Annotated in this window: 50 protein-coding genes and 1 pseudogene (1 of these 51 running past the window's edge); 24 read left to right on the forward strand and 27 right to left on the reverse strand. The window is 41.6% G+C overall.

Translation table 11 applies throughout. The annotated features are described in order from the left end of the window. The first annotated feature begins 362 nt into the window (after positions 1-362). From V7K73_RS08710 to V7K73_RS08730, 5 genes are all read left to right on the forward strand, one after another. Positions 363-1136 carry a fimbrial biogenesis chaperone gene (locus tag V7K73_RS08710; RefSeq protein ID WP_334879014.1) on the forward strand — a complete coding sequence of 258 codons (774 nt, stop codon included), beginning with the start codon at positions 363-365 and terminating at the stop codon, positions 1134-1136. Between the two features lie 188 nt (positions 1137-1324). Continuing rightward, on the forward strand, positions 1325-3655 hold the full coding sequence (locus V7K73_RS08715; RefSeq protein ID WP_334879016.1) for a fimbria/pilus outer membrane usher protein: 2331 nt from the start codon (positions 1325-1327) through the stop codon (positions 3653-3655). A 10-nt stretch (positions 3656-3665) separates the two neighbouring features. Beyond that, positions 3666-4109 (forward strand): Csu type fimbrial protein, encoded by a 444-nt coding sequence (locus V7K73_RS08720; protein WP_334879018.1) that lies wholly within the window; start codon positions 3666-3668, stop codon positions 4107-4109. Positions 4110-4512: 403 nt separating this feature from the next. After that, positions 4513-6693, forward strand: a complete 2181-nt coding sequence (gene ppk1 / locus V7K73_RS08725; RefSeq protein ID WP_334879019.1) for a polyphosphate kinase 1 — start codon at positions 4513-4515, stop codon at positions 6691-6693. A 190-nt stretch (positions 6694-6883) separates the two neighbouring features. Continuing rightward, positions 6884-7300, forward strand: coding sequence for a response regulator (locus tag V7K73_RS08730; RefSeq protein WP_334879021.1), 417 nt, complete (start codon positions 6884-6886; stop codon positions 7298-7300). Between the two features lie 130 nt (positions 7301-7430). On the opposite strand, the gene V7K73_RS08735 is transcribed toward V7K73_RS08730, so the two are convergent. After that, positions 7431-7604, reverse strand: coding sequence for a hypothetical protein (locus V7K73_RS08735; protein WP_334879022.1), 174 nt, complete (start codon positions 7602-7604; stop codon positions 7431-7433). Positions 7605-8098: 494 nt separating this feature from the next. Here V7K73_RS08735 and V7K73_RS08740 point away from each other — a divergent pair, with 494 nt between their 5' ends. Beyond that, the gene (locus V7K73_RS08740; protein WP_334879024.1) at positions 8099-8668 is read left to right on the forward strand and encodes a DUF2854 domain-containing protein; all 570 of its coding nucleotides are present in this window, start codon (positions 8099-8101) and stop codon (positions 8666-8668) included. Between the two features lie 209 nt (positions 8669-8877). Here the strand turns inward: V7K73_RS08740 and lysS are convergent, their stop codons facing one another. From lysS to V7K73_RS08760, 4 genes are all read right to left on the reverse strand, one after another. Beyond that, entirely contained in the window at positions 8878-10563 is a 1686-nt protein-coding gene (gene lysS / locus V7K73_RS08745; protein WP_334879025.1) for a lysine--tRNA ligase, read from the reverse strand. A 197-nt stretch (positions 10564-10760) separates the two neighbouring features. Then, the gene (locus V7K73_RS08750) at positions 10761-11525 is read right to left on the reverse strand and encodes a DUF1877 family protein (RefSeq protein ID WP_334879027.1); all 765 of its coding nucleotides are present in this window, start codon (positions 11523-11525) and stop codon (positions 10761-10763) included. 381 nt (positions 11526-11906) lie between these two features. Continuing rightward, positions 11907-12332, reverse strand: coding sequence for a hypothetical protein (locus V7K73_RS08755; RefSeq protein ID WP_334879029.1), 426 nt, complete (start codon positions 12330-12332; stop codon positions 11907-11909). 258 nt (positions 12333-12590) lie between these two features. Beyond that, entirely contained in the window at positions 12591-13553 is a 963-nt protein-coding gene (locus tag V7K73_RS08760) for a M48 family metallopeptidase (RefSeq protein ID WP_334879031.1), read from the reverse strand. 159 nt (positions 13554-13712) lie between these two features. Here V7K73_RS08760 and V7K73_RS08765 point away from each other — a divergent pair, with 159 nt between their 5' ends. From V7K73_RS08765 to V7K73_RS08775, 3 genes are all read left to right on the forward strand, one after another. Continuing rightward, positions 13713-15257, forward strand: a complete 1545-nt coding sequence (locus V7K73_RS08765) for an ATP-dependent DNA helicase (protein ID WP_334879033.1) — start codon at positions 13713-13715, stop codon at positions 15255-15257. Positions 15258-15430: 173 nt separating this feature from the next. Then, complete coding sequence (locus V7K73_RS08770; RefSeq protein ID WP_334879035.1) at positions 15431-15646, forward strand: DUF2839 domain-containing protein; 216 nt, start codon at positions 15431-15433, stop codon at positions 15644-15646. A 236-nt stretch (positions 15647-15882) separates the two neighbouring features. Next, a complete protein-coding gene (locus V7K73_RS08775; protein ID WP_334879037.1) occupies positions 15883-17952 on the forward strand; it encodes a prolyl oligopeptidase family serine peptidase in 2070 nt (689 codons plus the stop codon). A gap of 110 nt (positions 17953-18062) precedes the next feature. Here V7K73_RS08775 and V7K73_RS08780 read toward each other — a convergent pair whose 3' ends face one another. From V7K73_RS08780 to V7K73_RS08795, 4 genes are all read right to left on the reverse strand, one after another. After that, positions 18063-18494 (reverse strand): type II toxin-antitoxin system VapC family toxin, encoded by a 432-nt coding sequence (locus V7K73_RS08780; protein ID WP_334879039.1) that lies wholly within the window; start codon positions 18492-18494, stop codon positions 18063-18065. Then, entirely contained in the window at positions 18487-18759 is a 273-nt protein-coding gene (locus V7K73_RS08785; RefSeq protein ID WP_334879041.1) for a YlcI/YnfO family protein, read from the reverse strand. The genes V7K73_RS08780 and V7K73_RS08785 overlap by 8 nt, the downstream gene beginning before the upstream one ends. Before the next feature lie 234 nt (positions 18760-18993). Beyond that, on the reverse strand, positions 18994-19137 hold the full coding sequence (locus tag V7K73_RS08790) for a hypothetical protein (protein WP_334879042.1): 144 nt from the start codon (positions 19135-19137) through the stop codon (positions 18994-18996). An 89-nt stretch (positions 19138-19226) separates the two neighbouring features. Further along, a complete protein-coding gene (locus tag V7K73_RS08795) occupies positions 19227-19709 on the reverse strand; it encodes a hypothetical protein (protein ID WP_334879043.1) in 483 nt (160 codons plus the stop codon). Between the two features lie 599 nt (positions 19710-20308). Here V7K73_RS08795 and V7K73_RS08800 point away from each other — a divergent pair. Continuing rightward, complete coding sequence (locus tag V7K73_RS08800) at positions 20309-23065, forward strand: M16 family metallopeptidase (protein ID WP_334879045.1); 2757 nt, start codon at positions 20309-20311, stop codon at positions 23063-23065. Positions 23066-23790: 725 nt separating this feature from the next. On the opposite strand, the gene V7K73_RS08805 is transcribed toward V7K73_RS08800, so the two are convergent. Continuing rightward, positions 23791-24882: an exostosin domain-containing protein gene (locus V7K73_RS08805; RefSeq protein ID WP_334879046.1), complete on the reverse strand. Its 1092-nt coding sequence runs from the start codon at positions 24880-24882 to the stop codon at positions 23791-23793. A gap of 669 nt (positions 24883-25551) precedes the next feature. Between V7K73_RS08805 and glyA the strand changes: the two genes are divergently transcribed. The 3 genes from glyA (at position 25552) to V7K73_RS08820 (ending at position 29048) form a co-directional block, all read left to right on the forward strand. Beyond that, positions 25552-26835: a serine hydroxymethyltransferase gene (glyA, locus tag V7K73_RS08810; protein ID WP_334879048.1), complete on the forward strand. Its 1284-nt coding sequence runs from the start codon at positions 25552-25554 to the stop codon at positions 26833-26835. Between the two features lie 182 nt (positions 26836-27017). Then, positions 27018-28268: a competence/damage-inducible protein A gene (locus V7K73_RS08815; protein WP_334879050.1), complete on the forward strand. Its 1251-nt coding sequence runs from the start codon at positions 27018-27020 to the stop codon at positions 28266-28268. A 168-nt stretch (positions 28269-28436) separates the two neighbouring features. After that, the gene (locus V7K73_RS08820; RefSeq protein WP_334879052.1) at positions 28437-29048 is read left to right on the forward strand and encodes a hypothetical protein; all 612 of its coding nucleotides are present in this window, start codon (positions 28437-28439) and stop codon (positions 29046-29048) included. 89 nt (positions 29049-29137) lie between these two features. Here the strand turns inward: V7K73_RS08820 and V7K73_RS08825 are convergent, their stop codons facing one another. Both V7K73_RS08825 and V7K73_RS08830 read right to left on the reverse strand, forming a co-directional pair. After that, positions 29138-29281 carry a hypothetical protein gene (locus tag V7K73_RS08825; protein ID WP_334879054.1) on the reverse strand — a complete coding sequence of 48 codons (144 nt, stop codon included), beginning with the start codon at positions 29279-29281 and terminating at the stop codon, positions 29138-29140. A gap of 166 nt (positions 29282-29447) precedes the next feature. Further along, the gene (locus V7K73_RS08830) at positions 29448-29693 is read right to left on the reverse strand and encodes a hypothetical protein (protein ID WP_334879056.1); all 246 of its coding nucleotides are present in this window, start codon (positions 29691-29693) and stop codon (positions 29448-29450) included. Between the two features lie 85 nt (positions 29694-29778). Here V7K73_RS08830 and V7K73_RS08835 point away from each other — a divergent pair, with 85 nt between their 5' ends. Continuing rightward, on the forward strand, positions 29779-30573 hold the full coding sequence (locus tag V7K73_RS08835) for an LmeA family phospholipid-binding protein (RefSeq protein WP_334879153.1): 795 nt from the start codon (positions 29779-29781) through the stop codon (positions 30571-30573). A 234-nt stretch (positions 30574-30807) separates the two neighbouring features. Here the strand turns inward: V7K73_RS08835 and V7K73_RS08840 are convergent, their stop codons facing one another. Next, complete coding sequence (locus V7K73_RS08840) at positions 30808-32199, reverse strand: UDP-glucose dehydrogenase family protein (protein ID WP_334879058.1); 1392 nt, start codon at positions 32197-32199, stop codon at positions 30808-30810. Between the two features lie 250 nt (positions 32200-32449). Further along, the gene (locus V7K73_RS08845; RefSeq protein ID WP_334879060.1) at positions 32450-33400 is read right to left on the reverse strand and encodes a UDP-glucuronic acid decarboxylase family protein; all 951 of its coding nucleotides are present in this window, start codon (positions 33398-33400) and stop codon (positions 32450-32452) included. Between the two features lie 387 nt (positions 33401-33787). Between V7K73_RS08845 and V7K73_RS08850 the strand changes: the two genes are divergently transcribed. Next, on the forward strand, positions 33788-33991 hold the full coding sequence (locus V7K73_RS08850; RefSeq protein WP_334879062.1) for a hypothetical protein: 204 nt from the start codon (positions 33788-33790) through the stop codon (positions 33989-33991). 2 nt (positions 33992-33993) lie between these two features. Here V7K73_RS08850 and V7K73_RS08855 read toward each other — a convergent pair whose 3' ends face one another. The 6 genes from V7K73_RS08855 to V7K73_RS08880 all read right to left on the reverse strand — a co-directional run bounded on the left by V7K73_RS08855 (position 33994) and on the right by V7K73_RS08880 (position 40682). Further along, entirely contained in the window at positions 33994-36132 is a 2139-nt protein-coding gene (locus V7K73_RS08855) for a cation:proton antiporter domain-containing protein (protein ID WP_334879155.1), read from the reverse strand. Positions 36133-36285: 153 nt separating this feature from the next. Next, complete coding sequence (locus V7K73_RS08860; protein ID WP_334879064.1) at positions 36286-36942, reverse strand: HAS-barrel domain-containing protein; 657 nt, start codon at positions 36940-36942, stop codon at positions 36286-36288. 132 nt (positions 36943-37074) lie between these two features. Then, entirely contained in the window at positions 37075-37272 is a 198-nt protein-coding gene (locus V7K73_RS08865; protein ID WP_334879066.1) for an NAD(P)H dehydrogenase subunit NdhS, read from the reverse strand. A 102-nt stretch (positions 37273-37374) separates the two neighbouring features. Further along, complete coding sequence (gene rodA, locus V7K73_RS08870) at positions 37375-38688, reverse strand: rod shape-determining protein RodA (RefSeq protein WP_334879068.1); 1314 nt, start codon at positions 38686-38688, stop codon at positions 37375-37377. A gap of 165 nt (positions 38689-38853) precedes the next feature. Next, complete coding sequence (locus tag V7K73_RS08875; RefSeq protein WP_334879070.1) at positions 38854-39924, reverse strand: Mrp/NBP35 family ATP-binding protein; 1071 nt, start codon at positions 39922-39924, stop codon at positions 38854-38856. A gap of 233 nt (positions 39925-40157) precedes the next feature. Next, the gene (locus V7K73_RS08880; RefSeq protein WP_334879072.1) at positions 40158-40682 is read right to left on the reverse strand and encodes an SRPBCC family protein; all 525 of its coding nucleotides are present in this window, start codon (positions 40680-40682) and stop codon (positions 40158-40160) included. 427 nt (positions 40683-41109) lie between these two features. Here V7K73_RS08880 and hemF point away from each other — a divergent pair, with 427 nt between their 5' ends. Then, on the forward strand, positions 41110-42150 hold the full coding sequence (hemF, locus tag V7K73_RS08885; protein ID WP_334879073.1) for an oxygen-dependent coproporphyrinogen oxidase: 1041 nt from the start codon (positions 41110-41112) through the stop codon (positions 42148-42150). Between the two features lie 464 nt (positions 42151-42614). After that, complete coding sequence (locus tag V7K73_RS08890) at positions 42615-42983, forward strand: STAS domain-containing protein (RefSeq protein WP_114083376.1); 369 nt, start codon at positions 42615-42617, stop codon at positions 42981-42983. A 202-nt stretch (positions 42984-43185) separates the two neighbouring features. On the opposite strand, the gene V7K73_RS08895 is transcribed toward V7K73_RS08890, so the two are convergent. Then, positions 43186-43788: a chromophore lyase CpcT/CpeT gene (locus V7K73_RS08895; RefSeq protein WP_334879076.1), complete on the reverse strand. Its 603-nt coding sequence runs from the start codon at positions 43786-43788 to the stop codon at positions 43186-43188. 204 nt (positions 43789-43992) lie between these two features. On the opposite strand from V7K73_RS08895, the gene psb29 reads away from it, so the two are divergent. Next, entirely contained in the window at positions 43993-44700 is a 708-nt protein-coding gene (psb29, locus tag V7K73_RS08900) for a photosystem II biogenesis protein Psp29 (protein WP_334879078.1), read from the forward strand. A gap of 89 nt (positions 44701-44789) precedes the next feature. Here psb29 and V7K73_RS08905 read toward each other — a convergent pair whose 3' ends face one another. The 3 genes from V7K73_RS08905 to V7K73_RS08915 all read right to left on the reverse strand — a co-directional run bounded on the left by V7K73_RS08905 (position 44790) and on the right by V7K73_RS08915 (position 46877). Then, on the reverse strand, positions 44790-45152 hold the full coding sequence (locus tag V7K73_RS08905) for a phage holin family protein (protein WP_334879080.1): 363 nt from the start codon (positions 45150-45152) through the stop codon (positions 44790-44792). Positions 45153-45420: 268 nt separating this feature from the next. Beyond that, the gene (locus tag V7K73_RS08910; protein ID WP_334879082.1) at positions 45421-46107 is read right to left on the reverse strand and encodes an ExbD/TolR family protein; all 687 of its coding nucleotides are present in this window, start codon (positions 46105-46107) and stop codon (positions 45421-45423) included. Between the two features lie 41 nt (positions 46108-46148). Then, the gene (locus V7K73_RS08915) at positions 46149-46877 is read right to left on the reverse strand and encodes a MotA/TolQ/ExbB proton channel family protein (RefSeq protein ID WP_334879156.1); all 729 of its coding nucleotides are present in this window, start codon (positions 46875-46877) and stop codon (positions 46149-46151) included. 339 nt (positions 46878-47216) lie between these two features. Here V7K73_RS08915 and V7K73_RS08920 point away from each other — a divergent pair, with 339 nt between their 5' ends. Continuing rightward, a complete protein-coding gene (locus V7K73_RS08920; RefSeq protein WP_334879084.1) occupies positions 47217-47531 on the forward strand; it encodes a YkvA family protein in 315 nt (104 codons plus the stop codon). Between the two features lie 98 nt (positions 47532-47629). Here V7K73_RS08920 and V7K73_RS08925 read toward each other — a convergent pair whose 3' ends face one another. Both V7K73_RS08925 and V7K73_RS08930 read right to left on the reverse strand, forming a co-directional pair. Further along, on the reverse strand, positions 47630-48007 hold the full coding sequence (locus V7K73_RS08925; RefSeq protein ID WP_334879086.1) for a GxxExxY protein: 378 nt from the start codon (positions 48005-48007) through the stop codon (positions 47630-47632). A gap of 41 nt (positions 48008-48048) precedes the next feature. After that, the gene (locus V7K73_RS08930) at positions 48049-51255 is read right to left on the reverse strand and encodes a glycoside hydrolase family 15 protein (RefSeq protein WP_334879088.1); all 3207 of its coding nucleotides are present in this window, start codon (positions 51253-51255) and stop codon (positions 48049-48051) included. A gap of 587 nt (positions 51256-51842) precedes the next feature. On the opposite strand from V7K73_RS08930, the gene mgtE reads away from it, so the two are divergent. The 5 genes and pseudogenes from mgtE to V7K73_RS08955 all read left to right on the forward strand — a co-directional run bounded on the left by mgtE (position 51843) and on the right by V7K73_RS08955 (position 57049). Continuing rightward, entirely contained in the window at positions 51843-53195 is a 1353-nt protein-coding gene (gene mgtE, locus V7K73_RS08935; RefSeq protein ID WP_334879091.1) for a magnesium transporter, read from the forward strand. A gap of 75 nt (positions 53196-53270) precedes the next feature. Further along, positions 53271-54311 carry an aspartate carbamoyltransferase catalytic subunit gene (locus V7K73_RS08940; protein ID WP_334879093.1) on the forward strand — a complete coding sequence of 347 codons (1041 nt, stop codon included), beginning with the start codon at positions 53271-53273 and terminating at the stop codon, positions 54309-54311. Between the two features lie 85 nt (positions 54312-54396). Next, a pseudogene (locus V7K73_RS08945) lies at positions 54397-55189 on the forward strand (IS5 family transposase). Positions 55190-55413: 224 nt separating this feature from the next. Then, positions 55414-56406: a pentapeptide repeat-containing protein gene (locus V7K73_RS08950; RefSeq protein ID WP_334879095.1), complete on the forward strand. Its 993-nt coding sequence runs from the start codon at positions 55414-55416 to the stop codon at positions 56404-56406. Between the two features lie 202 nt (positions 56407-56608). Continuing rightward, positions 56609-57049 carry a pentapeptide repeat-containing protein gene (locus tag V7K73_RS08955; RefSeq protein WP_334879096.1) on the forward strand — a complete coding sequence of 147 codons (441 nt, stop codon included), beginning with the start codon at positions 56609-56611 and terminating at the stop codon, positions 57047-57049. A gap of 70 nt (positions 57050-57119) precedes the next feature. Here the strand turns inward: V7K73_RS08955 and V7K73_RS08960 are convergent, their stop codons facing one another. Further along, positions 57120-57671, reverse strand: the 3' portion of a protein-coding gene (locus V7K73_RS08960) for a TldD/PmbA family protein (RefSeq protein WP_334879098.1). The gene runs 789 nt beyond the window's last position; the window shows 552 of its 1341 coding nt (coding positions 790-1341); the start codon falls outside the window, past its right edge; it ends in the stop codon at positions 57120-57122.

Below are 57671 nucleotides of genomic sequence, written 5' to 3' on the forward strand. Positions count from 1 at the left end.
CAATAATTAATATAGCAAGCCTAAATCATTTGTGAACAATTATATCCCCGACTTCTTGGAGAAGTCGGGGATATTAGCCTTACAATTTTCACCAATCAAATAAGATTGCTATAGCTTTGCCTGAGTTTCGCTAAGGCTGAATATTTCAACGATTCATTAATTCTTTACAAAAAAATTAATTTATAGAGTGTTTTTATTGATTCTTCAGTATTATTACTAATGTCAATTCACCATATCATTAATTAAATTACAGACTTACATGAGGTAAAAATGCAGGGTTTTCTCCCTGCCGATAAAGCAAATGGGAATATCCCAAATTGCTATATTTTTGCAGTCCTAACTAAAATTGTTAATCAATTATTATGCTTTTATTTAACAAAAAAAGTTCCATAATTTTAACTTTACTGCTGAGTTTGGGGCTGGTTGTAATAGATAAAGCTGGCGCGAGTAACTTCAGAGTCTCTCCAATTAAAGTCTCGTTTTCTTCCAAGGTATCAAGTCAAGTTCTCACTGTACGCAATGACAGTAATGAGACTTTACGCTTTCAACTTCACACCTATACTTGGAAGCAAAATGCTAAAAGTGAGATGCAGCTTGATGCTACAGAAGACATCGTAGCTTTTCCTGGCTTATTTACTTTAAAACCTGGACAACAGCGCCTTATACGTGTTGGGACATTAACCCCTGTCAGTTCCATCGAAAAAACCTACCGCATTTTTATTGAAGAACTTCCTCCAGAAACAAAAGCTAATCAACAACCTAATGGAATCCGCATCTTAACAAAAGTAGGAATTCCTATATTTCTTCAACCTAGCAAGGAAGTTGTAGAAGCAGGTGTGGAAAATATTGTTGTTAGCAAAAATCAGATAAACTTTCAGTTCAAAAATAGAGGCAATGTTCACTTGATTGCTCAAAAAATCCGGGTAAAAGGTCTTGGTGAGGCAGATAAAAATGTTTTTGACCGCCAAAGAAATGGTTGGTATGTTCTTGCTGGTACATCTCAACCCTATGACCTGAAAATGTCTCGACAGGAGTGTAGCAAAACTCGAACTTTAGTAATTGAGGTCAAAACAGATAATAAAGTTTTTACAGAAAAGCGTGAAATACCTAAAGGTGCTTGTAGTGCCTCAAATTAATTAACCGAGCGACTAGAAGCCTCGGCTACAGGACACTTTACCCACCTTTGCGGGTTTTAAACTCTTGATTTTCTCTTAGTCTACAGAGGTTAACTTCTCTGCGAGACGCTACGCGAACGCTTGTGTAGTAGCGAATTATATTCGCCTAATACTTTTAAAACATCCTCTTAAGGAAAGTTATTTAGTCGATGAGAAATTGGCATTCACTACAATTTCTTGGTAGCCTCACTTTTTGTTTAGGTTCTAGCCTTGTAATATGCCATCAAGTTGTAGCACAAGATCAAAAGGCTATCTTAGAACTGAACGTTAACCAGGTTTCCCAAGGAGAAGTTTTTGTTATATTACGGCAAAGCGATATTCTCGTTCGCCCCTCAGACTTACAAAAAGCACGATTGCAAGGTTTCTCTGGTATTCAGGAAACTATAAACAATGAAACTTATGTCTCTCTTGCTTCACTAGCTCCTAATCTTAGATATCAATTTGATGAAAATACCTTAACTTTAAGCATAACAGCCCAACCTCAATTACTAGGCTCTACCTCAGTAAACTTAGGAAATGAGCTACCAAATAATATTGTCTATAGCAAAGACACGAGTGCTTTTTTTAACTATGCCTTCAATGTGCCGCTCAATGGGCAAGCATTTGATAGCTATACTTTCTCTGGAGAGACTGGGCTAAGTTTGAACGGCAACTTGCTCTTTAGCAGTTTTTCGCGCAAATTTGACGGCTCATTTGTGCGAGGATTAACAAATTTTACTATAGATGATCCCAAAAATTTGAATCGATGGGTAGTTGGAGATAGCTTTGCTAATACTGGGAATTTAGGAGGCGGAGTCTTTCTGGGAGGTGTTAGCTTCTCACGAGAATTTGGACTTAATCCTTATTTCGTTCGCCAACCAACCTTTGCACTATCTGGTGCTGTTCTCAACCCTTCTACAATAGAGGTTTTTGTCAATGGCCAACGAGTTAGTCAGCAAGACTTGCCCCCTGGTCAGTTTCAACTAAATAATCTAGTATTACCGGTGGGTAACGGTTCTGCAAAACTGGTTATCCGCGATTCTTTTGGTCGAGAACAGGTAATTACCTCACCATTCTATTTTTCTACAGGGCTTCTCAAGCCAGGGCTATCTACCTACAGTTTTAACCTGGGCTTCCGTCGGGAGAATTTGAACTCTGATAGCTTGAATTATGGTTCTCCTGTGTTTTTGGGTCAATATACTCAAGGTATAAGTAAATCTTTAACTTTAGGAGGGCGTTTAGAAGCCTCGAGTAATTTAATCAGTGGTGGTTCTACTCTCACAACTGCACTGCCTTTTGGTGCGCTAGAAGTGTCTTTAGCCGGTAGTAGTGAATCAGGAGTATCGGGTGCGGCTGCATCAATAGCCTATAATTACTCCGGTAGAACTTTAGGTTTCGGTAGTTCCCTACGCCTATTCAGTGATAAATATGCCAACTTGAGCTTAAGTGCCTTAGATGATAGACCAAACTTAGAAACTAATGCCTTTATATCTGCAACGCTAAATCGTAATTATAGCTTAGGTTTGCAATATGCCTTATCTGATTATCGCGATCGCGGACAGAGCAATCGAATTTCTTTATTTAATACTATTAGACTGAACGATCGGTCAAACTTATCTATAAATCTTAGCCATTCTTCTGAAACTACAGAGTCTTCAATAAATGAGATATTTATTGGGTTTAATTATTCTCTGGGTAACAGTACCAGTGCCAACGTGAGTCAGAGCATTAATGATAAAAAAGCTGTAACGACTTTATCTTTGCAACAATCTCCTCCTGTTGGAGAAGGTTTTGGCTATCGCTTGCAGTTGAGTCCTAGCGAGGAAGAATTACCAGGTAACGGTAGGTTAGTTTATCAAGCTCCCTTTGGTATTTATGAGTTAAATTATGATCATAACCGCGATAGCGAAAATGCAAGTACTCTCGCTTCAGGTGGTATTGTAGCAATAGGAAATAATGTCTTCTTTACCCGTCCTGTCACAGAAAGCTATGCACTAATTCAAGTGCCAGGAGTTAGAGGAGTGCGGGGTTATATGAGTAATCAAGAAGTTGGGCAAACTGATTCCAGAGGCAACCTTTTAATACCAAACCTCTTACCCTACTATGGCAATAATATCAGAGTTCAAGATGAAGATATTCCACTAGACTATAGGGTTGATGCTAACGAAAAAGTAATTGCGCCTAGTTTCCGAGGTGGAGCAATTGTTCGCTTTCCTATACAACGTATTCAGAGTATAATCGGCAATATTTCTCTAGAAGCATCAGGAAAAACTATAATTCCTGTTTATGGTCAGTTAACTATAACTGTAAATGGCAATCAAATAGATTCACCTATTGGTAATCAGGGAGAATTCTATTTAGAAAATATTACTCCTGGTCGCTATGTAGCTAAAGTAGAATATGAAAAAGGTGTTTGTACTTTTGATTTAAATATTCCAAATTCTAACGAAAAAATAGTTAATTTAGGAAGTTTAAAGTGTATACAGAATCCTGGAAAATAAGTAGGAACTTATGAGCAATAATAAATTTATATTAATCTTAGGAATTATTTTAAACTGCACTACTACCTTACCTGCTTTATCCCAATGCACTATAAATGCTACTGGTGTGGCTTTTGGTTCTTACGATATTTTTAGTACTACTAAAAATGCGTCTACTGGCAATATAACTTATAATTGTGCTTCGGGAACTCCACCTTTTACTATTGACCTCAGCAAAGGTAATGCTGCATCTTATAATTCCCGAGAACTGAAGGATGGAAGCAATTCTCTTAATTATAATCTTTATATAGACGCAGCAGGATCGCAGATTTGGGGAGATGGAACAAGTAGCACAAATCAATATAGCAGTTCTAACTTAACGGGTACTATAACTATTTATGGCATCATTCCACCTCAGCAAAATGCCAAGGTTGGAAGTTATACAGATTCGATTACAGCTACAATTAATTTTTAGCACTGAAGTAGCAATTGGTGTAAATTGTACGGTAACTATAACAATTTTAAATCATTCGTGAGAGTTTGAAATTGTTGCAACCCCCTGTAATCCTCCCTTGCCCAAGCTGGGACTACAGGGGGAGTTTTCTTATGTGCATTTTCATGCAAAACAAAATTGGTATAAATAGATCCGCTCTGTAGGGGTTTAGCAATGCTAACAAGTGTCAACTTAACGTAAAAGTCATGTCCCGCAAAGAACTGAAGTTCCTTGCTAATAGCAAAAGTCATCTCATTTCTAGCTTAAGTTGACACCAATGAGCAATGCTAACTGTTGCCTTAGCATTCCACTCAAGCCCCATTTAACTTACTATATTTATTGTCCCCCATTTAAATGGGCTACATCTGCCTGCCTTTAGGTCATTATGGCAAAATCCAAAAAAAGCGCCAATCCCATCAATTTAAACGATCCACAATATTATCTTAACCGAGAGTTAAGCTGGTTAGAATTTAATGGGAGGGTATTACATGAAGCCTGTGACGATCGCACGCCCCTTCTAGAACGCCTGAAGTTTTTGGGAATATTCAACTCTAATTTGGATGAGTTTTTCATGGTGCGGGTTGCTGGTCTAAAGCAACAAGTAGAGGCGAAAGTCAGCCTGTTAACTCCCGATGGTCTGACACCACAACAACAGCTAGACGATATTCGGTCTACCCTGATTCCCCACGTAAAGAAACAGCACCAACATTTTGAGCAAGTACTTCGTCCTCTATTAGTAAATCACGGCATCCATATCGTGGATTACATAGATTTGAATCAAAAACAACGGACTCATCTCAACAGTTATTTTGAGGAACAAGTTTTTCCAGTTTTGACTCCCCTGGCTGTTGATCCTAGTCATCCCTTTCCTTTTATTTCTAATCTCAGCCTGAATCTGGCTGTTGTAGTCAAAAATCCAGACACCGAAGAAGAATTCTTTGCCAGAGTTAAAGTCCCCAGTGTTCTCCCCCGATTTTTAACAATACCGCCAGAGTTGGGAGATCAAAATAACGATAAACCTGCCCACTGGACTGGTGTACCTTTAGAACAAGCGATCGCTCATAACTTGGAATCTCTATTTCCAGGAATGAATATTCAAGAATATCATCCGTTCCGCATTACCCGTGATGCCGATTTGATCTTAGAAGAAGATGAAGCAGATGATTTGTTGTTAGCGATCGAACAGGAATTGCGAAAACGCCGCTTGGGTGGAAGTCCAGTCCGGCTAGAAATTCAATCTCAGACTCCTGAAATAGTGCGATCGCGATTATTGCATGATTTGGAATTAACAGAAAGCGATCTCTACGAAGTAGAGGGTCTTTTGGGACTGCGCGATTTGATGTATTTTATGTCTTTGCCATTGCCAGAACTCAAAGATCCACCCCGCCAATCTGTTGTACCATTACGCTTGCAAAGGTTGAGGGAACCAACTTTAGACCGAGATACGCTGGAGACTGACGAAGGAAAAGACTTTTTTGCTGTGATTCGGGAAAAGGATTTGCTAGTACACCATCCCTATCAATCCTTTTCGGCGACAGTGGTGCGCTTTATTACCCATGCTGCCTACGATCCGAATGTCTTAGCTATCAAGATGACCCTTTATCGAACTTCTGGCGACTCACCCATCGTCAACGCCTTAATTGCCGCCGCCGAAAATGGCAAGCAGATATCTGTACTGGTAGAATTAAAGGCGCGATTTGATGAGGAGAATAATATTTACTGGGCAAAACGACTAGAAAGAGTGGGGGTTCATGTTGTCTATGGTTTAGTGGGGCTGAAAACCCACAGTAAAACCGTCATGGTGGTACGGCGGGAAAAAGACCGGATACGCCGATATGTGCATATTGGCACTGGTAATTATAACCCCAAAACGGCACGACTGTATACAGATTTGGGATTGTTCAGCTGCCGTGAAGAATTAGGTGCTGACATCACAGATTTATTTAATTTCTTGACAGGCTACTCACGACAAAAGTCTTATCGAGAATTGCTGGTTGCGCCTGTGAATATGCGCGATCGCTTTTTGGCACTAATTCGCCGCGAAATCGAAAATGTTCAAAATGGATTTTCTGGACGCATTGTCGCCAAAATGAATTCTCTAGTCGATCCAGAAATTATTGCCACATTATATGAAGCTTCCCGCGCCGGAGTCCAAATCGATTTAATTATCAGGGGCGTTTGTTGTTTGCGTCCAGGACTCAAAGACATTAGTGAAAATATTCATATAATCAGCATTGTCGGCCGCTTTTTAGAACACTCTCGGATTTTTTATTTTCATAACAATACACAAGAGGAAATCTATATCGGCAGTGCTGACTGGATGCGCCGCAATTTAGATCGCCGAGTAGAAGTAATTACCCCAGTCAAAGACCCAGATATTGCCAAAGATTTGCAAGAAATTATGGGAATTATGCTCGCAGATAATCGCCAAGCTTGGGAATTGCAAGCCGATGGCAGTTACATTCAACGCCGTCCATACAATGATTCTCCCGAAGCTAATTCACAAAAAATTCTCATGAATATGGCATTACGCTCAACTGGTGTAGCCTCAAAGCTGATTGATTAAAAAATAAGTTACTTCTACCTTGACAACTAGCTCAACTTAGTTTTTTAGAAAACTTAACTTTTTTGAGAAGTTATCTAAGTTTTCTGTCATGGGTTAACACAAGTTATTCAACCATAGGATAGAGTCAGTGCTGGCATTTGTTCCCATAGACTAGAGAGGTTGTTGTGAAATAATTTCGTCTTTTCTATCAATGTTAATGTTATCCTGTGAGCTTTCTACCTTGCGTGTTCTAGTAGTTGATGACCACGAACTGACTCGTTTAACCTTACAATTAATTTTTTCTTGCCAGGAAAATATTCAAGTAGTAGGTTTAGCCAGCAATGGTGAAGAAGCTATAGAAATGGTTAAACGTTGTCATACTGATGTAATTGTTTTAGATTTACAGATGCCAGTTATGGATGGCTGGAGTGCGTCTAGTCACATTAAAGCTATATCGCCGAACAGCCAGATCCTTGCTTACTCCTCAGTGGAAGACGTAAATTTTCAGGGGACAAAGGCAATGTCTAACTTTGATAAAGTTTGCAAAAAAGATGTACCTACAAGCGAACTTATTGCCTTAGTTAGGCAGTTAGGTCAACGTGCAGGAGATGCTTCAGTTGTAGGATAAATGATACAGCTATGTTGCTTCGCCAACATCAGACTTAGTTAAATTCTGGGGATTTGAAGACATGATACTACTGAATAACGTCGGTATAACCTGAAGTTGACGGTTAAACCGACGCAGTTTTTGATAATTTCTACTCTACCGGAATGGTGCGTCTAAATTCATCAATTAATTCATCGAGTTCTTCCAAAGCCTGATTTACGTCAACTCTCAAAGTTCCCAAATTTGGTTGCTCTAGTAGCCCTAACAGGTACTCGCGTTTGCTTTGAACTGCGCCAATTCGTTGTTTTATAGTCTGTAAATCCATTTTTTTTTCCTAATCTTTAACTACCTTTAAATTTAAAGTTAACTCAAAATCCAATATTCTGGGGCAATAATACGCCCTTACTAGTCTAATACACGAACTTTGTCGGTTATAAATCCGTTTCCTTGCGTCTAGAGAAATTATTAATAAACCTTATCTAAGTTGAGAACCGTAGTTTTCACCCTCTCCCTAAATCCCTCTCCCAAATGCTTGAGAGGGAGTTTGAAATTCTGGCTCCCCGAATCCCAGATTTGGGATTCGGGGTTGGGGGATGAGGGCAAATCCTTTTCATCATGGAAGAATTATAGGTTTCAAGATAGACGTGGTTTATAAGGAAGGCAGAACCCCTTGAATTTTTACCGTTTCAGTCTTTTGCTAGCAATTATGGAGTTGGTTGAGAATATTACTGTCTAGGAACGATGTTCTTCCCTAATTAGTTATTCATAGCCGATGATAATAAAACTGAGGTATTCAGACTTTATACTAAATTTAAGCTCATGCTACGCCAAATTTCTTTGGGAACACTCGGTCTAACTATCGGCGGCATATTAACCATCATGGGTTTCGTCGCCTATGGTGCTAATAATGCCACATTAAATCTTGTCGGATTTTTTTACGGAATTCCTCTATTGTTGGGAGGATTGGCGCTGAAAGCTAATGAACTCAAGCCAGTACCCTTTACCCAAACTACGTCGCCGTCAGCATTGATATTGCGCCAACAGCAAGCAACTGATACTCAAAATAAAATTCGCAAAGATATCACCCGATATTGTTACGGTCAAGATGCTCATCTAGATACAACACTTTCTTTTCTGGGTTTGAGTCCCTCAGACCAGGAACGACCAACAGTAACAGGTTTGCGAGAAACAGAAGTTAATGGCGGCTATGCCCTAGTTTTAGAATTTGATTCACCGCTAATACCAATTGATGTCTGGCAAAAAAAGCAAGAAAAAATGACCAACTATTTTGGCCCTGGATTGGAGGTTGAAATAACCCAGCCATCTGAAGATAAAATTGAGCTAGCACTAATTAATACTCAAAAAGAGTCATTAGTCACTAGTCAATAACATAAGCTTCCGTGCCATTTTGCGTTTTTCCTGTGAGCTATCGCACTTGTGAGAGGCTGGGCAAAAAATAAGGGGAGACATAATTCTAGTTCCCCTTCTCCCTTCATATGGGAGAAGGGGTTAGGGCTATCAAGCTTTTTGCACCTGACGGGATGCTCCCTAATTACGAATTAGGAATTAGTAATTATTTTTGAATGGTACTTAGTAGCTCAACTCAACTGTTCAAACTTAAATTTACCTTTAATAAACTTGTTAAAGTATTGACCTTTAGACGGTGCATTATCTAAGTCTTCCTTAATACTGGGAGGTACTTTGAAATACTCGTAAACACTTCCACTATCAAATTCAATAGTTAGTGTTTGAATTTTTGGCTCATAGGTAAATTCCTTAATAACGCTACCTTCAGGCTTGAGTAGCGGGAAGGCGATCGCATCCCGAATACTGGCACAATCAGTTAATAACATTACCAACCGATCAATCCCAATCCCTAAACCACCCGTAGGCGGCATACCGTATTCTAAAGCTGTCAAAAAGTCTTCATCTACACCTTGGGCTTCTAAGTCGCCAGCAGCTTTCCTTTCAGCTTGGGCTTCTAAGCGTTCTCTTTGATCAATAGGATCGGTAAGTTCTGAGAAGCTGTTCCCAGTTTCTCGCCCAACGATAAATAACTCAAATCTTTCCACCAAACCAGGTTGAGAACGGTGAGGTTTTGCTAAAGGCGAAATTTCTACAGGGTAATCAATTACAAAGGTAGGTTGAATTAAATTAGCTTCTACCTTCTCTTCAAAAGCTAAATTCAATAACTTACCAATTGATTTGGCTTCATCTACACCAGGAATACTAGCATTTTTACTTGCTGTTTTTGCTTCTTCTAATGTTTGGAAAGAATTGAAATCCAAGCCTGTAAATTCTTTAACTAAATCGTGCATTGTCACTCGCCGCCAAGGTGGTGTTAAATCTATAGGTTCCCCTTGGTAGGTAATTTCTAATGTGCCGAGTACATCTTGGGCGACAGTAGTAATAATCCCCTCTGTCAGCGCCATCATATCGTTGTAATCGGCGTAGGCTTGGTAAATTTCAATTGTCGTAAATTCGGGATTGTGTCGAGTCGAAATTCCCTCATTACGAAAAACTCGCCCCAATTCAAACACCTTTTCAAAACCACCGACAATCAACCGCTTGAGATGAAGTTCTGTAGCAATTCGCAGATACAACTCCATTTCTAAAGTGTTGTGGTAAGTGATAAATGGACGCGCATCTGCACCCCCAGTTTCACTTTGCAAAACAGGCGTTTCAATTTCCAGAAAATTTCGTTCTTCTAAATAACGACGAATACCGGCAGTAATTTGGGCGCGACGGCGGAAAGTTTGCCGCACTTGGGGGTTAACAATCAAGTCAACGTAGCGCTGACGGTAGCGCTTGGCAACATCGGTTAATCCATGCCACTTGTCGGGTAGCGGCAACAGGGATTTAGTCAGGATAGTATATTGTTTAACGTATACAGATAACTCGCCCTTTTCAGTCCGTTTAATAGTACCTTTAACTCCCAGGATGTCGCCTGCATCTGTGAGTTGTTTTAAATGATTGAAGGCATCAGCATCAATATCTGCCATGCTTTCTTGGATGCGATTTTTATCCAAATAAAGCTGAATTGTGCCAGTTTCATCTTGCAAAGTGAAGAAAGCCAGTTTACCAAAAACGCGACGCGCCATAATGCGTCCAGCGATCGCAACTTCTAAATCAACTTCTTCACCACTGGCTAAATCGGCAAACTGTTCTTGCAACTGCGCTGCATGATGGGTAGATTCCCAACGATAGGCGTAGGGATTAGTCCCTAGCTGCTTGAGTTGTTCTACTTTCTCCAGCCTTGCGGCCCGGATATCTTCTTCCGACATGGTAACGAACTTTCAGGGGGCAAGATTAATTATAGATGCTGCAATTGAGAGGATGCAAGTTTATCTTTGATTGCATTTCCAGAAATTGAAATCCATATTAGTCAAATGTTTCCATAAGTTAGGTAATAGAATTTGAGTAGGAAATTTTTTATCTACCAATTCTTGATAAATGAGAATAAAATCTTTAGTTAAAATAACTAAGTTAAATAAAGTAACATAGCATTTACCAAATTATTTGCTGCTATGTAGTAAGCTGTTATTTCTTTGTAGTATTCAGTTAAACTCTCTACTGTCTCTGGTTCTGACCAATCTATAATACTCACTCGTTCTTGTTTAACTTCTTCTCGTTTATATCTTGTTATAAAGCCATTCTCTGAGAGTTCTGATAAAGCTTCGGCTACTTGCTTCACTTCATCGGGTATTAAATATCTATGTTTGCCATAACCCTCTTTGTTTCCTATTTCTGTGCCACCCAGGATGGCATTTACTAAAGGTAAATTATCTATATCTAACGTAGACTGTTCTATATACTCTCGATTCCCTAGCATTTTATTAAAAATTTTAAACAAACTCCAATTATTCAAGGAAATTTTAGGTAAGTTGTTTGAAGAGTTTTTACTTACTAAAAAAGACAATTTATCTGTATGAGTGTATCCAGTAAGTAAAAAATGCAGTTCGTGCCACGATTTACCTAAATATAATTCTGAAATTTGCCACTCTTTCAAAAATTCTGCTTTTATGTTTTCTATTTGCTGATTATCTGCCCACTTAAATTCTTTAAATTTCTCCTCTGATTGCTGAATATTAAGCCTTGAATTCTCTGATATATAAATAGCTTCTTCCCAAAAAGGAGACTCAGGTAAATACTTAGTACTAAAAAATATATCCAATAGAGATGAATTTATTTTAAATTTATCTAACATTACAGGTGATATTTGCTTAAGTTCACCTACAATACCCATACATATCTCCTTATTTTTCTTCTAAAGGGGGAATTAAACCTTATCTAACTTGAGAACCGTAGTTTTCACCCCAGGGCTATTTCATTCTATTTTTACGGTAGTTTTTAGGAATCTTTTTCAGAAAAATAAGAATTTAAACGCGATTTAAGTTGAGAACCGTAGTTTTTGCCCTCACCCTAAATCCCTCTCCCAAGTCTGGGAGAGGGACTTTGAAAACGTCACATTTTAGAATGAAATACCCCTGGTTTTCACCCTCACCCCCAGCCCCTCTGCCAAATCTGGGAGAGGGGAGACATAATTCTAGTTCCCCGAATCCCATATGAAGGGATATTGATATCTTCTCTGACAAAGGCTCAAAATTTAACTTTACAAGTTAAACCTTTATTTTTGTCCTATTTTTAGCGAATGCCTAGATGAAATAGCCTTCATTTTCAAGTTAGTAAATTGCCCGATCGCTTTTACAAAATCTTGCTGTTCTGGTTGCAAATGCAGTTTTTCTAGGGCTTGATTGATATTATTACCAGCGCGGAGATTATGATTAAGTTGGGTACGTTGCGATGTGTTTAAGATTGTCTCAATTTCCCTGTTTCTTCTCTGACGCACAGCCTGGAGTTCTTGGCGTTGTAAGGGAGTCAGATTAATCTCCGACAAGGTGGAGTAGCTTGCAGTTTTGGTAGTTTGGGCGGAAATAACACCAGAAGTAGTACGGAATTGAACGGGTGCAGCTAAGGCAATTCCCGGCATGGAAAAGACAAGAGCTAGAATAAGAGCGAACACAGAAAGACGTTTTGTCAAGTGAATTGCCATATTCAGAAATGCCTACATCTAATTTAATGCTGAGATATAGTTAAGCAATTTTCAAGCCTTAATTTTGAATCTTGAATTTATCCACCCCCAAGAGGATGATATTTCAGCTAAAAAATATTATCCCCTTTAAGGGAATCAAAAAACTAGAATGGCAAACTTAACTGAATTATTTTTGCTAAAATACAGACTCAAATTCAAGCTTTTACAAAATTATCACTTTATTGCTCATTTCTGTTAATCTGTACTCAGGACTCCAAACTACTCAGACCTTTTCATTCTGTCGATTTGCCGTTGTAATTCTTCAATTTGGCGGCGTAAAGTTTCTGTTTCATTTGCAGAAGATTCTGCTGCAACATTTACCGATCCTGAAGCAGGCGATCGCTGATAATTTCCTCGGCGAATTTGCTGGTATTCTTCAGATACTGCCCACGCCCGTAAGTAATGCAAGCGTTCCACTGGGAAAGGATGGCTCAACATCATACCCTGACCGCCATTGTAGATCAAGAATTTATATATCTGATTCAGTCCATCTTCATTGAGTGCCTGATAATTTTCTGACTGCTTGATAAACTCTTGTAAACTACATTCATTGGCATATTTGTTACTACCGCCAGAGAGTTTCATCATCGTTGACATGACAGGATTTAAGTCATCCATAACTAGTAGTGCGGCGCGATCTGACGATAACTCCGCTTTCCGCCGCCACTCAAAAAAGGCGTAAATCAAACCTTGTGTGAGAATATTACCGATGCCGAAGGTCAATTCTCCCAAGGCGGAAGCAGCACTCATTGCCCACATCGCCATTTGAATTAAAATAGTATGACCACATTTAATATGCCCGAGTTCATGGGCTAGCACCGCCCGAATCTCGGCTTCGTCGAGTAACTCTAGTATCCCTGTATTTATGACTATGTAAGGATTCTCTTGCCCCAGCGCATAGCTATTTGCTTGGGGATTTTGCGAGACAAACAGTGTCGGTTCTGGATAAATGTCCAAATCTCGGACACATTCTCGAAATATCTGGTAAATAGTGGAATATTGACGCGGCCCGACTTGGATGGTGTTACCCATTAGATAGACTAACTGAGGGCGTTCGTAGATAAATTCCACAAATTTACGAGCGATTAAATCAAATCCTGGTAAATTTCGTAAAGCTTGCTCGGCTTGGCGATCTAGTGGATGCCTGAAGGCTTCGCTGGAAATTCCTGTGTAAGTTGGCATAATTCAGGGTATTGGGTGATTGGTTATTGGTCATTAGTTATTGGTCATTGGTCATTAGTTTTGGATCAATGGCAAAGGACAAAGGACAAATGACTAATGACAAGATAATAGATATGGGGCTTTGTTCGTAAAAGTCACTTTGTATGGAATTAAAAGCGTGTGATTGAGGCAGAAGTTCATTTTTCACTACATAACTTTTTGCGATCGCAAGCGGGGTTCCCTTCCTGGCCCCATCATTTGACGATGGCACGGTTGGTAGCACGCGCCTTACGATTGGGACGTAGCGCCCTAATTCAAGTAGGGGCGGTTTGTGGCTATCAAGGGCGATATCGTACTAGTTTCGTAGCATCAGCCCTGATGTGGCATGGCCCTGTAATTATTGTTGCTCAAGAAGCAGTGCAGCAACTTCTGCTGCGGGTGGAAATTCCCCGTTTACAGCAGTGGCTACCATCCAACAAAGCAATTAGGACAGGTGATGCTTGGCCTAGTGGCCAGTTCCAAGGGCTACTGTTGACCTCACCCGAAGCTTGGTTAAAAGGACAATTTGCTGGTGGCTCATGCTTTCCCCAAGGCATCCCTACAATTATTGATGGAGTAGATGATCTAGAAGATTGGGTGCGCCATCAACTTACCCAAGATATTCAACCCCATGATTGGGAGCAACTTATGCTAGCTTGCCCAAATCAAGCTGAGGCAATTCGTGAAGCCCGGATACAACTTACACACGAACTTTTTCAGCATCCTGTCAATCCATATCAGTGTTATCTAATTTCCCAGCCAGAAATAGAAATTTTAAACCGTCTCTATTTAGCTTTAGATCAAGCCAACCTCCCGGATAATTGGAAAAATTTCTGGCAACAATTTCAAACCCTTAATGAAAATCTTTCCCCCTCTGCCCTCTTCTGGGCAACTATTGCCCATCGACAAGGTTTATTTTCTTTGCACTATGCACCAATGGAATTAGGTCAAATCCTCTCACCCTTATGGCAGCGACAACCAGTAGTTTTAATAGGCAGCGCCATCGAACCAGAAACTGAGGCTCCTCTTTTCCGACAGCGCCTTGGTTTGGACGATTTAACTTGCCTGAAGTTCTCGGCAGATCAAGCAGAAGCAATTCAACTGTATGTACCCTATAAATTGCCCCTACCTAACACGCCAGAATTTCAAGCGGCATTTATTCACAAAGTCCGTACACTGGTTTGTCTAAGTGCTACAGCACCAGGATTAACGGTTGTCTTAGTGGGGGATGTACCACTCAAATCTCAAGTTGCGACAATTCTGGCTTCAGAATTTGGTTCGCGGGTGCAAGTAGAAAAAACTTGTTTAGATGAAAATGGTATTTTGATTAGCGGTTGGGAATTTTGGCGAGAACATCAGCAAGTCTTGCCAGCACCCCATTTGTTAATAATTGCTACTTTACCTTTACCATCTTTAGAAAATCCGCTAGTAGCTGGTAGGGTAGCTCGTTATAAGCGATCGCATCAAGATTGGTTTCGTTTATATTTGTTGCCAGCAGCTTTGAATGAATTACAAAGAGCGATCGCTCCAGTCCGAGAAAGTCAAGGTATTGTTGCTTTACTTGATAGTCGTGTAGTTAATCGCAGTTACGGCGCTCAAATTCTCGCCGCCTTAAGTCCTCTGGCCCGCATTAACTATCTCGACCCCAGTCTGTTTTCTAATACCGATGAAGAAAATTCTGCTTAAAGTTCAGTTAGCAATCCCCAATTTACATTTTGTCAACCAAAGCGCGATCGTCTAAAAGCAAGCACTATTATCAGTTGATGCAGATGATGCGATTCAATGCCTCTCTGTAGCCATGATTGAATGGCAAGATAAATTTAGATAGAACCTAAGTAAAAAAATTTGAGTTGCTGATTATGGGTGAAGCAAAGCGTCGTAAAACCACACTAGGGGAAACATACGGTCAAGAGACTCGCATCTTGCCTTGGCTTCCCATCACAAAAACTCAAGCCGAATTATTTGTCAGTTGGACAAGTCGTGGTGCTTGGATAGGCATTGGTCTTATGGTTGTAGGATGGGCAACTATCCGTTTTATCGGCCCCGCCTTCGGTTGGTGGCAAGTAGTCTACTAAATCCTGCCGTAGACCCGCGTTGTAGGGGAAAATTGAACTTAACGCGAAACGGGCGGTTATGAAACCGCGTCTACAAAAACAAAACCCACCTCCGTGGGTTTCAAACCCTTAATTTGACCTTAGCAACTTGAAAGGCTAGTCCTAAATTGGAATTTCCCCACAGCTTTGGTGAGTATATGCTCTACGTTTTGGGTCTATCTTTGTAGTATATAAAGAAGGACTTTTGACCTGAAATTATGCCATCCTCTAAAAAATCCCTTACCTACCCATCCAGCCATACAAGCAATCAAGTAGATAATTACCACGGTACTTTAGTCGCAGATCCTTACCGTTGGTTAGAAGATCCTGACTCGGAAGAAACAAGGGCTTGGATTGAGGCACAAAATCAAGTTACTTTTGGCTACTTGAGCGAAATTCCTCCCAGGGAAAAAATTAAACAGCGCCTTACTAAACTTTGGGATTATGAAAAATATGGCATCCCTTTTAAAGAAGGTGAGCGCTACTTTTATTTCAAAAATGACGGACTGCAAAACCAAAGTGTCCTCTATACTCTGAAAACCCTTGACGACGAACCCAAAGTTTTACTCGACCCTAATAAACTTTCAGAAGATGGTACTGTTGCTCTTTCGGGATTGTCTATTAGCGAGGATGGTAAACTTTTAGCATACGGTTTATCCGCCTCTGGTTCTGATTGGCAAGAATGGAAAATACGCGATGTCGAAACTGGTGAAGACCTCCAAGACCACCTAAAATGGATTAAATTTTCTGGCGCGTTCTGGACACATGATAATCAAGGTTTCTTCTACAGTCGCTACGATGAGCCAAATGAAAAAACTCAATTAGAAGATGTTAACTATTATCAAAAGCTCTACTATCATCAATTAGGTAAACCCCAATCAGAAGATGCACTAATTTATCATCGCCCTGACCAAAAGGAATGGGGTTTTAGTGGCGGTGTTGCTGAAGATGGACGCTATTTAATAATTTCAATTTGGTTAGGTACTGACTCCAAAAATTTAGTCTTTTTTAAAGATTTGACTAACCCTAATGCTGAAGTCGTAGAACTAATTAACCAATTTGTTGCTGATTACAGCTTTATCGACAATGATGATAGCGTCTTTTATTTCCGCACAGATTTAAATGCACCACGAGGAAGAGTGATTGCTATTGACAGCAAAAATCCTGCACCAGAAAATTGGCGAGAAATCATTCCCCAATCAGCAGAAACGTTGGAAAGTTTAGGCATACTCAATAACCAATTTGTAGCTGATTATCTCAAAGATGCTCATAGCCAAATTAAAATATTTGACCTCAAAGGTGCGTTTATTCGTGAGGTAGAATTACCTGGACTCGGTTCAGCCGGGGGTTTTGGAGGGAAGCGTCATGATACCGAAACTTTTTATACTTATACCAGTTTCACCATACCAGGAACTATCTATCGCTACGATATGGTAACTGGTAAAAGTACCATTTTTCGCCAGCCACAGGTAGATTTTAATCCTGATGATTACGAGACGAAACAAGTCTTTTATCAGAGCAAAGATGGTACTAGAATACCAATGTTTATCACTCATAAAAAGGGCATAAATTTAGATGGCAATAACCCAACTTATCTCTATGCCTATGGTGGTTTTAATGCCTCAATGACACCTGGTTTTTCTGTGAGTCTTTTGGTGTGGATGGAGATGGGTGGTGTCTATGCTATGCCTAATATACGCGGCGGTGGAGAATACGGCGAAGAATGGCATCAAGCAGGAATGAAGGATAAAAAGCAGAATGTCTTTGATGACTTTATTGGCGCTGCTGAATGGTTGATTGCTAATAAGTATACTAAGACACAGAAGCTAGCGATCGCAGGTGGTAGTAACGGCGGTTTATTAGTGGGTGCTTGTATAACGCAACGTCCCGATTTATTTGGTGCAGCCTTACCAGCAGTCGGCGTCATGGATATGTTGCGGTTCCACAAATTTACCATCGGCTGGGCTTGGACTTCCGAATATGGTTCAGCAGATAATCCAGAAGAGTTTCCAGCGCTGTATGCTTATTCGCCACTACACAACATCAAACCAGATACAGCTTACCCAGCAACCTTAATTACCACAGCCGATCATGACGATCGCGTTGTCCCTGCTCATAGTTTCAAATTTGCCGCAGCTTTGCAAGCAAATCACGCAGGTGATGCGCCAACGCTAATTAGAATTGAGACTAAAGCAGGACATGGTGCGGGTAAACCCACGGCTAAAATTATCGAAGAAGCCGCAGATAAATGGGCTTTTTTGGTGCGTACTTTGGATGTTAAATTTTAGCAACTTTGTAGGGTGGGGAATGCCCACCCTCCGAGGCTAAACTAAATAAATCAATAATCAATTTAAACAAAGAAGACATCAGTCGTTCCAACTTACAAGTGCGATGCTCCCTATATTTCTCCTATTTCTCGGAGATAAGCAGGTCGGGGCATGAGTTGTCTAACCAGTGCAGCATCAGCCGTCCAAAACTCCGCAGATACACTCTGGGCGCAAGCAAGAAAGTCCGCATCATAAAGGGTAGATAATCCGTATTTATCGGCAATTTTCCAGGTTATTGCCCTAATTGCCTCTTCTTGAATGTAATCAATAGGCAGTTCACAGAAGTCTTCAAAAAAACCTTGCGCTTCCTCTGTTGTAATTACTCCCATGCGGTTTTTTTTTCTTAGCACAGATCCTACTTCTGCCCACGCAAAAGCCGGAGCCACTAACCGTATACTCAGACTTAAAGCTTCTGCTACTAGTTTTCTAGACTGGGGTTGATAAACTTCTGGTACAAGATAAGGAATCCAAACACTGGTATCTAAACACAAAACTCTAGTCACGTCGCCCTTCGTCCTCTCTGAGGCTGCGAATCAAATCTGTAGAGGCTGGTTGTATCCCCGTTTTAGCTTTCACAATTTCGCTGCGGGCAATTATCCGTTGATGGGCTGCCCATCCCCGGCGGCGGCTTACCTCACGTTCCAAAGCCTCAACCACTAAATCATTCAAGGATTCATTACCCTCTTTAATCTTCTTAGCTTTGACAAGTAAATCAGCCGGAAACCGAATTGTTAGGGCTTCGCGTTCCATAGCAATAAGTGCAACCAAATATTGATACCATTTATTATAACCGCTCTATGGCATAGTCTCCAAGCATTTTACCTGTTGCCTTGAGTTCAATCGCCAGCTGATACCCAGGGCTATTTCATTCTATTTTTACGGCAGTTTTTAGGAATCTTTTTCAGAAAAATAAGAATTTAAACGCGATTTCAGTTGAGAACCGTAGTTTTTGCCCTCACCCTAAATCCCTCTCCCAAGTCTGGGAGAGGGACTTTGAAAACGTCACATTTTAGAATGAAATAGCCCTGGCTGATACCACTTACCCAACACACTTAGTATTGACTGCTTGATCAATTCGATAAACGCGATCGCTTCCACTTCTCGGTAAGGTGTATCCCAAATACGCACCAATACTTGTATTTCCATGCTGATTGAAATTGGAGAGATGACATAGCATTAAAACAATTCGCAATTCGCAATTACGAATTGTTTTAATTTCTTTATCTCTCTTGTGCTTAAAATGCAACAGCTTGGGCTGTCCCCTTCACAAGGATTGTTGTATAAGTTTGTTGTTGCCCTTGGTTGAATAGAGGAATCACAGAAAAGCGGTTTGTTGTGGTGATTCCTTTAGTTTCAACTTTTGCTTCGTTACTAGATTGAAGGTTTATACGAGGTATGAGCAAGGTAAATGTGGTGTTGCCAGTATCTACTGTCTTTTTAATAGTCACAGTCACTAGCGTACCAATTTCCGTATCTACAGTACGGATTTCATCTCCCCCAAAGTTTAATGTCTGTTTCTGCTCTTGATAGTTGAAAAGGGGCTTACCAGTAATGCTTGATGTTGAGTAATTAATGCTGACTTTATTGCCATTTGAATTATACCCTGTGAAATTATACAAGTTCGGTGTTCTTGCGACTTGGGCATGAGATTGTAATACAGGTATTGCGGCTAAGGTTATACCTAATGTCAATGATGTAATTAAGTTTCTTGTTTGCATATTTAAAAAAGTTATTGCTAGTTTAATAATCGTGCCAATTTTAGATTTAAGATTAATAAATTATTTCGGTTGATGCCCTAAGTCTTGTGGGCAAAACAAATTCAAAAGACGTTCGCAGACTGGCTTTAAGCAAAGCTATACCGCAGTGTAAACCCTGTGCTATCGGCAATCCAAAATCCAAAATCCAAAATTGTTTGACGAAAATATGTACCCTGATGGGATGACAAGGAATGAAACCAATTTTAAAAGTGGATATTCCGGAAAACTTTTCAAATGAAATATATCGCAATCGTTGTTAATATATTTGTAATAATTTATAACATAGGGTAGAGTTACATCTGTCTTGAAAATAGAGAATAAGTGGCAAGTAATAAAAAAAGCGATTTTTATACCTTTGTTGTAAGTTATTGCTCGTAGATGTCTTGCAAATAGGTAAACTTGAAAACCGACCATTACGGCATGGCGGAAATAAAGCTACCATTAAAAATGGTAAAAAAGCCGAAAATGTAAGTCTTTTGACTTCCAGAAAGCGATACTAAGGTTTTGTTTTATAATTAGAAATTTTGCATTTCCCATTGCTTATGAAGCTGCGCTCATATATGCTTGTAGGGTTTTTTCTTAGCCTCGTGCTAAGTATTGTGCCTTTTTCGGGCAATTTCACCAATGCTGCAACACCAACAGCAGTCGCACCTGTATCTGCTGTCTCATTCACCCAAGGGGTACAAAAAACGGTATTAGACAACGGCTTAACAGTGCTAACTAAAGAAGTCCATACTGCTCCAGTAGTGAGCGTACAAGTTTGGTATAAAGTTGGCTCACGTAACGAGGTTAAGGGAGAGAATGGCATTTCTCACCAGCTAGAACATTTAATGTTCAAGGGTACAACTGACCGTCCTGTGCAGTTTGGCAGGTTATTTAGTGCCTTGGGTAGCCAGTTTAATGCTTTTACTAGTTATGACGAAACAGCTTACTTTGGCACAGTGCAACGAGACAAACTCGAAGCATTGCTGACACTAGAAGCCGATCGCATGGAAAACTCTTTAGTTGGTTCAGATCAACTCACAAGTGAAAAGCGGGTGGTAATCTCCGAGTTACAGGGGTACGAAAATTCACCAGGCTATCGTCTGAGTCGAGCAGTGATGCGAGATGCTTTCCCTAATAGAGCCTATGGCTTACCTGTAGGAGGCACAAAAGCTGATGTAGAGAAATTCACGGTGGAGCAGGTGCGAAATTATTACCAAACCTACTACAGCCCAGATAATGCCACGTTGGTGATTACAGGCGATTTTGCCACAGAACCTGTACTCAAAGTTGTTAAAGAAACTTACGGGAAGTTGCCAAAACGAGCCAAGACGGCTGTAACTAAAAATTCCGCCCAGGTGACTGCTTCTACCTCTGCTGCGAAAAAAGCACCAATCGTCCTCAAGCAACCTGGAAGTACCGCACTATTGCAAGCAGTGTATCCTCTGCCAGATATCAAGCATCCTGATGTCCCAGCAATTGATGTGATGGATGCCATTCTCACAGGCGGACGTAGTTCTAGGCTTTACCAGGCTTTGGTGGAATCTGGACTCGCTAGTTCAGCGAGTGGGAGTGCTTCCGAACTCATCGAACCAGGTTGGTATGAAATTAATGCGACGGCGGCTCCAGGTCAAGAGTTAGAGAAAATTGGCCAAGTGCTTCAGGAATCTTTAGCAAAATTGCAAGAACAGCCAGTTACTACTGAAGAATTGAACCGGGCGAAGACGCAACTGCAAGCCTCGTATATCTTGGGTAACCAAGATATCACTAGTCAGGCAACCCAACTGGGATATAACCAAACAGTGGCCGGCGATTATCGTTTTATTGAACAGTATCTAGCTGCGATCGCAAAAGTCACCCCAGCCCAAGTACAGAAAGTAGCGAAAACCTACCTAAATCCGGCTCAACAAACCATCGGCTTCTTTAAGCCAACTCAAGCAGATGGTAAACCAGGAACTTCTAGCGCTGGTTCTGGTCGCACAGTAGAAAATTTCAGCCCTGGTAAGCCTGTAGATCCAGCAGAACTGGCTAAATATCTGCCACCTGCCACATCAGCGACAGATTCAGCCAAACAATCATTACCAGAAGAGTTTACCTTGAATAATGGTTTACGGGTTTTGCTGTTGCGCGATCGCAATCTCCCCATCATTAACCTGAGTGGACAAATTGATGCTGGTAGTGAATTTGACGGCAATCAAAAAGCTGGATTAGCGAATTTGACTGCGGCCAATTTAATGAATGGGACGCAGACTAAAAATGCTCTAACCCTAGCAAAAATCTTAGAAGACCGAGGAGCCGATTTGAACTTCGGTGCCAGCCGCGAGGGAGTTAGCGTTGGCGGTGAGGGACTTTCAGCGAACCTGCCGATATTGATTCAAACTCTGGCAGATGTGTTAGAAAACGCGACTTTCCCAGCCGACCAATTAGAACTGAGTCGCCAACGCGCACTGACAAGTCTCAAAGTCCAGCTAGATGATCCCAGAGGTTTAGGACGACAAGTATTTCAGCAAGCAATTTACCCAGAAAATCATCCATTCCACAGCTTTCCCACAGCCGAGAGTTTAAAGAGTATTACTCGTGATGATTTGCTTGGCTTCTACCAGACACACTACCGACCAGATCAGACAACGATCGCCTTAGTAGGAGACTTTGATCCAGTTAAGGTAAAAGCTTTGCTGAATCAGGCGTTTGGCAAATGGTCAGCCACAGGTAAGCCACCTGTTCTGAAAATACCATCCGTGCCATTGCCGCAAACTTTGACACGTTTAAACAAAGTGATACCTGGTAAGTCCGAAGCTGTTACCTACATCGGCTACAACGGTATTTCTCGGAAAGACCCACGTTATTATTCAGCACTTGTACTGAATCAAATTTTGGGTGGTGATACCTTAGCGAGCCGTTTGGGTACGGAAGTGCGCGATCGCCAGGGTTTAACCTACGGTATCTATAGTGGTTTTGCCGCCGGAATCAATCCAGGTCCTTTCTTGATTCAGATGCAGACTGCTCCTCTTGATACCCAAAAAGCGATCGCTAGTACTCTCGCTTTACTCAAACAGTTCCGCGAACAAGGAGTGACTGAGGCTGAATTGAACGCAGCAAAACGCTCAATTACTAATAGCTATCCTGTGGATTTAGCTAATCCTAGTGATGTATCAAGCATCATTTTGAATAATGCTGTTTTGGGACTTTCACGATCAGAAATCCGAGACTTTCCCCAAAAGATTGAAGCAGTCACAATGCCTCAGATTCAACAGGCAATTGAGAATTTAATTAAGCCGGAAAATCTGATAATTGTCACTGCTGGCCCTGGAGAGACTGTACCCAAGGGTAGCTAATTACCTCAAACTAAAACACAAAGGCGCTAAAAATTACTTGAAGCCTTTGTGTTTAGGAGCATCCCAAATGTGTAATACCATTTCTTTGTAAAGCTGCATATATTTCCCCCCCGGCTACGCCGTCCCCCCTTATTAAGGGGGGACTACAGGCAGGGCTGTTTCATTCCATTTCAAACAGGATTTGTCAAGATGGTTAGCGAGAAAAATTGTAAGTGAGGGTGACGATGAGATGAACTTTTAAGCACTTAAACAACAGTAAAATTGTTCATTTTATCGGCACGTTAGTAACAAAATAATCAATTTTTAATCGCTAGAAACCTTGATTTTTCTAGCTATTTAGGGAATGAAACAGCCCTGCCTTATTAAGGGGGGACTACAGGGGGGTTTTATTATGTGCATCTTCATACAGAATTGGTATAAAAACATATTTTGTCATTGCCTACTCCTTTGGAGAACCCGCAGGGTACGATAACTGCTATATTTCAGAATTTAAATGACAAAATGAAAGTGCGTAGACACTAGGGCTATTTCATTCTATACATAAACCGCCCAGAACTAAAGTTCTAGGCTAATAGCTAAAATCCGTTTTAACGGACTAGAACATGAGTCTCAGTCATCTTTAGATGACTTTCGCTATTAGACTCAGAATTCATTCTGAGGCGGGCTAAATGAGAATGAAATAGCCCTGGCGTAGACACAGACTTCTACATACTTCTTTAAATGAATTATTTTTTCGGAAAATGAAGATGAAAATTAGTATAAAATCCCTCAGCAGAAAACCTATTTTTCCAGACTTTTCGGCACTCATGCTGCAAATCTAAGAATTCTTTATCTGAAAGATTGCTATGAAATTCAGCTACTTTCTCTGCAATATGTGGTATTTCCTTCTCATCTACCCATACGCAATATTTTTTCCAGTCAATTATAGAGTCGTCAGGTAAAACGCAGTCTGTATCAATAAAAATTGGAATCCGACCACAACTGAGAATTTCATATAATCGAATAGAATAGTTTGCAGAACCACGACAGCACAAAATATAGTCGCTCTCGACCATATTTTTCACATATTCATCACGAGTCTTCTGTCTTGGCTCTATGTCTTGTGTAGTTAGAAATACTAATTTGTCTCTGATGATGAAGTTGGTGTTTACTAAAGAGGGGTTTTCTGCAAGTACTTTCAGAGCCTGACTACGCAAAATTTGTCCTTTGTAAGGCGAAACTCCAAGCTCTAATGATTGGGTTAACATCAACCCGTGAAATAAAATCGTTTTCAGTTTCTTTTCCCATGAATCCGTTACTGCTAGTCCACAAAATCCAACAACAGGTTTCTCAGATTTCTGTCTGAGAGACATTTGTCCTCCTAAATATTCTTGAACAAAATCTTCAGTAAAAGAAGGCATAATAATATCATTTTGCTTCCTTTTTGACCGATATGTTGCCATTCGCATTACTGTTGCATTCTTGACAGGAATTTCTTCGGCGCAACAATCACCTGCGAAAAAAATAACTAATTCTTTGCCGCTATTAGCTACTTTTTTGGCAAATTCAATAGATAGACTTTCTGCTTCTTTATTAACTTTACTTCTCCAACTCTCTCCTCTAATGAATCTCCAGTTTATAGGCATAACAACTAGGTCAGCTTCCTTTAACGAAGTCATTTTAAAAAGCGAATTACTTACCTCTATATACTTGCTATACAATCTAGACCAAGGATGTTTTTCACTAGGGATAAACTCTTTCCAAAATGGATAAAGCATTGGAACTGGCTCTATTCCTTTAGGGAGGTAATTTTTATCAGAATAGATGTTTAATAGCATATTTTAACCTGAGTTCTGACTAGTTTAATAACGGAGGAATTATACAAAAAAAATAATTAATTTAAAACTACCTTTGGATAGATATATTTTTATAATAAATTTTAATTTAAGACTTTCATAATTTATTAAGTTTAAAGCTAATTTAAACTCATATTAAGGAAGAATAAACTAAAGTCTATGAATAATAAAAACTTACCTAGCCCGATTAGCCTACCGGACTTTAGTTATACTCGAATGGCTAATGCTGTTTGTTCGCTGTCGAAGGTAAGTTTCAAACAATTTTTGATTTGTCAACAATACTGAGTGCTTAAGGGTATCAAGGTATAACTTGGCAGCCATCTTCCGCAAGCGTTGTATTACGCACAGTCAATTACCGAAGCGTTCAGCTTTTTGTCTCACAGAGGAGCGATGTCTCCGACAGTCTACGCCTACGCAACAAGCTTTATTTAGCGCCGCATCAAAAAGCAACGTTATGATAATTAATCGTCTAACAATAAATAAGTTGGCACAAATAAACCTCAATAGTACGGAGATGATTAATCCCCTCTGTAGAGCAGTCAAAAATCATTGAACTATAGACTTTAGGCTATAAACTCTTGAGAATGGACTGTTAGGTGCTACGCCCAACCAAAATCAGCCGTTGTACAAATTAACACAAGGATAATTGAAGTGACTAAGACTAACTCAGACTTTCTTACCTCCACCGATCCAGCGATCGCGGAGTTAATCAACGACGAACTACAGCGTCAGCGAGATCATTTGGAGTTGATTGCTAGTGAAAACTTTACCTCTGCTGCTGTACTGGCGGCTCAAGGTTCAGTACTGACAAACAAATATGCCGAGGGATTACCTGGTAAACGCTACTATGGCGGTTGTGAGTATATCGACAAAATCGAGCAATTGGCAATTAACCGTGCTAAACAGATATTTGGTGCGGCTCATGCGAATGTGCAACCTCATTCTGGCGCACAAGCCAATTTTGCAGTGTTCCTGTCGCTCTTGGAACCAGGAGACAAAATTATGGGGATGGATTTGTCTCATGGGGGACATCTCACCCACGGTTCACCTGTAAATGTCTCAGGTAAATGGTTCCAAGTTAGCCACTACAATGTCAGTCAACAAACAGAACAACTTGACTACGATCAAATTCGGGAGCTGGCGCTGAGGGAGCGTCCTAAGCTCTTGATTTGTGGTTATTCGGCTTATCCCCGGATAATTGACTTTGAAAAGTTCCGTAGTATTGCTGATGAAATCGGCGCTTACTTACTTGGCGATATTGCTCACATTGCTGGTTTAGTTGCTAGTGGTCTTCATCCCGATCCCATTCCTCATTGTCATGTAGTAACAACAACTACCCATAAGACTCTACGCGGGCCAAGAGGTGGTTTAATTTTGACCAGCGACGCAGAACTAGGTAAAAAGCTAGATAAATCTGTTTTTCCTGGCAGCCAAGGCGGGCCATTGGAACACGTCATTGCTGGTAAGGCAGTAGCTTTTGGAGAAGCCCTGAAGCCTGAGTTTAAAACCTATTCTGCTCAAGTGATTGAAAATGCTCGTGCTTTGGCAGAACAACTACAAAACCGGGGTTTAAAGTTAGTGTCTAATGGCACTGATAATCATTTAATCTTGGTAGATTTACGCTCTGTAGGTCTAACTGGGAAGCAGGCAGATCAGCTAGTTAGTACCGTAAATATTACTGCTAACAAAAATACTATTCCCTTCGATCCGCAGTCGCCATTTGTTACTAGTGGTCTAAGATTAGGTTCGCCAGCAATGACCACGCGAGGTTTAGGAGTAGCAGAATTTACCGAGATTGCAAATATTATTAGCGATCGCCTGCTTTCTCCAGATTCCGACATAGTAACCCAAGATTGTCGGCAAAGGGTAGCAGCATTGTGCGATCGCTTCCCCTTATATGCTCACCTAGAAATTCCTGTACCAGCCCTAGCGTGACATTATAGTTAGGAGTTAAGAGTTAAGAGTGATGAGTTTTAAATTTTGAACTCCTAACTCCTAACTCCAAACCCCAAACCCCAAACTCCTAACTCCTAACTCCTAACTCCTAACTCCTAACTCCTAACTCCTAACTCCTAACTCCTTACTCCTAACTCCTTACTCCTTACTAATTCCTTCCAATGAGTGCAGAAATTATTTGTGTTGGTACTGAACTGCTGCTAGGAGATATCCTCAACGGCAATGCTCAATTTTTGGCGCAACAATTAGCGCAACTCGGAATTCCCCACTACTATCAAACAGTGGTTGGGGATAATCCCGAACGGTTGAAGCAAGTTATAGAAATTGCTATTTCCAGAGCGCAAATTCTCATTTTCACTGGTGGACTCGGCCCGACACCAGATGATCTTACCTGCGAAGCGATCGCTGATTTTTTTAAAGTTCCGTTAGTAGAACGTTCTGACATCATCGAAGACATAACCCAAAAATTCGCCCAACGAGGTCGGGTTATGTCATCAAGTAACCGCAAGCAAGCTTTAATTCCCCAAGGTGCAGAAATTCTCCCCAACCCCACTGGAACAGCACCCGGTATCATTTGGCAGCCTCGCCCTGAAATCACGATTTTTACCTTTCCGGGTGTTCCCAGTGAAATGCACCCGATGTGGGAAGAAACAGCCGTGCCATTTCTCAAAAGTCAAGGTTGGGGTAAAGAAATTATTTACAGCCGGAGTTTAAAGTTTTGGGGTATTGGTGAATCTGCTTTGGCGGAAAAAGTTGCTTCCTATTTGAAGTTACCAAATCCCACAGTCGCCCCTTATGCAGGTAAAGGGGAAGTAAGATTGCGAGTCTCTGCTAAAGCCACTTCAGAAGCAGCCGCAGAAACGTTAATTGCGCCCATTGAAAAACAACTTAAAGAAATTGCCGGACTGGATTTTTACGGCGTTAATAATGATACTCTTGCTTCCGTGGTTGGTCAGTTGTTGCGGGCATCAAAAGAAACGCTTTCTGTGGCAGAATCTTGCACGGGTGGCGGTTTAGGGCAAATGTTGACTGAGATTTCTGGGAGTTCTGATTACTTTTGGGGTGGCGTAATTTCTTATGACAATTCGGTGAAAGTTAGGCTGCTGGGAGTTAACCAAGAAGATTTAGATAAATTTGGGGCGGTAAGTGCAACTGTTGCAGAGCAAATGGCAATTGGAGTCAAAACCCGCCTTGCAACAACTTGGGGATTGAGTATTACTGGAATTGCTGGCCCAACTGGAGGGACAGATACTAAGCCGGTGGGTTTAGTTTACATTGGTTTAGCTGGGCCAAACGATGAAGTGGCAAGTTTTGAGTATCAGTTTGGTACAGTGCGAGGACGCGCTCTAATTCGTCATGTCAGCGCGAATGCAGCGTTGGATAATTTGCGGCGGAAGTTATTGACGAGCTAGGAGGTCTAGTACGTTTGTCATACAACTTGTATGACAATCGAACCTATTGAAAATCTGATGTTATGTTAAAAAACTCAATTACGAATTACGAACTTGTAGTGAGCGACTTGTGCCAAGCGTTGCCGAGGTGTTACGAATTACAAATTACGAATTACGAATTATGCAGCTATGAGCAAAATTCCCATCCTCCAACCAAATCACTCATACACTTTCAGAAGCTATTTTGAGATGTCATTCGAGCCAGAAGATATACTGGCTGAATTTGGCTATTCTTTAAAACGTTCCTCTCTCAATCAACAAAAGTCCACCATTGAATTAGATAGACTTGCAAATCTCAAATCTAGAATTGAGGAGAGTTTGCCATATATTAGTTTGACTAGTGAAGCAGCCCGCAGAGAATTACTAATTGCCCCAATTTTACTAGATGTTATTCATTACACTCACGCCCAACTTAGAATTGAATATCCTTTAATTGTTACAGAACAATTAAAAGGTTCCCTTGATTATTATTTGCACGCAGACCGTAAACTCTTAGTTGTAGAAGCCAAAAATGCTGATTTGGCAAGGGGTTTTACTCAGCTTGCTGTAGAATTGATTGCTATTGATGCGTGGACTGATTCTCAAGAACCAAATTTACAGGGGGCTGTTTCTACAGGTGATATTTGGCAATTTGCTCTATTGAATCGAGAAAGTAAACAAATAACTCAAGACCTCAATTTATATCGTGTTCCTGCTGATATAGAAGACTTACTTCGGATTTTGGTGGCGATACTGAGCTAAGGATGAAACACTATCATATTATAGCGGTTTCCATCGGATGCGGTACAATATTATACCGCCAGGTGTAGGGGCATGGCATTGCCATGCCCCTACGGATGTACCTCACATAAACATTCTTGAACCGAAATATCGTCCTGCAATTTACCAACTAGCCTCATGATTAGCAGAGAAGCGATCGCAGTTTGTGTAGTGTAGAGGTTGCGATCGCCTTGGGTAATAAATCTTAACACCAATATTCAGGTTATTTGATTGCAGCCAAATCACAGTTTAACTTTTTGTTAATAGAATCTATTACCTTAGCTTCTGCTGGTGTAATTACCCCATCTAGATGAGCAATTTTTTGACATTGAGCTAGTAAGGGTAGAGCAAAATCACTATTAATTTGCTCAAGTAAGGTTTCTAAAGATGGTTTTGTTTTAAACTAGTTTTTGGCGTAATTTTGGGTAAATCTAACCACTGACTTACCAGACTATTAATCGCATTTGTATCACCCTGCTTGGCAAGTTCTAGAATGTTTAGCTGTATCATACTTAGTACTGCTGAGAATCTAAGCAATAACTTAGTCCAATTATTCCCACTTACTACATTCAAAGTAACATCTGATACATTAACTTGGTAACCATCAGCCATCCTATACCCACCCATCAGCACAATTAATCACGGGATCGCTTGCTGTATTCTTGACAATTTGTTACAAAAGTACAAAGAACTTCTAGAGACCCAAAACCACATGTTCGGCGGACTTACTGGTTTACAAGATCCTAAAGGCACTGATTGGGGAGAGCGGATGCTCAATACGGTCGCCAGCCAAACGATTCGCCACCTGTTTAGCCAAAGCGAGTCAGTAGAAGTCTTTGTGCGCTGCTATCCCTCCAGCAAACTGTTGCAAGGCAGCATTGATAGCTTCAAAATGACCGGTCGTGGCTTGGTGATTCGGAAAGATTTCGCGGTACAGGAGATGTCTTTTGAAACCGATGCGGTTGCCATTGACTTCGGCTCGGTTTTAAAGGGCAAACTCAGTCTTAAGCAACCTACTCAAGCGATCGCTCAAGTAATTTTATCAGAAGCAGGGATAAACCAAGCCTTTAATGCGGAACTGGTGAAAAAGCGCCTGCTTAACCTCACCGTACCATCACTGACAGAATTATCTGGCGGTGAACCTGTTTCCTTTACCGAAGTCCAGATACAGCTATTGCCAGGAAATCGCTTACAGCTTGTAGCAAAAGCAGATTTAAATAATGGCGAACTCGTTCCTCTGAACATGAGCCTAGCTTTAGGCATTGAAAGGCGGCGGCGAGTTTCCTTCAAAGATCCAAAAATCGAACTTGACCAAGTACCAGAAGCACAACGGGAAATTTCGCAAACCTTGAGCATGGCGCTGGTAGAAATTTTAGATAATATGGTCGATTTGGATCGTTTTGACCTTGATGGCGTGAAAATGCGACTTAACCGATTAGAAACTGAAGGTCAAAAACTTATTTTCAGTGGATATGCTGAAATTGAGCGTATTCCACATAGCGCTTGATTTGATATTCTCACCTAAAAATGCAACCTAAAGTGAAGCTTTAAACAAATTAAATACCGCCTAGAATAATCTAGGCGGTATTTAAATCTTTAGGTTTTTAAGGGAGTTAGGAGTAATTAATTATGGGTTGTAATTAATTTTTATTGATAACTCCAAACTCCTAACTCCAAACTCCAAACTCCAAACTCCTAACTCCTAACTCCTAACTCCTAACTCCTAACTCCTAACTCCTAACTATCTTCCCACACCTACATATTGGAATCCAGCCCGGATCATTACTTCAGGGTCGAGGAAGTTACGACCGTCGATGATAACGGGGTGGGCCATCAATTTTGCCATCTTCACATAGTCGAGAGTGCTGAACTGCTGCCATTCGGTGACGAGTACCAACGCATCGCAGCCGTCAGCTAGTCTTTCGGCATCGGTTTCTACTAGCACACCAGAAAGCCCATGACGTAAACCTGTTTGTGAAACAATCGGGTCAAAGGCTTTAACTTTGGCTCCCAGTCGGTTTAGCTGCTCAATTAGGTTGAGGGCTGGGGCGTCGCGCAAGTCGTCGGTATCTGGCTTGAAGGTCAGTCCCAGTAGTCCGACTGTTTTGCCTTTGAGAATTTTCAGAACTTTTTGGAGTTTTTCTAAAGCAATCAATCGCTGGCGTTCGTTGACACTGACAGCAGCTTTGAGTAATTGGGCTTCATAGCCATAATCATCAGCAGTGTGAATCAGGGCGGAGACATCTTTGGGGAAACAAGAACCACCCCAACCAATACCAGCTTGTAAAAATTTGTTACCAATACGGGAGTCTAGACCGATACCTCTAGCTACTTGGGTGACATCAGCACCGACGCGATCGCAAATATTAGCAACTTCGTTAATAAAACTAATCTTAGTGGCTAAAAAAGCATTAGCGGCGTATTTAATCATCTCCGCCGAACTTAGGTCTGTTGCCAGAATTGGCACAGGGGGTAAAGATTGATCGTCAGCGTACTTGCGTTCCACAATTGGGGCATAGAGTTGTCGCATTGAGGCTACTGCTCTTTGACTATTGCCTCCTAGTACAATGCGATCGGGGTTGAAGGTGTCGTACACTGCCGAACCTTCGCGCAAAAACTCTGGATTGCTGATTACATCAAACTCGGCTGCAAACTCAGGTAATTTATCATCACTCGGCATCCCACCTGCGGGTACTAATGTTTTCAGCCGTTCAGCAATACCATCTAAAACAAGCATCCGTACCCAGTCACCAGAGCCAATGGGTACTGTAGATTTATTCACTATGACTTTATAACCACCGTTGAGATTTTCCCCAATCCCACGGGCTACAGCTTCAACATAACGAGTATCACTTTCACCAGTGGGTAAAGGTGGCGTTCCCACAGCAATAAACAGAACTTCTCCGTGGGCAACTCCAGCAGCAAGATCGCTAGTAAAATGAATTTTCTCTGCTTGAATGGCAGACTGCATAATTTCTGAGAGTCCCGGTTCAAAAATCGGGGACTGCCCAGACTTCATTAACTTAACTTTTTCTTCGTTATTGTCTACGCAAATTACATCATGCCCAATATGAGCCAAGCAAGCACCTGTAACTAAACCAACGTAACCAGTACCAATCACGCAAACACGCATTTTTTAACTCCTCACTATTTTTTGGGGTTAGTCTTCAAAAATAAGTATCAATTAAGCTGTTCAGATTTAAATTGCATAAGCTAGGCGGCCAAGATGTCCACCCCACAAGAGTTATATTTAATAAGGGTTATGCAAATTAGATGTTTTTAGCTTATGACACTTAGACACTGGCAGTCAACTCAGCCACTAAGCATATTAGCTATCGATAGGGTCAGCCTGGATGAAAATTTAGGGCAAGGCTAGATGCCACTCAGGTGATTGAATTCTTTACATCGCTTTGAATGCGATCGCGAAAATCTTCTATTGTTAGTTTTAACCCCTCTTGCAGAGCAATAGTCGGTTCCCAATTTAACCAAGTTTTTGCCTTTGTGATATCAGGTTGGCGACGCCGGGGATCGTCCGAAGGTAGCGGCTCGAATTTAATCTGCGCGTCTGGATTAATCATATTTTGCACAGCTTGTGCCAATTGCAAAATCGTATATTCACCAGGATTACCCAGATTTACTGGGCTTATGTAGTCGCTATTCATTAGGCGGATGAATCCTTCGACTAAATCGGAAACATAGCAGAAACTACGAGTTTGCGAACCATCACCGTAAACGGTTAAAGGATTACCCCGCAAGGCTTGAACTATAAAGTTGCTCACCACCCGACCATCGTTTTCTAACATTCTCGGACCGTAGGTGTTAAATATCCGAACAACTCGAATATCAACTTTATTTTGCCTATAATAATCAAATGCTAGAGTCTCAGCAATTCTTTTACCTTCGTCGTAGCATGAACGTATCCCAATGGGATTGACGCTACCCCGATACTCTTCAGTTTGGGGATGAACTTCAGGATCGCCGTAGACTTCACTGGTTGAAGCCAAGAAAAACCTAGCTTTCACACGTTTAGCCAGCCCCAACATGTTGAGTGTTCCCATCACGTTAGTTTTAACGGTTTTAACTGGGTTGTACTGGTAATGTACTGGTGAAGCAGGACAAGCTAGATGATAAATTTGATCCACTTCTAACCGAATTGGTTCGGTAATATCGTGGCGGATCATTTCAAAGTACGGATTATCTAACCATTTAAGGATGTTCCGTTTGTGACCAGTGTAAAAATTATCCAAGCATATTACTTCATGCCGATCATTCATTAGTCGGTCGATGAGATGAGAACCAATAAACCCAGCACCACCCGTAACCAAAATTCTCATAGTTTCCCAGTTACTTACAAATATTTTCAAGTAGCTATTGCACTTACTTTTAGATTACCCAGATTGGGAACAAAAATACAAAAGAAAGAAAAGAACAAAATTTTATCTAAAAGTGTTGTTTAACTTACCTATTTTTCTCCGGTTATAGTTTTATTATATTTTTACTTACTTCCTTAATGATTTAACTAGTAAAATAACCTACATTGTTAGTCTTCTACCTAAATTTCATCAAATCTTCAATAATATAAAGTATTATTATGGCTGCTACTGTTTTCTGTAAGATGCAGGAATAGGTTGATATTTTCCCCAGTTTAAGGTTTTACAAATAACCCATATTTTTGCAATAGTCAAGTTGTCGCATTTCCCAACATCCTGCTTTGTATTTAAATGCAGAGGCTTATATCATTTCAAGATATTCCTGTTATAAATACATCCCTTTCTAGGAGCATACAGATGTACTTCTTTACAGCCGATTCATTTGTTGCAAAGATTTTTGTCAATGCGATGCCTTCGGTGGTCACTGAGCGCGACCGTTGTGCGGGCTACACCAACGCAGCCCAAGCCCAGATGAGTGAATTAAACTCTGCCTAATATCATACAGCAGAGGTAATGCTAGTAACCTTTTTAGACATAACTAAATTTGTGGTTTGAGTGCGTTGCGGTTCTCCAAGCATGATAATTGAGCAGGTGAGTTGTCTGGCTAACTGAGTTGTGACATCGCTAATGGCTAACCCTCCAGGGCTGGTACGATTACGTATAAAAGGTAAAACTACTAGATCGTATAATCGTGCTGCCTGCAAAATTGCTTGAGCAACATTTTCATGAGCGATAATTTGAATTTCTGGGGCATTGGTCAAAGCTAATTGAGATACTAGTAGGGAGAGATGCGATCGCCTCCAAGCAATTTTACTCGAACTAGTGCGGCGATCGCACACATTTAGTACAGTAATGTGGCTTTGATTTGCCTCTGCCAGCATCTGGGCGAATTGTACAGGCTGTAATGTCGGTGCTGTTAAGTTTTCTACTGGTACTAAGATGCGCTGAATTTTTTTCGGTGATTCTACTAGACGGGTTACCGCTACTGGACAATGGGATGCCCAAAGCACGCCATCAATCACATTCCCAAATAAACGCGCTCGTAACCCAGTCCGTTTACCCCAACCCATAACGATTAAATTAGCCTTTTGTTCACGAGCTGCTCTGCTAATTCCTTGAGCAAAGGCATCATCAATCCGCAGCATTGGTTCTGCGGCTACGCCCAATACTCGACTGTGTACCGTGGCTTTGGTTAATAATTGCTCACTTTGTTGTAGAGACGCTTCTAACTGCGGTGCATCCATTTGAGCGGTAGCATTAGCGATCGCAAGCGGTATAATTTTTCCCTTACACTGACGCGCTAATAACGCTGCCATTTCAATCAAATACTGCTCAGTATGAGGATTATAGACAGGTACGATTATATTAAAAGCAGTGTCTATTTTTGGTGTGTTTTGGTCAGGTTGGGGTGGTGCGGGATCTTTAGCTGGTGAGGAATTCAAACCAACAGCTATTCTATTAGTGATCAACGGCCCCAAGCTTGATGTGACAACCATTAAGACAATGACGCTGTGCAATACTTCTAGTGGCAGCAACCCAGCCCGGTATCCCACTAACGTTGCTGCTAACGTTGTCGCAACCTGGGGAAGTGATAGCGACCAGATGGTTAGCATTTCTTGCCAGTTATAGCGGTAAACCAGTTTTGTAAAAAAAGCTGCAATCAATTTACTGACAATCAAACCGACTATCATCAACAGCGTTAACTTTAGCGTGTCTAGGTTGTTCACAAAGGCGGGTAGATTGATCGTTAAGCCAAGGTAAACAAAGAAAATCGGAATAAATAGCACACTGCCAATAAATACCACCTTTTGTTTGACTGGGCCTTCCCCTACAGCTTCATTTACCGCCAAACCTGCTAAAAAGGCACCAACAATTTTCTCTATCCCAATCAATTGAGCGCCCACAGCTGCTAAAAATACAGAAAGCAACACAAATAAAAATTTGTTTCCTTCGTCGTCTCCAGACCGTTTGAAAAATTCTTTGCCCGCCCAATCAAAGCCTGTGACAACAGCAACAGAGTAAATAATTAACCAACCCGACAAGCTGAGTAGTTTCGCCAAGCTGAATGCTCCAGCATCAGCGACGGCTACACAAAGGGCTAAGATAAGTACTGCGCCAATATCTGTAAAAATCTTAGCTCCAATGGTGACCGTAACAGCTTCGTTGTTGACCACTCCTAAACGGCTGATTATGGGATATGCCAAAAGAGTATAGGAAGCGAATAAAGAGCCAATTAATATTGAAGTATTCCAGCCATAGCCTAAAATCAGCCCTACTAAGGTTCCCATCACCAGGGGGACACTGAAAGTTAAGCTAGCAAACCCCAAGGCACGACTTTTTTGCCGACGAAACTGTTCTAGATCAACTTCTAGCCCTGCGACAAATAGCAAGTAAATTAACCCAATATCTGATAGCAGGTTAATCATCGGCGAGTCAGACTGAAATAGATTCCAGCCTGAGGGGCCTAGTACTAGCCCTGAGAAAACTAAACCTACTAATCCTGGTAATCTTAGCCGCTCAAACACGATCGGTATAACTAAGATGACCACCAGCAAAATAGCAAAGGGAACAATTGGTTCATTGCCAAGAACTTGGCAAGTTGGCTCTAGAGCAAGAACTTGTGATGTGAGTTCCATCATGTAGGAATGAAGGGGCTATGGTAAAGCTGCGATTAGCTTGGGGCGATCGCTTAATCGATATAAATAAATGCAGAAGCCACCCGATGAAAAATCAAATAAATCAAATATATTAACTTACACTAACTAGGCAATTGTCTTAGAACTAACTACCTACGGATGGATTTGACTCAAAATGAACCGTAAGCGATCGTAGTCGTCTTTAAGTAGCACACTCAAGCTACGTCCAGCTTTAATTAGCCATTCTCGGTCAGTTTTGCGTAACTGGTATATCTCTCGAATAGCAGCTGCGGTCAAAGACTCTACTGGCGCACCGTTAATACAAAGGAGCGTCCGCAAAAAATCTAGTTCTTCAGTAAATTTAATAATTGCTTCTGGTTCGCACCGATAAACAGCTTGATGAATTTGCGGGGGACGGGGTGGTAGATACTGATATATTCTTTGGTTATAACCTCGATTCTGGGAAGATTGCTCAAATCCGACGATGGCAGATCGAAATTCTGTTCTGAGCATGGCAAATATCTGGGGTTGTTCTTCGCGTAAGTCTTGCAATGACAACCCCAAAGCTCTAGCCCGGTGTACGGAATCTATGGGCATTGTCGTGGCATAATATACCACAGCATAAACTTGATTGCCCGATTCTTCATCTACAGAACAGACCCAACTACCAAAGGGTGGCATGGAGGGAAAGCTCAAATCTGGTGGTTCCAAACACTGAGCTAAAAATTCAGTACTAGTAGTTTCAATCACCTCCGCAATGTGATTGGGATGGCGATCGCCAGTAGTAAACTGTGGTAGGGGGAGGCGCATGGGAGTGCTGAGTTAAGAGTTAGGAGGGATGAGTTAAGAGTTAAGAGTGAGGAGTGATCAGTTGAAGAATCATAATTCCTAACTCCTAACTTCTCACTCCTAACTAATCTCACTTTTAACTCCTAACTAATATTATTTGGCTTTTTTACGTCCGGCTGTGGTTTCTACGAGTTCCAATTCGCTCAGGCGAAAGGTAACTAATTTATCCCAGTTACCACCCTCAAATAATACGGCTACTTTGCCATCACTCACCCGTTGCACGAGTCCTTCGGAGCGATAATAGGTATCTGCGGGATTCTTGACGCTAACAGTTGCTCCAGGCAGAATCATGTTTTTAGCCTCGCTTGTTTCCTTCTAATAGCTTAATACTTCTTATTAGTCATTTGTCGTTGGAGAAGTGCAAATGACCAATGACCAATGACTAATGACGAATCAATAATACTTCTGCCTTTGGCGAAAATTTGCTACTGATTCTACTATTCCCAAGGAAATGAAGTTGGTCAGCATAGCAGAACGCCCGTAACTCATCCAAGGTAGGGGAATACCTGCCACAGGCGCTAAACCAACCGTCATGCCAACGTTGACAATTAGCTGAAACACAATCATAGACAAAATGCCAATAGCCAACAAGGAACCAAAGTTATCTTTGGCGGTTTGGGCAATATGCAGTAGACGCAAGCAAATTAAGCAGAAGGCAAACAGCACTACCAAACAACCAACAAAACCGAATTCTTCCCCGACTGCGGAAAAAATAAAGTCTGTATGCTGTTCTGGTACAAAATTCAGTTGCGTCATTGGCCCCTTAAACAGACCCCATCCCCAAATTTCACCAGCACCAATAGCAATGCGAGATTGGATTAAGTGATATCCAGCACCGAGTGGATCGTGATCGGGATTCATGAATACGGTTAGCCGGTCTTTTTGATACTCTTTTAAAACATGGTTCCAAGCGAAGATTCCTAATTCGCCACCCAGTATATTCAGAGTCCACGCACCGATAGCACCTAAACCAAAACGACGCCAGGGCAGAGTTTGCCAGCCCACAATAGCCATTGCAAATGACCAAACTATTCCTAATGAACCAAAAGATAGTTCTTTGAATAAAACTATCGGCGCTGATAAAGGCCAAGATATACTAAACAAAATGGCGGCAACCACAGGAGAAATCATCAGAATTAACCAGCCTGGGTTAGCATTTGCCCAGTAAAGCATTCCTAAGACGATCGCACCAAATACTAGTGATGTTGCTAAATCTGGCTGTAAAAATACTAATCCCCAAGGGATAGCGGTGATTGCCAGAACGCGGAAAACACCTTCGAGGGTGGAAGCAGTGCGCTTGTGTAGTAAAGCTGCTAAGGTAACAATCATGCCGATTTTGGCAAATTCTGAGGGTTGCACGTTAAAGCCAGCGATACTAATCCACCGTTGCGCCCCTTTGGCGCTAGTACCAGCAATCATCACGGCGATTAAGCTGAAGTTCGTTAATCCATAAGTTACCCAGTGCCACTGCATCAAGAGTTCATAACGGGTGCGAGCTAAAAACAGGGCTATAACGACACCGATACCCGCTACCATCCAGTGCCACCACCAGTCAGTTACTGGCTGCTTCAGTTCCGTACTGAGAATCATGACACCGCCAAAGATACTGACAGCAATCGGCAAACAAAATAGTAGCCAATCTACATATTGCCAGGGCTTAACCCAAGACTTCCAGCGAATTTTGGGGAGCGATCGTTTTAATAACATTGTGTAAGTTTAGACTTTAGCTTTAATTGTTGGGTATAGGGCAGGAAGCATGGGGCATTGGTCAATAATTAATAGTTCTTCTTCCCCTACTCCCTCATCTCCCCATTCCCCACTCCCCAGTATTCCCAAGCTATAGCCCAAGAATAAGATTGAAATTAAAATTAATTATGTCAACGCAGCAACTGATACTTTACCAGCAATGGTAAGAGCGATCGCTGTTAATGCTTTTGCTGAAGCTGAATCTGGATCGCCAACAACTATTGGTACACCACTGTCACCGCCTACTCGTGTGGAAATTTCTAGCGGTACGCACCCCAATAATGGCACTCCCAATTCGGCGGCTGTTTTTGAGCCACCACCGGAACCAAATATGTCATACTGCTTATCTGGTTGATCGGGGGGGATAAAATAGCTCATATTTTCTACGATACCCAATACCGGGACATTCATCTGCTGGAACATCCGCAATCCCTTGCGAGAATCTAACAGGGCTACAGTTTGCGGCGTGGTGACAATTACTGCCCCTGCCATTGGCACTGCTTGGGTTAAAGTTAACTGAGCATCTCCCGTTCCCGGCGGCATATCTACAATCAAATAGTCCAGTTCTCCCCATTCCACTTGATAGAGAAACTGGCGAATAACACCATTGAGCATAGGCCCCCGCCAAATTACTGGCTGATCTCGGTCAATCAAAAAGCCCATTGAAACTAATTTAACGCCGTGATTAAAAGCAGGTTCTAGGATGTCACCTGTTTCACTCGAACGCACAGTAATTTTGGCATCAGCCAGCCCCAGCATTGTGGGATCATTGGGGCCGTAAATATCAGCATCTAGCAAACCGACTTTCGCCCCCGTTTGAGCTAGAGCCACCGCTACATTCACCGCCACCGTACTTTTACCAACGCCACCTTTGCCACTGGAAACAGCAATGATATTTTTCACCCCAGAAATACCGGTGCGGTCAGGTAAACTTTTTTGTTGCGGTGTTTCTGCCGTCACTTCTATGCTGACATCTGTAACGCCTGGGAGTTTTTTGACAGCTTTCTGACAGTCTTCGACAATAAATTCACGTAAAGGACAGGCAGGAGTGGTTAACACTAAAGTGAAACTAACCTTGCCACCGTCAATTTTCACGTTGCGAATCATATTCAGTTCCACCAGACTTTTGCGGAGTTCTGGGTCTTCTACTGGTCGCAACACTTCTAAGACAGAGCGAGAATCGAGGACATCGTACATAAAAATTCAAAATTCAAAATGAATAAATACACTTGTGGCGAACATCTTAGCTATTAACTGGATGCTTTCTTAAGTAAGGTCAGCTTAGTATTTTCACTGTCAATACCGTAATAAAACTTAGTAAATTGCATTATTACCTAATAGAATCTTAACTTTCTTTGGGCATTGGAAATTGAGCATTAGTCATTAGTCATTAGTTATAGGTTATTTTGCTTGTCCCCAATCCCCAGTCCCTAAAAATCAAAACAACTGTCATTAAGAGATTTTTTCTTACCAGATACCGTTGGCAATGCTGTCTTTTCTACTGCTTCTACTAAAGACCGGGCTACGCGGTCTGCATAAGGACGGGATAAAGACCAAATTAGGGGCGATAACCAACCCCGTAGTGTTACAGAATAAGACAAACAAGTACCACAAACTGTTGACTCTACTTGATAAGTCACCCGTTCCTCTATCCCAGGAATTGCCATCACTCGGATACTCAGCATCTCCTTATGATTAACGCGCTCCACAAAAATTCGGATGGGAATCGGCCAAAAGCGTGTCACAGCATGATAAATCAATCCTGGCTTGGGTACTAATCCGTAGGGTACGTTAGTACTCTTAAGTAGTGGATGCCAGGAAACATCTGTTAAGTCAGCGACTTTTTGCCACAGTTCGTCTACAGAAGCAGAACTTATCTCTCGATACGTCCGCACCAGAGAAGCGCAAAACCGACGACGTTTGCGGTGGATGAATTTGGATAACCAATCTTGCATTTTCCTAATCCTCCTCGCTAGACACTTTCTGGTAACTCCTGCCTAAATTAAAACTTTCTCAGAAATGCCCTAAACATAGCAAGCCTGTATTCGTTACAGACGCTAACAGATAACATAAGCAATATGGCAAAGAAGTTTTGATCGGGGCAGTCAAACCCTGATAATTCAAGGTTACGACTAAAGTTTAGTGTTTATACCAGAATGTTCCGATTAAGAATTTCAAAAAAAAACTCAGTCAATATACAAGCCTATACGCATTTGAGGGAAAATAACTCTAGTGATGCCCATCAATCGGATAAATGCTTAACCAGTAAGAAAAAGCGGGTTGGGCAAATAGAGCTTGATTGTTGGCGCGTGTTTCCCCCAAATTTTAAGATAAGAAATTTGTGGCTTTCTGGAAATTGTAATTTTTTAGGTTCGGGAATCTATGTTGACCAACTCGCAAACACCAACTGTACCAGCAGAATCATCCAAGTCTTTGCCACCGACTGACTCTCAGACTAGAGTCAGTCAGTTTATGAAACAGCTGCAAGACGAAATTACCGAATCATTGGCAAAACTAGATGGTGTGGCTAAGTTTCATGAAGATAGTTGGGAACGCCCAGAAGGAGGGGGAGGGCGATCGCGCGTGCTGCGAGAAGGTGCAATATTTGAACAAGCTGGTGTAAACTTTTCTGAAGTTTGGGGTTCCCATTTGCCAGCCTCAATTTTAGCCCAACGCCCTGAAGCCGCAGGGCATGGCTTTTATGCCACTGGCACTTCAATGGTGCTACATCCTCACAATCCTTACGTACCCACAGTTCATCTAAATTATCGCTACTTTGAAGCGGGGCCAGTGTGGTGGTTTGGTGGTGGTCTTGACTTGACACCTTATTACCCCTTTGCTGAAGATGCGGCACATTTACATAAAACGTTAAAACAGGCTTGTGACAAACACCACCCAGACTATTACCCTGTGTTTAAGCGGTGGTGTGATGAATATTTCTACCTCACGCATCGTGATGAGACACGGGGTGTAGGTGGTTTGTTTTTTGATTATCAAGATGGCGAGGGTGCTTTATATCGCGGGCCAAATCCCAATGGGGAAGCGGCTATTTATAGCAACCAGGTGGGAATACCAGCAACTCGCAATTGGGAAGATTTATTTTCTTTTGTGCAAGACTGTGGTAAGGCATTTTTACCAGCCTACGTACCAATTGTAGAACGGCGACATGGGATGGAGTATGGCGATCGCCAACGGAATTTTCAACTCTACCGCAGGGGACGGTATGTAGAATTTAACTTGGTTTATGACCGAGGTACCATTTTTGGTCTACAAACCAACGGACGCACCGAATCAATTCTCATGTCCCTACCACCCTTAGTGCGCTGGGAATACGGCTATCAACCGGAACCCAATACACCCGAAGCCGAGTTGTATGAAACTTTCCTTAAGCCTCAAGATTGGATCAACTGGACACCCAAATAGTTCTGAGTTAGGAGTTTGGAGTTTGGAGTTAGGAGTTTGGAGTTTGGAGTTTGGAGTTAGGAGTTTGGAGTTTGGAGTTAGGAGTTAGGAGTTTGGAGTTTGGAGTTAGGAGTTTGGAGTTAGGAGTTTGGAGTTAGGAGTTAGGAGTTTGGAGTTAGGAGTTTGGAGTTTGGAGTTAGGAGTTTGGAGTTAGGAGTTAGGAGTTTGGAGTTAGGATGTTCCTCCCTCATCTCCCTCATCTCCCTCATCTCCCCACTCCCCACTCCCCACTCCCCACTCCCCACTCCCCACTCCCCACTCCCCACTCCCCACTCCCCACAATTTTGCTGAGTTCAAGTACTAAAGTTAAGCACTTAGCAAAAAAAAGGTGACAATTTTAGCTATAGCTTGTTAATCTCAAGTGGCAGTATTAGAAAATTCTGTAACTAGTTAATCTTTAGAAAAATGTCACGGGGAGGGCTTTAGTGATTCATATAGACCAAAAAACTTATACAACCCAAGACGGAAACACCGTTATTGTCCTGACACCAGCAGGCCGCCTAGACATTACCACTGCTTGGCAATTTCGGCTGAAGTTACAAGAGTGTATTTCCAAACTCAGTCGCCATGTAGTTGTAAATCTGGCTCAGGTAAATTTTATTGATAGTTCTGGTCTTACGTCTTTGGTTGCTGGGATGCGTGATGCTGATAAAGTCAAGGGTAGTTTCCGTATCTGCAATGTACATCCAGAAGCCAAACTCGTGTTTGAAGTGACGATGATGGATACTGTCTTTGAAATCTTTGAAACAGAAGACGAAGCTTTAGAAGGTGTACCTCGTAGCATCGCTAGCTAAAAAAGAGTTAGGAGTTAGGAGTTAGGAGTTTGGAGTTTGGAGTTTGGAGTTAGGAGTTAGGAGTTTGGAGTTTGGAGTTTGGAGTTAGGAGTTAGGAGTTTGGAGTTTGGAGTTTGGAGTTTGGAGTTTGGAGTTAGGAGTTTGGAGTTAGGAGTTTGGAGTTAATTCAAAATTCATAACTTATAATTCATTAATCATAACTTTATGTTATGGAATAATGATTTCGCTTGGTGTAGCGATAAGGCCCCATAATCGCTCCCCAAGTTGCTTTTCCAGTTTCTGGATCGATTCCTTTGTCGTAGCTGTGGAATTCTAAAGCAGTAGCTTCAAAACCTAAGGAAACATTGATGCTATTGCCAAGATAAGTAAAGCTGCAACAAGTCTCTGGTAATGGGGTAGCGATAAACTTATAGCGATCGCCAGCTAGGGTTTCTTGGCTAACTGTTAGGATACAACCTGGTAGTAAATCTAATTGTTCGGATGTCAGTGTGTTAAGGAGAGCAGGGTTATTGCCTGCGCCTATTAATGCATCTGGATCTTGAGGCATGTAGTATTGTACTTCCAAAGATGTGTCATTGCTACCCTGGCGCAACCGCATAATTCGCTGGCGGTAAGGTTTATCCAACTTAACAACGTTAGCCTGTTCAGCAAACAGGGTGATGCTATCTTCTGTGAACAGATTAATTGGTCTTTGCCACAGGCGGAGGTGGACATACCAAATTGGCTCTCCTATGGCTTGTTCCTGATTATCAAATTCACCAGCTAGATACTCACCCAAAGCAATTAACTGTGGCGAAAAGTTCATAAATGCAATAAACAAATCATTAAAGATAAATATTTTTGGCTAGTTTTTTAGAGGAAAGGGTCTTAATCCCCTGTGGCTACTAGCTTATAAAATACTTTTGATTTGTCTACATTGTAAATCAAACCGTCACCAGCCAAAAGCTCAACTTGGCAAAGTCGCCTTTAAGCGAGAAAATAAAGATACGTCGCCCTTAACATTTTCTTTGTGAATAACGTCCGTACTGTCTCTGATACCAAACGAACTTTTTACAATCTTCATACCCGTCCGATAAATACTATTTATCGTCGGGTAGTAGAAGAATTGATGGTGGAAATGCATCTGCTGTCAGTAAATATCGATTTTAGCTACAATTCAATTTATGCCTTGGGCGTCGTCACTACTTTTGACCGCTTCATGCAAGGCTATGAACCAGAACGGGATCAAGAATCAATTTTTAACGCCCTATGTCGGGCTATGGAACAAGATCCGCAACATTATCGACAGGATGCCAAAAGATTGGAAGCTGTAGCTAAAGGTTTGCCAGTTAAAGATTTAATTGGATGGCTAGGCCAAACTACTTTTTTAGATCGAGATGGTGACTTGCAAGCACAACTGCAAGCGATCGCCAACAATCCTAACTTTAAATACAACCGTTTGTTCGCAATTGGTGTATTTTCGTTATTAGAACAGTCAAATCCTGAATTAGTCAAAGATGAAAAGCAACTCACAGAGGCGCTGAAAGCGATCGCTGCTGGCTTGCACCTTTCTGATGACAAACTCAACAAGGATTTGGAGCTATATCGTTCTAACCTAGAGAAGATGGCGCAAGCGCTAATAGTGATGGCAGATATGCTCTCAGCCGATCGCAAAAAACGCGAACAACGTAAACAACAATCAACTACCCCCGTTGCTCCCCCAAGTTCCAACGAATAGTTAGAAGATGGAAGTGAGAAGTCAGGAGTGATGAGTTATGAGTTAAGAGTTGTTAATAACTCATAACTCATAACTCCTAACTTGTGATTTTAGACGCCCAATAATGTGTAGATTAAGCTGTTAATTATAGTCAGTGCAAATGCTCCAATAACGGCACTCCAAATCCCGTAACGCAAGCGAAAGCCCTCTACTAACGAAGCAGCAAGACTAAAACAAACCACAGCAATCATAAATGTGAAAATGCTGGATAGCAAGTCCAGTGTGAGTAAATTTGGTACTGCAAAAACGAGGCTTAAAATCGGTCTGACTATTGCCGTCACGATACCAAGCACTGCGGCAGAAAGAAAGGCTTTACCAGGAGTATCAATTTCAACTCCCAAAGGTAATTTACTAATTATCAACAGGCTAATAGCTGTTACTAACCAAACAATTAAAAGCGTCACAATATTCATGCCACAAGCCCTGAAACGTGAATGGCAATTGGTGATAAATTACTTCACTTTCTCAGTGGAAAAATCTTTAAAGCTCAACCAATTATCTATAAATTAGCAGTAAATTTTTCTCTAACGGAATTTTATTTTAGATATCTTTAGGTTTGGCAAAAGTTTGAAGAGGAGTGGGGAGTGGGGGATATGAGGGGGATGAGGGGGATGAGGGGAAAATTCCTCTCCTCTGCACCCAGCAAGAACTGCCCCTCTGCCTCTTCCCCCTGCCCCTATCTCATCTTTTAAGACTGGGTTGGCTCTTGGGTGCTACAGGCGCTTGAGATGCTGGTGGGTTGGAAATACCAGGATTGATACCTTGTCGATCTGGAGGCTGACTTATGCCAGGAAGGGGTACAGAATTAGGCGCTGAGGGAAATTTAGGGGTAAGATTCCCTTCGGGATTGATGCCTGGGAATGGTGCGGTTGTGGGTATTGGTGTTGCACCAGGATAGATTGGGAAAGAGGGGATATTAGGCTGGTTAAGTGAGTTTGTGGGTGATTGAGATGGACCAGGAATAATTCCTAAAGAAACGCGATCGCCTCCTACTTGCCGTAGCAAATCCAACGTCTCAATCACATCATTATAAGTTGCTGTCCGCGAAGCATTCAGCACTACAACAGCATTAGGGTTTGCTTGGAGATACTGTTTTAAACTCGCTCTCAAATCATCCCGTTTTACAGCCTGTTTTTCTATGTAAGTATTACCAACGGCATCGATAGTTACAATCAGACTTCCATTTTGTGATGTTATTCCAGATACTGAACTGGCGCTGGCTTTGGGCAAATCAACATTTATTGCCTGTTGTCTGGTAAATTGTAATGCCGCTAATAAAAAAAACGTCAGAACACAAAAAACAACATCTATTAAAGGGATGATTTGAATTTGGACTTCTTCAATTGGGGTATGTAGGTTAACTTTCATTTTCTCAATTTAAACGCTTAGTTCGGGGGTTAAATTCTTGACTAATTAGGTGAATTTGGGGGTTCAGGAGGTTCAGGTAATCTAGTCTTTCCTGGCTTGCGGGGTGGAGTGAAATTTTCTGGCACAATTGCTGATGTACTATTAGTAAAATCAGGGGGGGACTGGCGGTAGAGTAATTCCATCTCATTCCCTGCCTTCCGAAAAACTTTGACTTGGTTGACTACAAAACTTTGAAATAGGCGATAAAATACTAAACTAATAATGGCAACTATTAGCCCAGTTGCCGTACTAATTAAGGATTCACCAATACCAGTAGTTACCCCGGCGGTAGATTCAGTTCCCAAATCGCCAATCCGAATTGAGCGCAGGGATCGGATTAAACCCAAAACCGTTCCCAACAATCCCAGCAGGGGCGCGAGGGCAATTACGGCTTCTAAAAGTTTTTCGCCCCGCCGCATTCCAGCCAATTCATCTTCTGCTGTAGCCTCCAGTGCTAGTCGAAAGGTTTCTGCATCAGTTTTTGAAAAACGTAAGGGAGCATAGAGAAAACGCCCGACAGGCTGATGGCTTGCTTGTTTGGCGATGTCAGCAGCTACTTGCCAATTATCCGGGGCAGCATCGAGGATGCGATCGACTATTTGCTTTTCCTGAGTCAAAATTCGCAACCAGAACCACAAACGCTCAAAAATTACACTCAAAGACAGAATCGAGAGAACAAGCATTGGCCACATCGCTGGCCCGCCCTTATAAAATAAATCTAATATATCCACTGTTTTTAAGTTTCCTCCTTCCATGACTAAAGCAAATGTGCTAAGGCATTTTAATTCTAGAGATTAATGCAAAATGAGGGACTTCCAAAATATAAATTTACCGAAAACCTAAAAAGACAGTGCAAGTATGGGGTCTTTGACTTAGAATACCGAATTACTAATGACCAGACGTTCTAATTTGTCAAACCCTTCCGGTATTAAACTCTTATGGAGAATTAAACAATAGGTATTTGGTGAGAGATTACGAGTAGCGTCTTCCAGACTAAACTAGGGCGGTTATTCCCACCAGGAATTTTTAGGATAATTTGTCAAAATTAAAGATAACTGGAGGTTCAAAATATGAAATTTTCAATCGAATCACTTTACACTTGGTATCGCACTGTGCTTCGTAACCCGAAGTACCGTTGGTGGGTAATTTTAGGAACGTTAGCCTATTTGGTCAGCCCATTTGATATTCTTCCAGATTTTATACCCGTTGTGGGACAGATTGATGATGTTTTCCTTTTGACTCTGCTAGTTTCTGAGGTGTCTGGGCTAGTAATTGAGGGCTGGAAAGCTCGTAAGGGTGATGTGGGTGCTGAAGTGCCTAATAGCAGTGAGGGTTCTACCTCTACTGGAAGCACTGTTGATGTTGATGCTGTTTCTGTTAAGTAGTTTTAATAAAACCCCTGCTTTTGGAATCTGAGGTGGGGGATATTTTTTTTAACGCAAAGGAACGCAAAGGGAAGCGCAGAGGAACGTAAAAGGGGGAGTTAGAGGTTGTTGGCGACGCGTTTGATACCTTCTTTGAGGTGGAGGACGTTAAAGTTGAAGAGAAGACCTAGTTTGCAGTTTGCGAGTTTGAGATAGGTTAAGAGTTGAGCGGAGTGAATCGGGTGGAAAGATTCTACAGATTTAATCTCTACAATTACTTTGTTTTCGACTATCAAATCTAATCGATAAACGCATTCCAATTGCACATCTTGGTAAACTAAAGGCAATGGAATTTGCTTTCCAACATTCAACCCGGCTTTGTTCAACTCATAATTCAAACACTCCTCATAAGCCGACTCCAACAAACCAGGCCCCAAAGCAGTATGCACCCTCATAGCACAACCAATAATCACCCCACTCAAATCATTGTCTCTCATCCTCTGCGTTCCTTTGCGTTTCCCTGTGCGTTCCTCTGCGTTTAAAAATCTTTCACAAATTCCGTCAAGAACCGGAAAGCCTTCAAAATATAACCAGCACAATCTCTAGGAGAAGTATTGTAAAACGATCGCCACGCACTCGCCTTATCCTCATCATACCGATCGCTGCGATGAGTATGATTTTCCAGCCACGCCAATCGCACTGCATGGCCAATTAAGACATCCAACACAATATATTCTTCAATTTGCAGCTTAGGATTATTGGCAGCGATCGCTCCTAATTCAATTAATGCTTCAATATTAACTTGGCGATATTCTGGAGCTTCGATTTTATTCAGCAAATGCTCAACCAAGAGAGCAAAATTTCTTTCCCCGGCTGTCATTTCTGACAACATTATCTCACTATCTAAACGATTGCGGCGCTCTAATTTATCGGCAATTACTAGACCTTTGCAATGTTGCATTAATAGCCAAACTTGCTTAAAAAATTCTTTTGGTACGCGCCCCGTCGCACCCTCGGCTTGGCGAAACCGTCGCCAACCTCCAGGCGGAACTTCTATTCCTTCGGCGATTCCTGGTAACACCACCCAAGCAATATCACTTTCTTTTTGCTTGGCGTGCAGTGATTCTTGCTGGCGTAACAAGTTACTCATGCCAGTATATCCAGTTAATACTTGACGCAAGCGCATTTTCACTTCAAAGGGTGAAAGTTGCATTAAGTGATCGTAAGCTTCATCTTGAGTCAGGTGCAATTCCCGCGCTAGTTCACTGGTTATCAATAAGATTAGATAACCAACTCTCAGCGTCAGCAGCCCCTGAAATAGTTCGGGTTCTGAGGGAATTAAGACACCAACATAGATTAAAATCTCTTGAGTGAGAACGCGATCGCGGATATCCTCACGACAAAAATGATTAATTTTATCGGCAATTTCATCATGAGACATGGGTACGCTAATCAAGGACGCTTCACTGTAAGCTTTACCCACAGCAATTTGCTTACCTCCCACCAAAATACTCGTGACTGCATCTGATAAACTGATATCAACCATTTGCCGTAACCCCGCAGCCCGACGCACTACTGCCCAAATGCCTAAATCTCCAGCTTTGGTGTAAACTTCATCTAGTAAATCGCCTACGGTGACAGGATATCCTGGGCCACCATACCCCGTATCAAATTTCATTCCCTGCAAGCGAGTTAAAGTTTGCAATAACTCAATTTGCTCGTAAATATTCTCTGATGAACGCAAATAAGAAAGTAATAATCCCAAGTTGGTTTCATACTCCACTTGAAATTCTTGGGTATGTCCTAAGCGCCAGTTTTTATCAGGATGATATGCTAGATAATAGCAATGTGGGCTAGCATTTTTTACTGGCGATCGCGCGAATTCTGCATTAGAGAGAAAATCAATTCTTTGGATTCTGGCTGTTAGCATTAACTGATTTAGCCGCCCTAATTTCACCCGCACACCGTTACAAACACCATCTTTCAGTTCTTGCATTAGTTCTAGTAATGCTTCGGAACCTGCTTCTAACATGGTGTGCGTCAACATTAAAGTCAAGGTAGGACGCCCTAAATCGCTCCAATATTTTTGAATGTAAGCTAGTTCGCTTCTAATTTGATCCAGTAGAAAATGGTAATCAAGGGTTAAGTAAAACTGTTGAGAATCGGAAAATGAAGGTAAAAATACAATTGTTTCACCACTAATGCGAAATATTCTAGATGTTGTCAAACTCCGTAACCGCCGCACTGGCCGCCCAGTTAAACCAAGTTTTTCATTACGTCCAATTTGGGTATAAATAGCAGAAAATTCTTCAGCTTTTCTCACTTGAATCGGTTCTACTTGAGTAGGCGTTTGCGCTTCAATTCCGTGAACTTCTAGTTTCGTTTGTAAATCTTCATCTTCTGCTAATAAGGCAATTTGTACCAATGCCTCGCGCTGTTTTCCCACACACAAATGTCTTCCCAAAGGGTCGATATCACCAACTGCTAGTAACCCTTCACTCAACATTTCACTCAGAAAATATAAACTCTGCGCCCACACCAAGGGAATATTTTCATTGGGCAAACGTGGCTGCGTTTGAGGTGCTAACTTTTCTGCTTCTATGTTTTCTGCGGGAACATAATAGAGTTCTGGTAATAAACGCAAACCATTTTGTTCTATAAGTAATGATTCTAAAAGATTTTGGTATTTTTTAACTTGTTCTTGTTCGCCGCGAAATAATCCATCTAGAACTAAATAAGTGAAAAATAGCGGCCATTCGCATTCAATATGCTCAAATTGCTTAAGTTCCCACGGTTCGTAGTGTAAGCGGTGATTATCTTCTAAAACGGTTTGGTGTCCATCACGCAAAAAGCGTTTGCAGCCGTATTTACCTGCGAGTTTATTGATAATATCGTTTAAAGTGCGATCGCGTAATTCCAAATCTTCCACTGCAAAGGCAGGATAACTAATAATACTTAACAGCGCCGCATCAATTTCTTTGGAACCAGATTCTCTCGGTAATAGGGATTCTAAAGTAATCCGGGCGCGGGCGATTTCATCTGGTAGCACATGAATCACCGATGCTTGACTACCACGCACACCAAATAAATCCAGTCCGTTGATAGCTTCTAAAGCCGCTTTTGCCATACCTACAGAACTGGCATTTAATTCAGCACTACCACGATTAATTTTATTACCACGTTCCCAAATACCATAATCTGGTGTGCGGTAAGCTCGTCCAATATAGTAAACTAAATTTTGGACGAAATTCACTTCATCAATTGTATAAATTATTTGCAATCCGGCTGCGGTCATTTGCGCCAATATTAGTAAAAATATAGATGTGGCATCAAGTTGCAAATGTCCCCATTCGTCATCACCAACAACAATGTCACCAGTTGCGGTATTATATTTGGCGTGCAGTCCATCTAGTAGAGACTGAGTATGTTTAAATGTCTCTACTTTATGAGCCTGTCGCATCATTGCAAACAACAACCCGCGCATTAGTTTAATGACACTGTGTTCTAATTCATAGGTGCGTCCTTTGTCGTCGTCAATCTTGCGGTATGCAAGTCCTAAACCCCAAACTGCCAAAATACTGTAAACATTGTCTCGCACCCAGGCATCAGTATAATCGCCGTGGGCTGTAATCGCTGTACTCGCAGGTAGTAAACCCGTAATTGGATTTTGCCGAGTCAGGATGATCGTTTTGATTTGCTGATAATAATACTCCAGACGAGCTAGCAACTTGGTAGATGTTTTCATGATTTGGTTCAGAACTACTTGCAGAATTCAACCCTGTGACTGTGAAGTGAATTAGCTAAACCAAGCCAGAATAAGTTCTGTAATGGTTGATGGGACAACAGCTAAGGGTGGTGTGAGCTTATTATTATCTCCTGTTAATAGGTTTCTGGATACTGAATTTTAGCGATCGCAAACTAAAATATGATATTTGCTCAAATCTTCATTGGCACATAGTTGATAAAAAATATTACTTACTGATATTGTAAATATTTTAACTGTATAAAGTTTGCGAAAAAAATCGTTGATTGCCAAGACACATAGCTTATAGCAATAGTCAAATCTACTTTAAGCTAGAGAAAATTACCTAAATTTCGGGGTAATTAACTTAGCTACTAGTGGTAAATATGACAAAAGCTGAATGCTAATATTCAGTATCTCCCGGAGAGCGCTATTCCGGGTTAGGATGATGACTAGCGATGCCTTAACTTAGATATCGATATTGAATTGTTGAAATTTTATGGGCCATAGTTCACCAGATGGCAGTATCAACCTCCTCTGAGCTGGCGAGGAAGTCTCCCAGCGCGGGGGAGACTTAGGAGATATATCTCATGCTTACACAAGATATTCGTGATTTGCTAACTGATGCTACCGATTTAAATCAGTTGAAATGTGATTTAAATCGTCTACAACCAGTCGATGTAGGAGACTACATTACACAATTGCCTGAGCAACAACGCGCGATCGCATTTCGTTTACTCAACAAAGCTCAGGCAATTGATGTATTTGAATATCTGCCCACAGAAGTGCAAGAAGAACTAATTAATTCTCTGCATGATGTCCAGGTAGTGCAACTTGTAGAAGCGATGAGTCCCGACGAACGGGCAGAATTGTTTGATGAACTACCTGCTGGGGTAATCAAACGGCTATTACAAGAACTCAGTCCAGAAGAAAGGCAAGCAACAGCAACGATTCTCGGCTATCCAGAAGGCACTGCTGGGCGGGTAATGACAACCGAATATGTCCGGTTGCGCCAAGGATTGACTGTCGGTGAAGCCTTGAGCAAAATCCGCCGTCAGGATGAAGACAAAGAGACGATTTACTACGCCTACGTCACAGATGACAACCGGACACTGGTGAGAGTGGTTTCATTGCGCCAATTGCTGTTTACCTTTCCCGAAGTTTTCATCAAAGATATTGCTAGCGATCGCGTCATCAAAGTTAGAACTGAAACCCCCCAAGAAGAAGTAGCGCGAATCATGCAGCGCTACGACTTAATTGCTATCCCCGTGGTTGATCGAGAAGATCGATTGGTGGGCATTGTCACCATTGATGATGTCATGGATATTTTGCAAGAGGAAGCCACAGAAGATATCCAAAAACTGGCGGGTGTGAGTGGTGATGAAGCAGCTTTATCCTCTCCTTTATTCACCATCCGCAACCGCTTACCTTGGCTATTGGGCATCATGGCACTGTATATTGGTGCCGCCAGTGCGATCGCGCCTTTTCAATCTGTAATTGCCGCAGTGCCAGTTTTAGCAGTCATCATGCCGATTTTTTCTAACACTGGTGGTACTGTTGGGATTCAATCATTAACGGTGACAATCCGCGGCTTGGGAGTGGGAGAGGTAACACCCAAAGATACCTTAAAAATTCTCCGCAAGGAACTTATCGCTGGTTTAGGTACAGCCTTAGCTTTAGCCACAACGATGTTTCTGCTTTCCTTAATTTGGGCGCAACCCCAAGAGCGATGGGTAGCTTTAATTGCCGGCATGGTAATGGCAACTAATACAATTGTGGCTGTTACACTCGGCACGTTACTGCCAATGGGTTTGACACGGCTCAAGCTTGACCCTGCTTTAGTTAGTGGCCCGTTAGTGACTACAATGCTAGATACAATTGGGTTTTTAACATTCCTCAGCCTAATTTCTCTAGCTTTAAATGTTTTCCATTTACCAACTTGAAGGGATTGGGCATGGGGCATAAAACATAGGGCATTGATTATTTCTCCCCCAGTCCCCAATCCCCAGACCCCAAACATGCCTACTACTACCTGGAATCGTCATCACATTCTTTCCCTAGCTGACTTCACTACCACTGAATACGATACCGTTTTGCAAACTGCGGCCTCTTTTCAAGAGGTGCTATCACGGCGGACGAAGAAAGTACCAACGTTGCAGGGGCAGGTGGTGGCGAATTTATTTTTTGAATCGTCTACCCGCACTCGTAGCAGTTTTGAACTTGCTGCCAAACGCTTAAGTGCAGATACACTAAACTTTGCCGCAGCCACATCTTCTATGACTAAGGGAGAGACAATTCTCGACACGGCGAAAACCTATTTGGCAATGGGAACTGATATTATGGTAGTCCGCCATCGAGAGGCAGGAGTACCAAATGCGATCGCGGCTGAAATGGATCGTTTAGGTGTAAAAGTTAGTGTCCTCAATGCTGGTGATGGTCAACATGAGCATCCTTCCCAAGCACTGCTAGACTTATTTACCATTTGTACTCTAATTGATCCAGCTAGTCCTCGACTAGAACTTTTAAAGGGTAAAAAGATTGCCATTGTTGGGGATATTCTCCATTCTCGCGTGGCGCGATCGAATATTTGGAGTTTAATCGCCAGTGGTGCCGAAGTGCATCTGGCAGCCCCACCCACCCTCTTACCCAAATTATTTGCCGAGTATATCTTGGAAAATGCAGGAGTCAAGAATCAAGACTTTATTATCTCCTCATCCCCCTCATCCCCCACTCCCCAACTATTTCTCCACTGGCAACTAGAACCAGCTTTACAAAATGCCGATTTTGTGATGACTTTGCGCCTACAAAAGGAACGCATGACGGCTCATTTACTGCCAAGTTTGCGAGAATATCATCAGCTATTTGGCATTACAAGCACAAAACTGCAACTTTGTAAACCTAACGTCAAAGTTTTGCATCCAGGCCCAGTTAACCGTGGTGTTGAAATTAGTTCTGAGTTGATGGATGACCCAGAATTTAGTCTCATTCAATCGCAAGTTACCAGTGGTGTCGCCGTTCGTATGGCGCTGTTGTATTTGATAGGAAGCAGTAAGGTCTAAGAGGATGTCTGAAAAGTAAGAAAGCCCACGTAACGGTATCCTGTCAGTAGAAAAAATACTTAAGTATGACAGCGTTATGAGAGCCATGAATCCATCGTACCCAAGTAATATGACTTCAGAGCAGTGGGAACTGCTATCAGGACTCATACCGGCGGCAAAAACTGGAGGTCGAAAACGTAGTGTCGATATGGAGGCGGTCGTTAACGCAATCTTGTACATCTTGTGTGCAGGTTGTGCGTGGCGAATGCTCCCAAATGATTTTCCCAAGTGGAAAACTGTGTATCATTACTTCCGACAATGGCGTATTGATGGTACATGGCTGGAAATTCATGAGCGGTTACGTTTGTGGGTGCGGGTCAGCCAAGACCGAGAAGCATCTCCAAGTGAGGCAATCATGGATAGTCAAACTGTTGAGACAGCAACAATGGTTTCCCAAGAAGTTGGTTACGACTCTGGCAAAAAAATTAAGGGACGCAAACGGCACATACTCGTTGACACTTTGGGTTTACTGATAGTCGTGGCGATCACTGCTGCTAGTACTAGCGAGCAAGCAGGCGCAAAACAAGTACTTTTTAAGCTTGATGCAGTACGCGATCGCTTCCGTCGTTTAATCACAATTTGGGTTGATGGCGGCTATCGAGGCAAGGATTTTCAGCATTGGGTGATGGATGTATACCGATGGAAAATGAAGCGTTGTTACCCGCCATGAGGAACAGAAAGGTTTTGTTGTACTCCCTAAACGTTGGTTGGTTGAGCGAACTTTTGGTTGGTTTAACTGGTGCCGACGATTGAGCAAAGATTATGAAATTCTACCTGAGACAACTGAAGCATTTATTCACGTTGCCATGATTCGTTTGATGCTAAAACAACTTGCGTGATTTTAATCACCTATCTAAAACTTCTCAGACATCCTCTAAAGGGCAACTACAAACCAGTGATGATTATTTAGGCCGACTTACTTAATCGTTATCATAAAATTGCATTCAATGATGACAATAATACCTGTCAATTTATAGTACCCCCTACTAAAGAATAATGGCAAATTTTGATTATTATTGATACTTGTATTTGTAAATATTGTGGTAATTGATAAAGAAAAAATATGGAGGCCAATGAACTTATTAAGCGATATGAAAATGGAGAAACAAAGTTTTTTGAAGCAAACTTAAACGGCGTAAATTTGTTTGGTGCAGACTTGATTGGTATAACTTTAAATAAAGCAAATTTGTCTCATGCAATCCTAATTTTTAGCTATCTAAATCGGGGAATCCTGAATAAGGCAAATCTAGTTTGTACAAAGCTAAGTGGCGCGAACCTAAATCAGGCAAGTTTAATCGATGCCAACTTGCATGATGCTAATTTACATGGTGCAACTTTACAGGGTGCTGATTTGCGTAATGCCAATTTAACTTTAGCGTATATGCTAGATACTAACTTGATGGATGCCGATTTGCGTGGTGCAAATTTGAGTGGTGCAAATTTAACTGGTGCGTGCCTGCGTGGTGCTAACCTGCGAGAAGAAAAGAGAATGTACTCTGCTAGTCTACGGGGTGCTAATCTCCATAAGGCTGACCTGCGGGGCGCTGATTTAACTGGTGTAGACTTATCTAAAGTTGATTTGAGTGGTGCTAACTTGAGTGAGGCAACGCTACGTTATGCCGATTTGAGTGATGCCAACCTGAGTGAAGCGATTTTGTATACAGCATTTACGGCAGATACTAACATCGGGGGTGCTAATTTGAAAGGTGCTAACCTGATGAACGCTAGACTAGAACGGTCAAATCTCATTGATGCTGAACTTACAGGTGTTAACTTGTACGGTGCAATTATGGCAGATGCTAAACTGACTAGATGCCAGATGAGTGGAGTAAACCTGAGTTTTGCAAGGCTAAATAGAGTTGATTTAAGTCGGGCTAACCTGCGTGGAGCTAACCTCACTGAAGCAGACTTGGTTGATGCCTATCTTGCTAGGACAAACTTGACTGGTGCTAATTTAAGTAAGGCAAATCTAATCAGACCAGAAATGAGTAGTACAAATCTAACTGGTGCAGATTTGCGTGGTGCGGTCATGCCTGATGGAACAATTAACGACTAAAAATATATAGCGGTTTGCAATTGTTGCAGTTGAGTCCAATAATATTAGTATTAGTCCGATCGGACTAGCTTATAGAAGAATACCTAATCTCATAGATATTATATATTCCTCCGATCGCATGAGTACAGAATTCTCTAATCTTGGCACACTGGTATCGTAGAAGTTAAAAATTTAATGACTTCTAGAAATGTCGGAGGTAAATATGAAACGAATTTTTTTGACGGCAGCAGCCTTACTCAGCACGCTATCTTTAGCTGCTCCCATTCCCGTCAAAGCAGAAAACTCCGCCCCTGTCCGGCGCTTGCTGGAAACTAGAGAATGTTCTGGATGTAATTTAACAGGAGCAAACCTCAAAGGCGCTCACCTGATAGGTGTTGACCTCAGAAATGCAAACTTAAAAGGGGCTAATCTCGAAGGTGCTAACTTAGAAGGTGCTGATTTAACTGGTGCAAATTTGAAGTCTGCTAATCTCACAAAAGCATTTGTCAGCGACACTATCTTAAATAACGCTAATCTCACCAACGTTAATTTGAGTAATTCCCGTTTATATAATAGTGACGTAAATGGCGCTGTTATGGCTAATATTGATTTAAGCGGTGCTGATGTATTTAATACTGCCATTAGCATTGGTGGTGAATACTAATGGTGAGTAATGATTTCAAAGTGATGAGTTAAGAGTTATATTCAACTCATAACTCTCGACTTTTTAAATTTTACTCACCAGTAATTGACAGTTCATTAACCCAGATTTTCGGGCAAACTCCACCTGGCGTTAACTCTGCTTCTTTTTCTACATAAATAATTGACTTCAGAACTTCTAAGAAATCGCCAGCAACAGTTGCTGACTCAATACTTGTCCTGACACCTTTGTTAACTAGCCAACCATCAAACGGCAAAGAAAAGGAACCTTGCAAAGCTTTAACTCCAGCATGGAGAGCTTGTAAATCATCGATAAAAATCACATTTTCAGCAGTTTCTAAACTGAACTCTTCTTCGGGAATTGCTGTTGAAAAAACGTGATAAAAATTGGGACTAACGCTAACTTTTGCACCAATACTGGCATTACCTGTTGGCTGGGTATTGAACCTTTTGGCAGTGCCTGCACTGTGGAGAAAGCTTGTTAAAACACCATTTTCAATCAGTGAAACTTGACGAGTAGGAGTTCCTTCACCATCAAAACTTTCTGCGCCTACGTTAGCTGGGTGAAGTGCATCATCAAAAACTGAAAGTAAAGGAGAAGCAATTTGCTTACCTAAATCATCAGC

The organism is Nostoc sp., from assembly GCF_036916975.1.
In the GTDB taxonomy this organism is placed as follows: domain Bacteria; phylum Cyanobacteriota; class Cyanobacteriia; order Cyanobacteriales; family Nostocaceae; genus Nostoc.

Coding starts and splice junctions, on each gene's coding strand:
- V7K73_RS08875 (WP_334879070.1), bottom strand. CDS start 39,924: ATGTACGATGTCCTCGATTCTCGCTCTGTCTTAGAAGTGTTGCGACCA.
- V7K73_RS08835 (WP_334879153.1), top strand. CDS start 29,779: ATGTTCGGCGGACTTACTGGTTTACAAGATCCTAAAGGCACTGATTGG.
- V7K73_RS08795 (WP_334879043.1), bottom strand. CDS start 19,709: ATGCAAACAAGAAACTTAATTACATCATTGACATTAGGTATAACCTTA.
- V7K73_RS08925 (WP_334879086.1), bottom strand. CDS start 48,007: ATGAGAGACAATGATTTGAGTGGGGTGATTATTGGTTGTGCTATGAGG.
- V7K73_RS08950 (WP_334879095.1), top strand. CDS start 55,414: ATGGAGGCCAATGAACTTATTAAGCGATATGAAAATGGAGAAACAAAG.
- lysS (WP_334879025.1), bottom strand. CDS start 10,563: ATGTCGGAAGAAGATATCCGGGCCGCAAGGCTGGAGAAAGTAGAACAA.
- V7K73_RS08905 (WP_334879080.1), bottom strand. CDS start 45,152: ATGAATATTGTGACGCTTTTAATTGTTTGGTTAGTAACAGCTATTAGC.
- V7K73_RS08755 (WP_334879029.1), bottom strand. CDS start 12,332: ATGGCAATTCACTTGACAAAACGTCTTTCTGTGTTCGCTCTTATTCTA.
- V7K73_RS08720 (WP_334879018.1), top strand. CDS start 3,666: ATGAGCAATAATAAATTTATATTAATCTTAGGAATTATTTTAAACTGC.
- V7K73_RS08735 (WP_334879022.1), bottom strand. CDS start 7,604: ATGGATTTACAGACTATAAAACAACGAATTGGCGCAGTTCAAAGCAAA.
- V7K73_RS08910 (WP_334879082.1), bottom strand. CDS start 46,107: ATGAAAGTTAACCTACATACCCCAATTGAAGAAGTCCAAATTCAAATC.
- V7K73_RS08865 (WP_334879066.1), bottom strand. CDS start 37,272: ATGATTCTGCCTGGAGCAACTGTTAGCGTCAAGAATCCCGCAGATACC.
- V7K73_RS08740 (WP_334879024.1), top strand. CDS start 8,099: ATGCTACGCCAAATTTCTTTGGGAACACTCGGTCTAACTATCGGCGGC.
- V7K73_RS08840 (WP_334879058.1), bottom strand. CDS start 32,199: ATGCGTGTTTGCGTGATTGGTACTGGTTACGTTGGTTTAGTTACAGGT.
- V7K73_RS08790 (WP_334879042.1), bottom strand. CDS start 19,137: ATGGAAATACAAGTATTGGTGCGTATTTGGGATACACCTTACCGAGAA.
- V7K73_RS08750 (WP_334879027.1), bottom strand. CDS start 11,525: ATGGGTATTGTAGGTGAACTTAAGCAAATATCACCTGTAATGTTAGAT.
- V7K73_RS08895 (WP_334879076.1), bottom strand. CDS start 43,788: ATGAACTTTTCGCCACAGTTAATTGCTTTGGGTGAGTATCTAGCTGGT.
- V7K73_RS08730 (WP_334879021.1), top strand. CDS start 6,884: ATGTTAATGTTATCCTGTGAGCTTTCTACCTTGCGTGTTCTAGTAGTT.
- V7K73_RS08830 (WP_334879056.1), bottom strand. CDS start 29,693: ATGGGTGGGTATAGGATGGCTGATGGTTACCAAGTTAATGTATCAGAT.
- V7K73_RS08855 (WP_334879155.1), bottom strand. CDS start 36,132: ATGGAACTCACATCACAAGTTCTTGCTCTAGAGCCAACTTGCCAAGTT.
- V7K73_RS08805 (WP_334879046.1), bottom strand. CDS start 24,882: ATGCTATTAAACATCTATTCTGATAAAAATTACCTCCCTAAAGGAATA.
- V7K73_RS08760 (WP_334879031.1), bottom strand. CDS start 13,553: ATGCCAACTTACACAGGAATTTCCAGCGAAGCCTTCAGGCATCCACTA.
- mgtE (WP_334879091.1), top strand. CDS start 51,843: ATGCTTACACAAGATATTCGTGATTTGCTAACTGATGCTACCGATTTA.
- V7K73_RS08955 (WP_334879096.1), top strand. CDS start 56,609: ATGAAACGAATTTTTTTGACGGCAGCAGCCTTACTCAGCACGCTATCT.
- V7K73_RS08860 (WP_334879064.1), bottom strand. CDS start 36,942: ATGCGCCTCCCCCTACCACAGTTTACTACTGGCGATCGCCATCCCAAT.
- V7K73_RS08710 (WP_334879014.1), top strand. CDS start 363: ATGCTTTTATTTAACAAAAAAAGTTCCATAATTTTAACTTTACTGCTG.
- rodA (WP_334879068.1), bottom strand. CDS start 38,688: ATGTTATTAAAACGATCGCTCCCCAAAATTCGCTGGAAGTCTTGGGTT.
- V7K73_RS08715 (WP_334879016.1), top strand. CDS start 1,325: ATGAGAAATTGGCATTCACTACAATTTCTTGGTAGCCTCACTTTTTGT.
- V7K73_RS08920 (WP_334879084.1), top strand. CDS start 47,217: ATGAAATTTTCAATCGAATCACTTTACACTTGGTATCGCACTGTGCTT.
- V7K73_RS08770 (WP_334879035.1), top strand. CDS start 15,431: ATGGGTGAAGCAAAGCGTCGTAAAACCACACTAGGGGAAACATACGGT.
- V7K73_RS08880 (WP_334879072.1), bottom strand. CDS start 40,682: ATGCAAGATTGGTTATCCAAATTCATCCACCGCAAACGTCGTCGGTTT.
- ppk1 (WP_334879019.1), top strand. CDS start 4,513: ATGGCAAAATCCAAAAAAAGCGCCAATCCCATCAATTTAAACGATCCA.
- V7K73_RS08815 (WP_334879050.1), top strand. CDS start 27,018: ATGAGTGCAGAAATTATTTGTGTTGGTACTGAACTGCTGCTAGGAGAT.
- V7K73_RS08930 (WP_334879088.1), bottom strand. CDS start 51,255: ATGAAAACATCTACCAAGTTGCTAGCTCGTCTGGAGTATTATTATCAG.
- V7K73_RS08820 (WP_334879052.1), top strand. CDS start 28,437: ATGAGCAAAATTCCCATCCTCCAACCAAATCACTCATACACTTTCAGA.
- hemF (WP_334879073.1), top strand. CDS start 41,110: ATGTTGACCAACTCGCAAACACCAACTGTACCAGCAGAATCATCCAAG.
- V7K73_RS08850 (WP_334879062.1), top strand. CDS start 33,788: ATGCAGAGGCTTATATCATTTCAAGATATTCCTGTTATAAATACATCC.
- V7K73_RS08940 (WP_334879093.1), top strand. CDS start 53,271: ATGCCTACTACTACCTGGAATCGTCATCACATTCTTTCCCTAGCTGAC.
- V7K73_RS08800 (WP_334879045.1), top strand. CDS start 20,309: ATGCTTGTAGGGTTTTTTCTTAGCCTCGTGCTAAGTATTGTGCCTTTT.
- V7K73_RS08845 (WP_334879060.1), bottom strand. CDS start 33,400: ATGAGAATTTTGGTTACGGGTGGTGCTGGGTTTATTGGTTCTCATCTC.
- V7K73_RS08775 (WP_334879037.1), top strand. CDS start 15,883: ATGCCATCCTCTAAAAAATCCCTTACCTACCCATCCAGCCATACAAGC.